56 protein-coding genes (1 of these 56 running past the window's edge) are annotated in these 57,671 nt (G+C 45.1%); 29 read left to right on the forward strand and 27 right to left on the reverse strand.

Features of this window, described 5'->3' with window-relative positions:
• On the reverse strand, positions 1–183 hold a 183-nt coding region (locus tag BM099_RS16465), incomplete at its 3' end, for a c-type cytochrome (protein WP_143083794.1).
• 384 nt (positions 184–567) lie between these two features.
• Here BM099_RS16465 and BM099_RS16470 point away from each other — a divergent pair.
• Entirely contained in the window at positions 568–1,047 is a 480-nt protein-coding gene (locus BM099_RS16470; RefSeq protein ID WP_143083795.1) for a phasin family protein, read from the forward strand.
• 343 nt (positions 1,048–1,390) lie between these two features.
• Positions 1,391–1,807: an Hsp20/alpha crystallin family protein gene (locus tag BM099_RS16475; protein ID WP_090729520.1), complete on the forward strand. Its 417-nt coding sequence runs from the start codon at positions 1,391–1,393 to the stop codon at positions 1,805–1,807.
• Between the two features lie 650 nt (positions 1,808–2,457).
• Here the strand turns inward: BM099_RS16475 and BM099_RS16480 are convergent.
• From BM099_RS16480 to BM099_RS16495, 3 genes are all read right to left on the reverse strand, one after another.
• Positions 2,458–2,943, reverse strand: coding sequence for a hypothetical protein (locus BM099_RS16480; protein WP_090729522.1), 486 nt, complete (start codon positions 2,941–2,943; stop codon positions 2,458–2,460).
• A gap of 50 nt (positions 2,944–2,993) precedes the next feature.
• Entirely contained in the window at positions 2,994–4,712 is a 1,719-nt protein-coding gene (locus BM099_RS16485) for a C1 family peptidase (RefSeq protein WP_090729524.1), read from the reverse strand.
• 207 nt (positions 4,713–4,919) lie between these two features.
• Positions 4,920–5,387 (reverse strand): hypothetical protein, encoded by a 468-nt coding sequence (locus tag BM099_RS16495; RefSeq protein ID WP_090729528.1) that lies wholly within the window; start codon positions 5,385–5,387, stop codon positions 4,920–4,922.
• 901 nt (positions 5,388–6,288) lie between these two features.
• Between BM099_RS16495 and BM099_RS16500 the strand changes: the two genes are divergently transcribed.
• From BM099_RS16500 to BM099_RS16520, 5 genes are all read left to right on the forward strand, one after another.
• Entirely contained in the window at positions 6,289–8,319 is a 2,031-nt protein-coding gene (locus BM099_RS16500; RefSeq protein ID WP_090729530.1) for an NHL repeat-containing protein, read from the forward strand.
• Between the two features lie 488 nt (positions 8,320–8,807).
• Positions 8,808–10,220: a hypothetical protein gene (locus BM099_RS16505; protein ID WP_090729532.1), complete on the forward strand. Its 1,413-nt coding sequence runs from the start codon at positions 8,808–8,810 to the stop codon at positions 10,218–10,220.
• A 448-nt stretch (positions 10,221–10,668) separates the two neighbouring features.
• Positions 10,669–12,399 carry a right-handed parallel beta-helix repeat-containing protein gene (locus tag BM099_RS16510; RefSeq protein ID WP_090729534.1) on the forward strand — a complete coding sequence of 577 codons (1,731 nt, stop codon included), beginning with the start codon at positions 10,669–10,671 and terminating at the stop codon, positions 12,397–12,399.
• A gap of 523 nt (positions 12,400–12,922) precedes the next feature.
• Positions 12,923–13,477, forward strand: a complete 555-nt coding sequence (locus BM099_RS16515; RefSeq protein WP_090729535.1) for a hypothetical protein — start codon at positions 12,923–12,925, stop codon at positions 13,475–13,477.
• Between the two features lie 381 nt (positions 13,478–13,858).
• Positions 13,859–14,473 carry a tyrosine-type recombinase/integrase gene (locus BM099_RS16520; protein ID WP_090729537.1) on the forward strand — a complete coding sequence of 205 codons (615 nt, stop codon included), beginning with the start codon at positions 13,859–13,861 and terminating at the stop codon, positions 14,471–14,473.
• A 96-nt stretch (positions 14,474–14,569) separates the two neighbouring features.
• Here the strand turns inward: BM099_RS16520 and BM099_RS16525 are convergent, their stop codons facing one another.
• Both BM099_RS16525 and BM099_RS16530 read right to left on the reverse strand, forming a co-directional pair.
• Complete coding sequence (locus BM099_RS16525) at positions 14,570–14,914, reverse strand: hypothetical protein (RefSeq protein ID WP_090729539.1); 345 nt, start codon at positions 14,912–14,914, stop codon at positions 14,570–14,572.
• Between the two features lie 217 nt (positions 14,915–15,131).
• Positions 15,132–15,551: a hypothetical protein gene (locus BM099_RS16530; protein WP_177201212.1), complete on the reverse strand. Its 420-nt coding sequence runs from the start codon at positions 15,549–15,551 to the stop codon at positions 15,132–15,134.
• Positions 15,552–15,933: 382 nt separating this feature from the next.
• On the opposite strand from BM099_RS16530, the gene BM099_RS16535 reads away from it, so the two are divergent.
• A complete protein-coding gene (locus BM099_RS16535; RefSeq protein WP_090729542.1) occupies positions 15,934–16,386 on the forward strand; it encodes a phasin family protein in 453 nt (150 codons plus the stop codon).
• A gap of 341 nt (positions 16,387–16,727) precedes the next feature.
• A complete protein-coding gene (locus BM099_RS16540; protein ID WP_090729544.1) occupies positions 16,728–17,144 on the forward strand; it encodes an Hsp20/alpha crystallin family protein in 417 nt (138 codons plus the stop codon).
• Positions 17,145–17,837: 693 nt separating this feature from the next.
• Here the strand turns inward: BM099_RS16540 and BM099_RS16545 are convergent.
• A complete protein-coding gene (locus tag BM099_RS16545; protein ID WP_090729546.1) occupies positions 17,838–18,767 on the reverse strand; it encodes a 5'-nucleotidase in 930 nt (309 codons plus the stop codon).
• Between the two features lie 153 nt (positions 18,768–18,920).
• Here BM099_RS16545 and BM099_RS16550 point away from each other — a divergent pair, with 153 nt between their 5' ends.
• Together BM099_RS16550 and BM099_RS16555 are read left to right on the forward strand one after the other, a co-directional pair.
• The gene (locus BM099_RS16550; protein WP_090729548.1) at positions 18,921–20,684 is read left to right on the forward strand and encodes a SulP family inorganic anion transporter; all 1,764 of its coding nucleotides are present in this window, start codon (positions 18,921–18,923) and stop codon (positions 20,682–20,684) included.
• Positions 20,685–20,704: 20 nt separating this feature from the next.
• Complete coding sequence (locus BM099_RS16555) at positions 20,705–21,451, forward strand: sulfite exporter TauE/SafE family protein (RefSeq protein ID WP_090729551.1); 747 nt, start codon at positions 20,705–20,707, stop codon at positions 21,449–21,451.
• Positions 21,452–21,482: 31 nt separating this feature from the next.
• On the opposite strand, the gene BM099_RS16560 is transcribed toward BM099_RS16555, so the two are convergent.
• From BM099_RS16560 to BM099_RS20495, 3 genes are all read right to left on the reverse strand, one after another.
• Positions 21,483–21,902, reverse strand: a complete 420-nt coding sequence (locus BM099_RS16560) for a GFA family protein (protein ID WP_090729553.1) — start codon at positions 21,900–21,902, stop codon at positions 21,483–21,485.
• Between the two features lie 135 nt (positions 21,903–22,037).
• The gene (locus tag BM099_RS16565) at positions 22,038–22,520 is read right to left on the reverse strand and encodes a GNAT family N-acetyltransferase (protein ID WP_090729555.1); all 483 of its coding nucleotides are present in this window, start codon (positions 22,518–22,520) and stop codon (positions 22,038–22,040) included.
• 8 nt (positions 22,521–22,528) lie between these two features.
• Entirely contained in the window at positions 22,529–22,699 is a 171-nt protein-coding gene (locus BM099_RS20495; protein WP_177201213.1) for a hypothetical protein, read from the reverse strand.
• Positions 22,700–22,882: 183 nt separating this feature from the next.
• On the opposite strand from BM099_RS20495, the gene BM099_RS16570 reads away from it, so the two are divergent.
• On the forward strand, positions 22,883–23,251 hold the full coding sequence (locus BM099_RS16570) for a DUF2956 domain-containing protein (protein WP_090729556.1): 369 nt from the start codon (positions 22,883–22,885) through the stop codon (positions 23,249–23,251).
• Between the two features lie 64 nt (positions 23,252–23,315).
• Here BM099_RS16570 and BM099_RS16575 read toward each other — a convergent pair whose 3' ends face one another.
• Entirely contained in the window at positions 23,316–23,561 is a 246-nt protein-coding gene (locus BM099_RS16575) for a hypothetical protein (protein ID WP_090729558.1), read from the reverse strand.
• 139 nt (positions 23,562–23,700) lie between these two features.
• Here BM099_RS16575 and BM099_RS16580 point away from each other — a divergent pair, with 139 nt between their 5' ends.
• From BM099_RS16580 to BM099_RS16590, 3 genes are read left to right on the forward strand one after another with little or no spacing between them, the layout of a single operon-like run.
• The gene (locus tag BM099_RS16580) at positions 23,701–24,783 is read left to right on the forward strand and encodes a site-2 protease family protein (RefSeq protein WP_090729560.1); all 1,083 of its coding nucleotides are present in this window, start codon (positions 23,701–23,703) and stop codon (positions 24,781–24,783) included.
• Positions 24,783–25,529, forward strand: a complete 747-nt coding sequence (locus BM099_RS16585) for a pseudouridine synthase (RefSeq protein ID WP_090729562.1) — start codon at positions 24,783–24,785, stop codon at positions 25,527–25,529. Before BM099_RS16580 ends, BM099_RS16585 begins: the two co-directional genes overlap by 1 nt.
• A gap of 54 nt (positions 25,530–25,583) precedes the next feature.
• Positions 25,584–25,835, forward strand: a complete 252-nt coding sequence (locus tag BM099_RS16590; protein ID WP_090729563.1) for an RNA recognition motif domain-containing protein — start codon at positions 25,584–25,586, stop codon at positions 25,833–25,835.
• Between the two features lie 104 nt (positions 25,836–25,939).
• On the opposite strand, the gene BM099_RS16595 is transcribed toward BM099_RS16590, so the two are convergent.
• Entirely contained in the window at positions 25,940–26,419 is a 480-nt protein-coding gene (locus tag BM099_RS16595; RefSeq protein WP_090729565.1) for a YehS family protein, read from the reverse strand.
• A 382-nt stretch (positions 26,420–26,801) separates the two neighbouring features.
• Between BM099_RS16595 and BM099_RS16600 the strand changes: the two genes are divergently transcribed.
• Positions 26,802–27,287, forward strand: coding sequence for a Crp/Fnr family transcriptional regulator (locus tag BM099_RS16600; RefSeq protein WP_090729567.1), 486 nt, complete (start codon positions 26,802–26,804; stop codon positions 27,285–27,287).
• 1 nt (position 27,288) lies between these two features.
• On the opposite strand, the gene BM099_RS16605 is transcribed toward BM099_RS16600, so the two are convergent.
• Positions 27,289–28,707 carry a pyridoxal phosphate-dependent decarboxylase family protein gene (locus BM099_RS16605; RefSeq protein ID WP_090729569.1) on the reverse strand — a complete coding sequence of 473 codons (1,419 nt, stop codon included), beginning with the start codon at positions 28,705–28,707 and terminating at the stop codon, positions 27,289–27,291.
• Between the two features lie 213 nt (positions 28,708–28,920).
• On the opposite strand from BM099_RS16605, the gene BM099_RS16610 reads away from it, so the two are divergent.
• Both BM099_RS16610 and BM099_RS16615 read left to right on the forward strand, forming a co-directional pair.
• A complete protein-coding gene (locus BM099_RS16610) occupies positions 28,921–29,400 on the forward strand; it encodes a phosphate-starvation-inducible PsiE family protein (RefSeq protein ID WP_090729703.1) in 480 nt (159 codons plus the stop codon).
• 59 nt (positions 29,401–29,459) lie between these two features.
• Complete coding sequence (locus tag BM099_RS16615; protein ID WP_090729571.1) at positions 29,460–30,422, forward strand: calcium/sodium antiporter; 963 nt, start codon at positions 29,460–29,462, stop codon at positions 30,420–30,422.
• A gap of 91 nt (positions 30,423–30,513) precedes the next feature.
• On the opposite strand, the gene BM099_RS16620 is transcribed toward BM099_RS16615, so the two are convergent.
• The gene (locus BM099_RS16620) at positions 30,514–30,702 is read right to left on the reverse strand and encodes a hypothetical protein (protein ID WP_090729573.1); all 189 of its coding nucleotides are present in this window, start codon (positions 30,700–30,702) and stop codon (positions 30,514–30,516) included.
• Positions 30,703–30,936: 234 nt separating this feature from the next.
• On the opposite strand from BM099_RS16620, the gene BM099_RS16625 reads away from it, so the two are divergent.
• The 3 genes from BM099_RS16625 (at position 30,937) to BM099_RS16635 (ending at position 33,583) form a co-directional block, all read left to right on the forward strand.
• Positions 30,937–32,484: an SLC13 family permease gene (locus BM099_RS16625; RefSeq protein ID WP_090729575.1), complete on the forward strand. Its 1,548-nt coding sequence runs from the start codon at positions 30,937–30,939 to the stop codon at positions 32,482–32,484.
• A gap of 116 nt (positions 32,485–32,600) precedes the next feature.
• Positions 32,601–32,927: a hypothetical protein gene (locus tag BM099_RS16630; RefSeq protein ID WP_090729578.1), complete on the forward strand. Its 327-nt coding sequence runs from the start codon at positions 32,601–32,603 to the stop codon at positions 32,925–32,927.
• Positions 32,928–32,932: 5 nt separating this feature from the next.
• Positions 32,933–33,583 (forward strand): GDSL-type esterase/lipase family protein, encoded by a 651-nt coding sequence (locus BM099_RS16635; protein ID WP_090729580.1) that lies wholly within the window; start codon positions 32,933–32,935, stop codon positions 33,581–33,583.
• Between the two features lie 37 nt (positions 33,584–33,620).
• On the opposite strand, the gene BM099_RS20585 is transcribed toward BM099_RS16635, so the two are convergent.
• Complete coding sequence (locus tag BM099_RS20585; protein WP_198064220.1) at positions 33,621–34,103, reverse strand: RsmD family RNA methyltransferase; 483 nt, start codon at positions 34,101–34,103, stop codon at positions 33,621–33,623.
• A gap of 493 nt (positions 34,104–34,596) precedes the next feature.
• On the opposite strand from BM099_RS20585, the gene BM099_RS16645 reads away from it, so the two are divergent.
• The 3 genes from BM099_RS16645 (at position 34,597) to BM099_RS16655 (ending at position 39,895) form a co-directional block, all read left to right on the forward strand.
• A complete protein-coding gene (locus tag BM099_RS16645; protein WP_090729582.1) occupies positions 34,597–36,144 on the forward strand; it encodes an SLC13 family permease in 1,548 nt (515 codons plus the stop codon).
• A gap of 419 nt (positions 36,145–36,563) precedes the next feature.
• Positions 36,564–37,850, forward strand: a complete 1,287-nt coding sequence (locus BM099_RS16650; protein WP_090729584.1) for an ATP-grasp domain-containing protein — start codon at positions 36,564–36,566, stop codon at positions 37,848–37,850.
• Positions 37,851–37,882: 32 nt separating this feature from the next.
• Positions 37,883–39,895 (forward strand): CocE/NonD family hydrolase, encoded by a 2,013-nt coding sequence (locus BM099_RS16655; RefSeq protein WP_090729586.1) that lies wholly within the window; start codon positions 37,883–37,885, stop codon positions 39,893–39,895.
• A 73-nt stretch (positions 39,896–39,968) separates the two neighbouring features.
• Here the strand turns inward: BM099_RS16655 and BM099_RS16660 are convergent, their stop codons facing one another.
• A complete protein-coding gene (locus BM099_RS16660) occupies positions 39,969–40,673 on the reverse strand; it encodes a winged helix-turn-helix transcriptional regulator (RefSeq protein ID WP_090729588.1) in 705 nt (234 codons plus the stop codon).
• A gap of 149 nt (positions 40,674–40,822) precedes the next feature.
• Here BM099_RS16660 and BM099_RS16665 point away from each other — a divergent pair, with 149 nt between their 5' ends.
• A complete protein-coding gene (locus tag BM099_RS16665; protein ID WP_090729589.1) occupies positions 40,823–41,257 on the forward strand; it encodes a GFA family protein in 435 nt (144 codons plus the stop codon).
• A gap of 24 nt (positions 41,258–41,281) precedes the next feature.
• Positions 41,282–42,217 carry a carbon-nitrogen hydrolase family protein gene (locus BM099_RS16670; RefSeq protein WP_090729591.1) on the forward strand — a complete coding sequence of 312 codons (936 nt, stop codon included), beginning with the start codon at positions 41,282–41,284 and terminating at the stop codon, positions 42,215–42,217.
• A gap of 61 nt (positions 42,218–42,278) precedes the next feature.
• Here the strand turns inward: BM099_RS16670 and BM099_RS16675 are convergent, their stop codons facing one another.
• From BM099_RS16675 to BM099_RS16685, 3 genes are all read right to left on the reverse strand, one after another.
• On the reverse strand, positions 42,279–43,142 hold the full coding sequence (locus BM099_RS16675; RefSeq protein WP_090729593.1) for a hypothetical protein: 864 nt from the start codon (positions 43,140–43,142) through the stop codon (positions 42,279–42,281).
• Positions 43,143–43,227: 85 nt separating this feature from the next.
• Complete coding sequence (locus BM099_RS16680) at positions 43,228–44,271, reverse strand: PEP-CTERM sorting domain-containing protein (protein ID WP_090729594.1); 1,044 nt, start codon at positions 44,269–44,271, stop codon at positions 43,228–43,230.
• Positions 44,272–44,506: 235 nt separating this feature from the next.
• The gene (locus tag BM099_RS16685; protein ID WP_177201214.1) at positions 44,507–45,214 is read right to left on the reverse strand and encodes a tRNA1(Val) (adenine(37)-N6)-methyltransferase; all 708 of its coding nucleotides are present in this window, start codon (positions 45,212–45,214) and stop codon (positions 44,507–44,509) included.
• 733 nt (positions 45,215–45,947) lie between these two features.
• Between BM099_RS16685 and BM099_RS16690 the strand changes: the two genes are divergently transcribed.
• Positions 45,948–46,958 carry a sterol desaturase family protein gene (locus BM099_RS16690; RefSeq protein WP_177201215.1) on the forward strand — a complete coding sequence of 337 codons (1,011 nt, stop codon included), beginning with the start codon at positions 45,948–45,950 and terminating at the stop codon, positions 46,956–46,958.
• Positions 46,959–47,131: 173 nt separating this feature from the next.
• On the opposite strand, the gene BM099_RS16695 is transcribed toward BM099_RS16690, so the two are convergent.
• From BM099_RS16695 to BM099_RS20730, 3 genes are all read right to left on the reverse strand, one after another.
• On the reverse strand, positions 47,132–49,069 hold the full coding sequence (locus tag BM099_RS16695) for a putative bifunctional diguanylate cyclase/phosphodiesterase (RefSeq protein WP_198064221.1): 1,938 nt from the start codon (positions 49,067–49,069) through the stop codon (positions 47,132–47,134).
• A 338-nt stretch (positions 49,070–49,407) separates the two neighbouring features.
• Positions 49,408–49,893: a YbfB/YjiJ family MFS transporter gene (locus BM099_RS20725; protein ID WP_415860149.1), complete on the reverse strand. Its 486-nt coding sequence runs from the start codon at positions 49,891–49,893 to the stop codon at positions 49,408–49,410.
• Positions 49,814–50,392 (reverse strand): MFS transporter, encoded by a 579-nt coding sequence (locus BM099_RS20730; protein ID WP_232349121.1) that lies wholly within the window; start codon positions 50,390–50,392, stop codon positions 49,814–49,816. The genes BM099_RS20725 and BM099_RS20730 overlap by 80 nt, the downstream gene beginning before the upstream one ends.
• 326 nt (positions 50,393–50,718) lie before the next feature.
• Here BM099_RS20730 and BM099_RS16705 point away from each other — a divergent pair, with 326 nt between their 5' ends.
• On the forward strand, positions 50,719–52,623 hold the full coding sequence (locus BM099_RS16705; protein ID WP_090729599.1) for a PhoX family protein: 1,905 nt from the start codon (positions 50,719–50,721) through the stop codon (positions 52,621–52,623).
• Between the two features lie 107 nt (positions 52,624–52,730).
• On the opposite strand, the gene BM099_RS16710 is transcribed toward BM099_RS16705, so the two are convergent.
• The 3 genes from BM099_RS16710 to BM099_RS16720 are packed head-to-tail and all read right to left on the reverse strand — an operon-like array spanning position 52,731 to position 55,416.
• Positions 52,731–53,342: a 3'-5' exonuclease gene (locus BM099_RS16710; RefSeq protein ID WP_090729707.1), complete on the reverse strand. Its 612-nt coding sequence runs from the start codon at positions 53,340–53,342 to the stop codon at positions 52,731–52,733.
• Positions 53,343–53,362: 20 nt separating this feature from the next.
• A complete protein-coding gene (locus BM099_RS16715; protein WP_090729601.1) occupies positions 53,363–54,142 on the reverse strand; it encodes a hypothetical protein in 780 nt (259 codons plus the stop codon).
• Positions 54,142–55,416 (reverse strand): extracellular catalytic domain type 2 short-chain-length polyhydroxyalkanoate depolymerase, encoded by a 1,275-nt coding sequence (locus BM099_RS16720; protein WP_177201216.1) that lies wholly within the window; start codon positions 55,414–55,416, stop codon positions 54,142–54,144. Before BM099_RS16720 ends, BM099_RS16715 begins: the two co-directional genes overlap by 1 nt.
• Positions 55,417–56,513: 1,097 nt before the next feature.
• Between BM099_RS16720 and BM099_RS16725 the strand changes: the two genes are divergently transcribed.
• Positions 56,514–56,699, forward strand: coding sequence for a hypothetical protein (locus tag BM099_RS16725; RefSeq protein ID WP_090729602.1), 186 nt, complete (start codon positions 56,514–56,516; stop codon positions 56,697–56,699).
• 148 nt (positions 56,700–56,847) lie between these two features.
• Here BM099_RS16725 and BM099_RS16730 read toward each other — a convergent pair whose 3' ends face one another.
• Positions 56,848–57,582, reverse strand: a complete 735-nt coding sequence (locus tag BM099_RS16730) for an ABC transporter permease (RefSeq protein WP_090729603.1) — start codon at positions 57,580–57,582, stop codon at positions 56,848–56,850.
• 25 nt (positions 57,583–57,607) lie between these two features.
• Positions 57,608–57,671 carry the 3' end of a flavodoxin family protein gene (locus BM099_RS16735; protein WP_090729605.1) on the reverse strand. It continues 533 nt past the right edge of the window, so 64 of the gene's 597 nt are visible here — the last part of the coding sequence; its start codon lies off the right edge, out of view; it ends in the stop codon at positions 57,608–57,610.

Below are 57,671 nucleotides of genomic sequence, written 5' to 3' on the forward strand. Positions count from 1 at the left end.
TTGAGCTATAGGCCCGTCTCCTTTACCACTAATACCATGACAGGAAGAACAAGAAGCAAGAAACTCATCTGCACCTATCATATGATTTTCTGCATAAGCGTTATTCATAGAAAGTGACACGGCTAAAATCAGCAACGTACTGCATTTTTTAGTCATTCTGCTCAATGGAATTGTGTCAAACATGAAGTTCTCCTGAATGCTGTATAACGGTAACCTTATTAATATGTAATTCGCTCATGATTTCCTAGTCTTTTTGAATGTTAACGTTCTATATTTGCACATTTAATACCTTAAAATATAATACATCCACCTCCACTAATACTTAATATCATTAACAATATGTAATCAATTTAATTGAGTTTTTTTAAGTTTTTAAGAAACGACTATAAAAAACTGAACATAAAAATCATCAAATTCATATACTTTTTAAAACAACGCCCTATTACTTAATTGAATGAATCCCATCACTTATATTTTTCGATATGTCCCATCTCAAATTCAATTTAGGTCTACTCAATTACATTGAAATAACGTGTGTAAGGCGAATAATTGATCTGATACGCCCGTTTGAAAAAACTAACCGAGGACAAAGAAATGCCCCAAGATACAATGAAAAATCTTAAAGAAACCTTGGTGCCTGTAACTATGATTACTGACATCAATAAATCAGCTGCGGAAAAGTTAATCGCTCTTCAGACTGAATATATGACTGACCTGTTCAACATTGGACTGGCGCAGATGCAAGCACTGAGCAGCGTGCGAGAGCCGAAAGACGTGTTTGAGCTACAGATTAAATTTTTCAAGAAGTTTGACGAAAAATTGGCGAGTATTACTGAAAAGGAAGTCACCGTACTGACAGAAACTAAAGAACAATTAATGAACATCATAGAAAAAAATATTTCTGGTATGTCTGATATGTATGGGATGGCTGATGCCGGCAAACTCATGCAGTATGCCCAAGAGAAAATTGAAGAGACAATTAACATCTCTGCGCATAAACAAAACGGCGGCTCGAACAAAACCGCTAACACTCGCAAAAGCGCTTGATTAATACAAGTGCCCGGTTAGGAAAGTGATGAAGATTTATCTTCATCACTTACGCTAAGGGCAGTAACTCATCACCATTCACTTCTGTTGATTGAAGCCCTTGAGGTTAAACAGCCGAAAAAGCTAAAAACGCATTTTATAATAACTAATGTAATAATATCTTGACCATCCGTAGCATGTGAGATTAGTTAATAAGCATCTCAATTTTAACTGAAAAAATTAAAATAAAACTCAAATTTTTCGAACGTATATCTGAGGTTCTTCAAAAGGAATAATCTATAAATATGCTTCATAAAACTTAGAGTATTTAAATTCAGCGTAAACAATAAGGGAGTAAAGGGTTATGGGTAATCTGACTCGTTTTAATAGATTATTTGATGATTCATTTTTGAATGATTTTTTTATGCCGACAGAAAGGCGAATGGTTAACTGGTTTCCTGCTATTGATGTACACGAAACAGATAGTAAGTATTTAGTGAATGTAGATCTTCCCGGTATCAAAAAAGAGGATATTCATGTATCGCTGGAAAACGGCATCCTCACCGTGAAAGGCGAAACTAACACCGAAGAAAAAGAGGAGAAGGACGGAAAGCTTATTCGTCAAGAAAGGCATACAGGGAGCTATATGCGACAGTTCACTGTTGGGGCAGATGTAAGCCCTGATGCGATTGATGCCAAGTTCGAAAATGGAGTATTGTCGCTGGAACTTAATAAAGTTGAGACAAGTGAGCCCAAGAAACTCGAAATAAAAGTGAGCTGACGTTACAAATTAAGGGACTGTCGACAAACAGTCCTTTTCACTTATCTATATTGGAAACCAAATGCCGGTATACTGCAATTCCTTGCAGTTTTTCTTATACATAAAAACCCTGTATCGGAAGGTTCAGGTATTCATAGTCTACTACTTGCTATTCTCTCGCGACTTTTACTGCCAGCATGTACGAAGTGTTTCCAGGATCTTTATCGCGATTAGCTGATACTTCTGACCGCTTTGGCACTGAGGGTTAGTAGTTGTACTGCTATATTAGCAATTTCTAAAATTCCGCTTTTTGGCACCCACCTGCCCAATCGCTTGACCTGCCTCGACTAAGCCCTTTAAGTCGCAAAGCGACCCAGTCCGTGTGAAAAATCAAAAAAACCAGGTTGGGGTAAAATTATTAGCCACAAACAGCATAAACTTCGATGGATTTCCATTAATAAATCCCACCAAAGACGATATTCAAGCATGAAATCTGCCTTCAAATACCACTATCAAAATCGGAGAATAGTTTACACACGGTCTGGACCCGAAGAAGACATTAACGTTGCAAATCAGCGGCGGCGCTTTTTGCCGTCCGTTGGATTTGCCTGATTAGGTGCAAATGTCATACACTCAGTTCAGCATGGTCAGAATACAGGTCACAATTGGCATTAGCCGTTGGCCTTAGCTCTCTCCACATCAATCTGAGCTTGAGCTTGCTTCTCTTGTGCCCTTTCCGCAGTATGCTCTCCGAACCAAAACCCTATAATTGAACCATATATACCCAAAAATACCGGCAACATTTCCTTGAGATGGGCAACTACTTTCGCTGGATCATCGAACCAGATCGGGGCGAAAAGCCAAATAAAGAGAAAAATAACAAAAAAGAGAGTAAGAAATATTGTGACAAGCGGCCGTACTAGAGCACGCCAAATTGGAATAGATGTCTTTTCAGAATCCATGCGCGTCGATCGTATATTTTGTGCTAATTCGTTTATCTTCCCACTAACGTCCGGATCCTTCAATATCAATTCCTCTAAAGCATCCTCGACAGATAAGGCAGTAGATTCATCTAGTTTTTGATCATCCTTTAATTTGTGTATAAGCAGTCTCGCAAGCGGTATCAACTTATCGGTAGAGTACTCGTCGTCTTTCATTTGACATCCTCCATTCGTTATATTCATCTAACGTCGCAAATCACCGACTATTATCCCTTGAAGGCGACGGCACCAAAACGTTTCCCATTCCAAAATGTATAGCCACTGGCAAGATCGGCGCTCCATGTGTGAAAATGAAGAATAAAAGGCTGATTGTTTTCGTCGGAGAAGCTGATGTTGAAACGTAGGATGTGGGTATGCTGAGCGTCCAGGAATCCTAATACTACCTTTGGCGTACCGTTGGCAGGTTGGTACTCGCCTTGAACCAACCATCCGACAAAGGGAATTGGCATAACCTGTGAGATTAAAAGTGTCCCTCTCCATCCATCGTGATTCATTGACCACGTTCCCTTCCACTTTGTGGGCTGAAAGTCTTTTCCGTAAGAACTTTGAAATTCATCGCGGCGCATATAAGCCCCAAACGGGATATTGTGCCACACAGTATCACCAGCAGCGTGTTGGATATCCCAGCTGTATACGTCCATCGTGAACGGCTGGCCGGTTTGACTTGTAGGATCAGAGTCTTCCCCTTCGGTAAAGGAGAAGTGGACTCCCCGCCCATCATGAACATAGCGCCCATTTATCGCCTTGAGTGATCCGTCGGAGCTTCGATAGTGGCCCAGCCTTGTGATATCGTTGTTTTCGTTCGTAAAGCGTCGAATTATGAGTTCACCCTTCCATCCGTCATGGTTCATCTGCCATTGTCCTATTGCTCGCGCTTTTGTAGTAGGCCTCTCAGGATCAGTTACTTCGGTAACGATTGAACCACCACTGAAGCAATTCTGGGCGAACTCGTAAGAAACACGAATTAAGCCGGCTTCACCCCAAGAGTTTTTTACATAAAACGCTTGCTCGTCACGATCGAAGCCCACAACCAAGAAAACGTGAGATCCTCCTCCCGAGTTTGGATCGTACTCTCTGATCCCTGTAGCCGGATCCGTTTTCCATTTAAGATTAGCGTCGACAATCACCTCATATCCCCACGCTAGAAGCCACTCTAAGGTGGAAGTATTCCGAATGGTACTGGGATCGAAGAGTACATAAGACTTTGCCCCATATCGAGCTTGTTGCCTAGCCTCATCCGAGATGTAAAGAGGGGAATACTCAAATGCGTCGACCTCGTCTTGCGTGACCATATTCTGAGCGGGGTCACTTTTCCATACGAGCTGTCCCGCAGCCGGAATCTGATCACGGATACCTTGCATACCGTTTCGATTTTTATAAAGACAGTGCTGCTCCAAAGGAATAGCAAAGTTCACAGCGGCTCGAATGCCTTGTGAGTTGCCACCGCCCCAATAAGAGGACTGGTTCTCATATTTGTAGACTTTTGGAAATGACAATCCTGTTGATTTATAGCAATGCCAAAAGAACTGCTCGGACAGGTTAAGATTGAGCCCATATTCACGCATATATCGGGCTTCTATTGCGGCAACCATCGCGAATGCCGAACAAGTGTTCCGATCTCCCTGATTGCGGATATCGGTCTGAAACTCATCCCATACGACGCGGGTTGGAAGTTGAAAAAACAGGAATGCGGCCCGTTTTTCGCTTTGCAAAGCAGAAGCAGTCTTAAGCTCCCTCCTACTGCGAGGTAACTCGACGTCGAAGTAAGGTCGGTTTTCTTCCACGAATTCTCGAATACTCTGAACATGCTCTTTTCCGAAATCATCAACAAAAGAATAGGAAAGTTTATCTATCAATTGAATACGATCTTTTCCCGGAATTGGTTCAAGGCGGGACATAGGGAGATTAACGCGGTCAATTCTCATGGTATTCTCCTTTTGTGCTAACGTCGGCAAGGAGAGTCTTGCCGTAGTGGATATTGCTTTTGTGCTATTCAAAGCACAAAACAAGTACCGCGAAAGGCAAGTCCCTCTCGATTGCCATTGTCAGGCATTCTTCTTCAAACTTTTTCATTTATCCGTATTTACACAACTCTTTTTGATTGGCTTACTTTATTGCTAATTAAAAGTTCTTCAATGCATCACACGCATAAACATCCCCGAATTAATACTGGTACCAGGGATGGCTACTCCAAAATTACCTGGCCATATAGATACATTCGGAAATACGAGTTTGCTGTTGCACTCAACCTGAACTTCATAGAAGAATCCTTCCGAGTACTCGTTTGCGTTATGAGTACACTTTCCAGGATCAACAGTCACCACGAGGGGCCCTGGCGCTACTGGTGTCTTTACCGATCCTACAGGGCATTTAAATACAGTAACGCGAGCCTTCTGTTGAGTGTTGCTGTTATTAAGTAGACCCCAGTCTAGTGATCCAGAATTTTGCGGTAGAAGAAAAGGCCCACTTGTATATCTATATTTATAAGCGGCAATGGGCCACTTCTCTATAAGTGAGTTTTTTGGAATCACCTTTGCGCTAGATAACTCTGTCATCCCTTTCTCTATTTTAATCTTTTTGTTATGTTTTTGAGTTCCCATATTAATTCCTCCTTCTCCGATACATAGTAATTCTCCTTGCGTACATGATTCAGTTGATGTCAGAAATCATATATACAAGCTGCGGCGTTTCTTGGATATCTTGGCGTATTTCTTTCGCCTCAGTTAGTAATATTCAAACAGGTGTATTAAATAAACTACTCGCATTGCAGCCGTTATTTCAACGTAATTGAGGGGGCCTTAATTAAATTTAAGATAGGAAAGGCAGAGCGTCTTAGAGTAATCGGTTGCTTGCAATCGAGGCTTAAAAATTTAACAAATGTCCGTTTTTGGCACTTAGATGCTATTTCAGAAAGGGGCGAGTATACCATTTGTTTTGACCCTTGCTAGACCTGTGTACAAGTCCCTACTTCAAGTAGAGACATCAAATATCACGGGGCTTACAGATGGCCTAGTACCACTTCTTTGCACTTTCTTTAGCTGGTTCCCCAGTGTTCATTCTGTACTGATATAGGCGAAAATTTTTCAATTAGTAGACAAAAAATCGACATCAATTCTATCTCAAATTTAATTCTGAGCTACTCAATTACGTTGATTTATAGGCTGAAATGCAAATATGTTATTAATACGGTCGTTTAAAAATAACTAACTAGGGATAAAAAATCTAACAAGATATAGTGAAAGATATCCAAGTAATACTGATGCCTATATCTATGATTTTTTACATCAACAAATTAACCGCTGAAAAGCTAATCAGTACTTTAGGCTGAATATATAACTGACCTGTCCAATACTTGACTGGCTCAGATGAGAGCACTCATAGATATACCAAAAACCTAAAGAAGCGTTCGAACTGTAGATCAGGCACTTCAAAGAGTTAGACGCAAAAAGGCGTTAATTTTGCCTAAAATCCCACATTAACTTCAGGGTATAGAGGTCCGTCATGAAATCACTTCACTTTACCTTGGTTTGGACACCAGCTTGTGCAGGGCTGTCTTTGCTTACACCCGATCACCTCAGAAAATACCTCACTGTTTTACTGGTGGCAGTAATATTAATTTATAGTGCAATCGCCAAAGCCGCTTTATATGGCATTGTTTCAGAAGGAACAGACGTGGGTCAGCTAGTTACTATTGATCCAGCCACAGGCAACACAGCACTGGTTGGTGATACAGGGCTTACTCAGCCCTTTGGTTTGGCCTACAACCCCTCCACTGGATTGTTATATACCATCAACAATATCGTAGTTGGAATGGATCAGGTTTACTCCATTGATACTGAAACTGGTGCAGCCATGGCCCTAAGTTCACCAGCCCTTGTCAGCGACCCTCTTGCCTTAGCATACAGCGCTCGCGATGATTACTTTTATACCTCGGAACCTGAATTTGACAGCGGTAGTAAAATCGTTCGACTTGATTCACTTACCGGAACCAGAGTTGGTCTAGTCGTTGGCTTTGTTAGCAGGCCAAATTTGCAGGCCCTGGCGGTAAGGGATTCTGATTATGCGCTGTTTGGTGCCGGAGGTTCAGCGCCGGGAGAGTCAATTTTCAGAATACCGATTCTGGGTGGCGCTCCAGGCCGGGATATTGAGACCGATATTCACCCCACGGGGCGCGTCATTAATGCCCTTAGCTTCTCAGCAGATGATACCCTGTATGCAAGTGATGGCGATAATCTGGTAACCATTGACCCAGCAGATGGCAGTGTCACTACAATTGGTCCCTTCTTAGGCGCAGATGGTACTGTGGGTGGTCTAGCATTTGTTCCTGACAGTGACGGGGCCGCTGATGTATGGATCAAGGATTGTCGTGATGATATGGGCAATCCGATTTCACATCCTGCACCCTGTGCCGAATACTGGACCAGTACCGATATCTGGATTGACAATGATGATAACTGGGAGATTGATGCTCCATTGGTAGGCGTAGACAATCATGTGAAAGCCTTTGTTCGTAACCGGGGAGGAAGTATTGCCAGGGATGTAGAGGTTGCTTTTTATTACCGTGATAATGCTACCGGGCTGATTTTTCCAGATGGCGCCAATCTGATAGGAATGGACACCGTGACGGTGTCACCAGATACTACCGCTGTTGCCTCCGTTATCTGGGAAGACTTGCCGCCGCCGCCCGATACTGGTGGTCACTGGTGTATAGGTGTGGTACTTAATCATCCTGAAGACTCCGTCTCTTCTCCCACTGTTCAGCCTTGGGAAGACAACAATATCGGTATAGCCAATCTCTGGTTCATCGCCGCCCGTGCAGGGCACTCAATGCCTCTGCCTTTTTATGCAGGGTCTGGTGGGCAACCGGGTTTTGGTCTGACTCCCTGGCCACGTGAGTTTAGATTGGACGTTATTGATCGCTTGCCGGAGGGGTGGGCATGGGGAATGGAAGGCATCAATGCAGGTGAGAACTTCACGCTTAAACTCGGTGAGCAACGCAAAACTGTGCTGACGGTAATTCCCAGCGATGTTGCAGTAGCGCACTCTGGTGGTTATGTTGAAGTACAACAGGTTGATTTAGATACTGGCAGAATCGTGGGTGGTGTTCGTTATGATTTGTATGAAGATCACCGGCCACCGGCTAGGGTCGAAAAGGTTACCGGTATACTGAGTAATGGTAAAGCCTTGCTTAGCTGGCAACCTGTTATTAGCGAAGCTGAAACCGGATTGAGAGAACGCGTGGCATATTATCAGGTATTTCGCGATGGCAAAGCCCTGACAAAAGTAGTGCGCGATACAGATCCTCACCAGCCTGGTATCCAGTGGGCGGACTCTGAAACTCCTGAGCAAACTGCTGTATATACTATCCAGGCGGTTGATGAAGGTGGTAATGCAGCCGCTCTGTCTGATGAGATTATCGTGGTTGTACCAGAGCAACGGGGCCTCTTCAACTGGTTGACCCTGATATTATTGATCTTGCTGGGAGTAGTGATATATTTTCTGGTTAAGCAGTATGATAAAAACAGAGCCTGATTCTCAGGTCTGATGCCAGCATGTGCTGGCATCGCGGGCTCTTAAGAAATTTGATTTGCAAATTAATGAAAAAAGTCTGGGGCATTAGTCACAGAAAATCATCTGCCAGTGCCGCGATAGTCCCCGTAAGCAAGTTTTTTCTAGTATGTTTAAAGAGAGTTAGTAAATGGTGTTCAAGGAATAGGCGGAAAGCCCTTTGAGCGGTGCAGCGCCCCAAGCAAGAGACATCGGATTAACGAGTGATTTATAACCAATACGTAAGTGTTTAACGTATTTATAATAATTCCCGGCTCTGGGAGTAATTACAAAAGGCACTTTGCTTATTGTAGGTTTTTCATAAAAGGGCGTTTATTTTACTTGTACTCATCTGGCTGCATAAACAGTAATTATTATTGCTTGTTTATTCATGCAAAGTGAAAGGTGTTTGGGGAAAAGAGCAGCTTATATACATCCTTAACCGTTAGTGAAAAACTAAAGGAGCATTAACTATGAAGACTCAAACTGGTGCACTTTATCGATCTTGTGGCCTATTTTTGCTCATCAGTTTGCCGATACTTATGCTGGTCCAGGGGTGTACGACCTCCGGACACTTCCAGGTTTCGGGCACCACGCCAAGTGCTTTCCGGCCATCTACAGCTTACAACACCAAAGCCAAAGAGTTCATAGTTGCCTACCTGCGTGAGATCCCAGGCAAAGGAGCAGAGGTGCGAGTGAAAACCTTTGACATCAATGGCAAGGGGCTGGGGATGGAACTCGAGCCCTTCGGGACCAGTAATCATAATGCCCTTGGCAGGCCTGCACTGGCCTACAGCCCTAAAAGCGATCTTTTTATTCTGGCAGTGCCAGCCGTCACAACAAGCGGCACAGGCCACGAGGTTCTGATTCGTTTCTTAGATTCCAAGGGTGCAGCGGTGGGAAAACAGCTCTCTCTATTCAGCGATCAGGCATGGACTTATTACGACGGAGATGGAGTGGGATCTCTGCATGTGACCTACAACTCACTGATAAATGAGTTTTTGGTTACGGTCCAGCGTACAGTACAAGGAGTCTACCAAAAGGAAAATGGCATATGGGCGCAACGGATTTCTAAGGCTATCGGCGAGAGCGGCAAGCCGATCCAACTGCTGAATACGACCACACATGGGATTGACAGCCATACAGTTGCCTATGCTCCCGTTGCCCCCAACACCGGCGGGCGCTATTTATTTGCGTACAGCGGATTCGCGGGGGTAGCCGAAATTCTCGATAAGAACGCGAAATCTATCGCAGGGGTAACCTTGAACTTAGGAGTACCCGCAGGTGGCAATACACATCCCGATGCTGCCTTCGGCAAGATTGATGGCAAGGAACGATTTTTGCTCGTTTATTCTGACAAGGACAATTGCAAACCAGGTCTGAAATCATGCAAAGCACTCAAGGATCAATGGGCCGGTGTTTGGGGTGCTTACATTGATCCAATAAACCCGTCTACTTCGAACACACCATTTCCTATCTCTAAGATCTGGGATCATGAGGCCCTCCGGAAAACTTACAAGCCACGGGTTGACTATCACCCTGCCACTAAAAGCTTTTTCGTTACGTGGCGTGAGCTTCCCACCTTGGACAAACAGAACGAAGAGTCACGGAGTCACATTCGGGGTAACTGGATCAGCTACTTAGTTAAGGATGGCCTTGCGAACACGACGCAAGTGCCTACTCCGCCGGATAATATTGTCGTTTCTACGGCCACGGGAAGTTGCCAGGCAACAGGAGTAAGGTGTGTTAGCAAAGAGGATCCGGATTTTCCAGACACAGTAGCGACAGCGACCGGTGCAGCTGTAGTATGGCACCAGAAATCGCCACCGAACGTAAAGATTCTTAGCGTCGTAGGTCGGGTTATAGGAACACCAAAAAAACCATAACAACCAAGGATACAGCAATATCTCTTGAGCTAAGTATCATTACTCTGCTCAATTGCAGATATCCGCAATCCGGTCATGCAATATCGTTTAAGGCAGATTGGAGGCAAAGGGCGTTTATTTTTCCTGTACCCGGAAAAATTGCAGTATGTAGTCGAGATTACCGTAATCACTCCCCACAGAATAAAGCTCAGGAAACTCGGGCGATTCAATCTGTGCCTGATTGACCTAATGCTACATCCGACTTGATACCGGATCAGCGAGTTGAAAGGAGCAGATTTTTGTTAATGTTGTGATGAATTAAAAAGTCCAGTTTTACTGGAGGTGTTGTTATAAGATATTGAAAATAAAAGACTTAAATTTTTCAGTTGTGATCGTATATCAAATAATAATTATGTAGTAGCGTCCGTCCAGAAACTTCAGGTGGACGCGATCACTGAGGACCGAAATAATGGCAAATCATTTTTCTATCCAGCTTAAAAAGTGTTTACACTTGATCTTTATATTTTTCTTACTCAGCATATTTGTTGTTGATCAGGCGTATGCGACGACGCGCAAAGTTCCGATAGATCATGCAACGATCCAGGCTGCCATCAATGCGTCAAGCGCTGGCGATATGGTTTGGGTGGCACAAGGGACATATACGGAAAATATTACGGTAAAACCAGGCATTAAACTCGAAGGCGGTTATAAATCAGACTATAGCGCCCGCAACTGGAACAGTTGGCCGTCTATTATTGATGGGAATCAAGCCGGCTCTGTTGTCATAGGTGCACAAGGAGCAACCTTGGATGGCTTTACGCTACGCAACGGTAAAGCCAATTTCGGTGCCGGGATTTTTCTTGAGCATGCTTCAATGACGATCAAGAACAACACCATTGAAAACAATACGGCTGACAACGGCGGTGGTGGTATTTACATTTCCAAACACCCCAAAGCGCCACCCTACACGGACATTGAAAACAACACCATCAGGAAGAATAAAGTCACTTCCGACCAAGGGGGAACCGGCGGCGGGATACTCCTTTATCTCAGCAATACCGGCATACGAATTACTAATAACACGATCGGCGGGGCGATGGGTGATGGAAATACTGCGCGCTGGGGCGGCGCTGGCATTGCAACGGATCAAACGCCGATATTCACAATCGAACGCAACATCATCAGTCATAACGTTCTGGAAAAGGGGCATGGTGGTGGCCTGATGATAGTTAATGGCACGCCAAATGCTACGGTGAGCCAAAACAAGATTCACTACAATTCAGTTACAGGCGGCAACCTCGGTGGTGGCATATTTCTTCTCGGCGGGACCTATATTGCGAGAAACGAGATAAAAGGAAATTCAATTTTCGGATCTCCGGCATCAGGAGGAGGGATTTTTATTGATTCAGCAGCCGGAACGACCCCACCACGGATCGAGAATAATTTTATCCTGGCGAATATTGCTGAAAAAGGCGGCGGTATCTTTATTCGTACCGGCACTAATATTATTGTCATGAATAACAGCCTCACCAGCAATCTACCGGACACGCATCAATCCGGAGGTGGTATTTATATTCAAACAAATGCGAGCTGCATACTGCAAAACAATATCTTGTGGGGCAACGGAGATGACTTCCACGAGGAAACTTCCGGCGCATGCACATTGGATCATAACGATATCGAAGATGGCGATTCAGTCGGGCAAAATGGCAACATCTCCGCGGATCCACTATTTGTGAACTACGATGACTTGCATATCTCCAAAAGTTCACCGGTGGTGAATGCGGGCAGAGATGCCGCGGCACCGAGTATTGACTACGATGGCGATGCGCGATCCGGTAGCGTCGATATTGGTGCGGACGAAATAATCAGCGAAGCTACACCTTGCCCGTTTGTAAAAGCAGCGCACGCGTCTTATTTAGATCCACATATTGGTGATGTGCGCCAGTTTCGTGATAAACATTTACTGACAAACGGTCTTGGGCGACAGACGGTACGTATTTATTACGAGCATTCAGGTTCGCTGTCTAACTTTATGGATACACATGAATGGGCAAGAATTGCCTTGCGCGTTGCGGTAACACCTGTGGTATTTGCGATTGTGTATCCTAGCTTGAGCGCTATCTTTTTTATCTTGCTGATAGGGATGGGTATCGTGCTGTGGAAACGTAGAAAAGTTTTATCCAGAAAGGCCTATTAGGTGGCGACGCTCCCTTTTTCGTGATTATAAAAAAAGGGAACATTTGCCAATGGTTTGTGTATAGCCATCTCAAGCTTTTTTGCCTGCTCCTTCAGCCGCTACCTCACGACGTAAATGATAGCGCCGTTTGCTACGTTTTGCGGATCCTGCTAAACGTAAAATCGCCCGACCTCGGGAATGACGGTCGTCGGCTAATGTATCTTGTCGATAAGCTCCTCAACTTTAGCCGCCGGCTCTGGTGGTGATTGCAAAAGGCACTTTTTTTTGTAGTAGATTGGATGCAAAAGGGCGTTTATTCTGCTGATACTCTGAAATACTGCCAGGATTGGACATGAAAGCTGGTTCCCATTGATAATCAAATTGTTTAGACGCTATGAGTCTATCATGGCTCCAGCTTTCTTTATTTTAATTCAATGCCTTACGCTTAACTAAGTGTCATTGGGGACAGCCCCGTTCAAAGCATTGGGTGGGAAAAAATGTACTGTCTTCCTTTTGTGCAGGGTAAATAAGGGAGGAAGAAAATTTGTTAGACGCAATGATTATTGCCATCGTTACTGCTGTAGTTGGACCGGTAATAACGATCCTTTTGACCCATTATTTACAAAAGAGGAAAAAAAATGGAGAGCACTCAGATCGAGTAGTATTAGAGATTCAGCATTCAGGAGTATCCTCCCCTTCTTCTGAAACATTAAAGACTGAAGATCGAACGTATTACGATCAACGTGTAAATGTCATAATGAATGTGGCGGCAAAACGGTCGGCGGCGTTATGGAAAGGAGGCCTGATTCTATTCTTACTTCCCATTGCCTTTGGGGTTATTTCGGGAATCGCCACGGGAGATAGTTTGTATGGCGTTGCGGTATGGTTTTTTGGCGCTCTTCTTGCGGCTCTAGCGCAAACCGTTGAGTTGTACCAATCAAAAAAGAGTATAACCAATGAAATAACTTTGTCGAAGTTCGATAGGATTGCCTTATTTGAGGTAAAGACACGCGTAGAAAACGCCAAAAAAAAATGTATGTATGATGAGTTGTGGAACCATATGTTGCAGACCATTGACCAAGAGTTAAAAAACCTGTGACGCTCATTCGAGGATGTAAATTATTATATCTAACTGTCAGGTTTAAATAAAATGTAGTAATTCAGAACCGATCTGTCATTTACCGGAAATTCCGGGGACAGTTTACTTAATTCAACCATCGAGTAAGGCATAAAGCCCCAGATATTTTAAACAAGTATTGGATAATGACGGATTAATCCCAAGAGTATTACAGTATCTATTTATGTCTTCTCCTGGCACCAGACTGCCCAAACGCTTGACCTAATTCGACTCCGTGGAGGTTAGTTGTCAAACCAATACGACCAGACTTTTTGTTGTCCTCATCCCCTTTTGGGTGGTAAGCGACTATCTCACTCAGCGGTTATAAACTGTTAGTCTCCAATCCATGAATGGAGATTTGTCATGACATTCCTCAATAAAAACCCACCTTGGAACAAGGGCAAGTTGGTTGGCCAAAAGAAACCTCTCAAGCTGAAAGAGATTTGGGCGATCCGCATAAGATTACAAATCGCTAACAACTGTAGGGAACTAGCTCTTTTCAATCTAGCAATCGATAGTAAACTCAGGGCCTGTGATTTAGTGAATTTGCGTGTTAGAGATGTTGCGCACGGACCTGAAATTCAGTCTCGCACAATAATACTCCAGCAAAAGACGCAAACACCTGTTCGATTTGAATTGATGGCGCCAACAAGAGAGGCCATCTCAAAATGGATAAGCTTATCTGGCAGTCAGGCCAATGATTTTCTTTTTCCAAATCGAAGCAACAGTTCTCGCCATATCAGCACTCGGCAATATGCCCGTATCGTTAAACGCTGGGTCATAAGTATCGGTCTTGATGCCTCTGCCTACGCGACTCATTCCATGAGACGAACGAAACCTGCTCTGATATATGCAAGGACTAAAAACTTGCGTGCTGTGCAGCTTCTGCTGGGTCATACCAAGCTAGAAAGTACTGTACGGTATTTAGGAATAGATGTAGATGATGCCCTGGAAATGTCGGAAGAAACTGAGGTATAAGGATCGTATTCAAGCGACAAGGATGGTCGCTCATCGACCCTTTATAGGGCCTCGCAGGATCAATGTGTGGTGTAAAAAGACCTACATTCAATGCTCTTAAGTTGGTTCTGGCATACATGCTTTTCGTTTCTTTTTAACCGTTATTCTGGGTGTATTGTTTTTCAGGGGTGCTATTTTTGATGTGACTTTTTGACGTGTTTTTGTGCCAGACATATGTAGTTTTTTGTGTTCTGTAAGTGATATCTGATTACTGTCGTCATGCGTTTTTGAGCGGAGAATTGTCATAGCTTCTCTGATCAATTTTGCCTGCTCTATTGCACTCACCCCCTCAGACTTTTCAATCAGGATTGAGGAGGGTTCATTGAACGGACCCTCTTCTACGATAACCGTAAAGCCGGATTCATGGATTACATAATTCGATTCTTTTTTCCATTCCAACATAAAAAACCTCAATCGTTAGCGGCATACATTTAATGCCGTTACACTTTGTGTTACTCCATGCGGGTAAGCATCTGGTAGTCACAAAGACTATTCATTGATCGGAATAGGTTTTATAAACTACTAAATTCGCCATGCCCTTGTGATAACTCATCACAATACCCTCTGTTTATAATTTGCTTATAAAATTTGAGTGGCTAAGTTATCCAAACCTACTTTTTTAAGCCCCTTCACTGTATTGATTTAACTCTTTATTATGTGATGGGTGTATGTGTTCTTTATGGTTTTGTACACTAACGACTGATATTTTCTTATCCTCAGTCAACCGATACGATACCGAGATTAGAGGAGCTTTAGTCATATTTCTGTCTAAAAGGTCTATTAGTTTATTTTTGTAATACTTCAAAAGACGTATTTCTTGCCCCGTTATTTCAGACAGTTCATTGCTAACGCCTTCAAAATATTTAAGCTGATTCTCCATAGGGCTGTTACTGCTCTCTATCTGACTGAGCGCTCGACACCTTAACATGACATTGTTGAGCTGTTTAAGCATATACTCTGATTGAATAGTGAACAGATCTTTTGTTGTAGATTCGCTAAATGCAGTAAACATAGGTACATATTTTTTAATTAATTGCACCTTGTGCATCATCTGATTGCACATTTCATCGCTCTCCAAAAACAGATTTATACCACGCAATATTTAATAATACTCACAATGTTGTAATCAATTAAAATGAGCTTTCCTTAAATTTTTTTAAGAAAGGAACAATTTAAAAAATATAAATTTTATTTATATAAAAAAGATATAAACATATAGGAAAAAACATAAAATTTAAGTACCTGTTTTTGAAGAAATTCAAACCTCATCACTCCCCTTTATGAATCCCATCACTTATATTTTTCGTTATTTCCCATCTCAAATTTAATTTGGGCCCGCTCAATTAGATTGAAATAACGGGTGTAAGGCGAATAATTGATCTGATACGCCCGTTTGAAAACACTTAACCGAGGACAAAGAAATGCCCCAAGATACAATGAAAGATCTTAAAGAAACCTTGGTGCCTGTAACTATGATTACTGACATCAATAAATCAGCTGCGGAAAAGTTAATCGCTCTTCAGACTGAATATATGACTGACCTGTTCAACATTGGACTGGCGCAGATGCAAGCACTGAGCAGCGTGCGAGAGCCGAAAGACGTGTTTGAGCTACAGATTAAATTTTTCAAGAAGTTTGACGAAAAATTGGCGAGTATTACTGAAAAGGAAGTCACCGTACTGACAGAAACTAAAGAACAATTAATGAACATCATAGAAAAAAATATTTCTGGTATGTCTGATATGTATGGGATGGCTGATGCCGGCAAACTCATGCAGTATGCCCAGGAGAAAATTGAAGAGACAATTAACATCTCTGCGCATAAACAAAACGGCGGCTCGAACAAAACCGCTAGCACTCGCAAAAGCGCTTGATTGATACAAGTGCCTGGTTAGGAAAGTGATGAAGATTTTTCTTCATCACTTACACTAAGGGCAGTAACTCATCACCATTCACTTCTGTTGATCAAAGCCCTTGAGGGTAAACAGCCGAAAAGCTAAAACGCATTCTATAATAACCAATTTAATAATATCTTTACCATCCGTAGCGTGTGATATTGGTTAATAAGCATCTCAATTTTTACTGAAAAAATTAAAATAAAACTCAAATTTACCGGAAGCATATCTGAGGTTCTTCAAAAAGAATAATCTATCAATATGCTTCATCGAACTGAGAGCATTTAAATTCATCGTAAACAATAAAGGAGTATAGGGTTATGGGTAATCTGACTCGTTTTAATCGATTATTTGACGATTCATTTTTGAATGATTTTTTTATGCCGACAGAAAGACGAATGGGTAACTGGTTTCCTGCTATTGATGTACACGAAACAGATAGTAAGTATTTAGTGAATGTAGATCTTCCCGGTATCAAAAAAGAGGATATTCATGTATCGCTGGAAAACGGCATCCTCACCGTGAAAGGCGAAACTAACACAGAAGAAAAAGAGGAGAAGGACGGAAAGCTTATTCGTCAAGAAAGGCATACAGGGAGCTATATGCGACAGTTCACTGTTGGGGCAGATGTAAGCCCTGATGCGATTGATGCCAAGTTCGAAAATGGAGTATTGTCTCTGGAGCTTAAGAAAGTTGAGACAAGTGAGCCTAAGAAACTCGAAATAAAAGTGAGCTGACGTTTCAAATTAAATTAAGGGACTGTCGACAAACAGTCCTTTTCTCTTATCTATACTGGAAACCGGCTGCCGGTATACTGCAATTCCCTGCGGTTTCTCTCATACATAATAATCAGGTATCGGAAGGTACAGGCATTCAGATAATCCCCCCGAAAATTAATAGTTAAAAAAGGGGGGATTACCTTCATAGTCTACTACTTGCTATTCTCTCGTGACTTTTACTGCCAGCATGTACGATGTGTTTCTAGGATCTTTATCGCGATTAGCCGATGCCTATGCCGCTTTGGCACTGAGGGTTAGTAGTTGCGCCACTATATTAGAAATCTCTAAAGTTCTGCTTTTGGCACTTAGGAGTCTATTGCGTTGTAAACAAATCATCGGAGCTAGGTGGAAAGCCTGTCGTCGTCGTGAACCACCGACATCAATATGAGTGATATGATGATTACGTTAATAAAAGTGACGGGCAGGAAGTTGGCTTCAGCTTGATTTATGCTTATCTCTCCTGAACATCAGATCTAGTTTGAACTTATACAAATGAACTGCAATTAAAAGACGGCTGACAAGCGTCTCAAGAACAAATGGCGATTCAGACACTAATTGTAGTGCGCTGGATATTTTAGTTTCCAACTTTAATTGTCAGTTTCCAACTACAATGTCACGGTTTCCAACTTCAATAGTCGTTATCAGCTTTTCTCACTTGAGCGTATTCGCTACCCCAAAAGGAATATGCACCATAGGAATATCCCCTGCGCCGGACTCAAGATGAGAGCGCTGATCATCGAAAAACATGTGTGGCTTGAGCCGCGACAAGATTCGCTCTTTTGCCATACCACCCAGAAAAAACGTTTCGTTGGCACTGACTCCCCAGGATTCCAGTGTCGTAATCACCCGCTCATGCGATGGGGCGTTACGCGCCGTCACAATCGCGGTTCGCAGCACGCGTTTATAGTCCCTGTTTTTCTCTACTTCTTCATCTTCAAGTTTCTGTAAAAATGACAGCTTTTTAAATAAGTCAGCCAAAGGCCCTGGTTTATGAGGGATATGGGAGTTATCCACTTCATGCTTTTGAAAAATAGGAAGGTCGCCCTTTTTAAAAACAGCTTCAGATTCATCATCCGCAATCACACCATCAAAATCGAACGCAATTCTCAGCTCTTCACTACCCTCATCATTCACGGATTCTCCCGGTAACACCACACCGGCTGGAAAGCCCGCATCGATAGCATTTTGCACATCTTTTTCATTGGCAGAGAGAAACAGCGACGCATTAAATGCCGGCACATACTCAAAGGGAGACTTCCCTTCCACAAAGGCGGCACGTGTAATATTTAACCCATATGCCTGGATAGACCTGAAAACACGCTTACCGGTGGCCGCAGAGTTTCGCGACAACAAAACAACTTCGACCGGCTCCTGCTGCGCAAACCGATTATTAATATTTAAGAATCGCTTGATAAAAGGGAATGCAACGCCTTTACCCAATACCTTCTCAAGGTTGTCTTGCTGGAACTGTTTGTATGCCTTTGGCCCTTGCTCGACAAAGATCGAGTTGGATTCAGAGAGATCAAATAAAGCGCTGGATGATACAGCGATGACCAATTTTTTTTCGATGGGGTATGACATGAAAATCCCTGTAACGACATAACGGGAGATCATAGTAATATTATTGCAGTGAAAGATGAAATCTCTGCAGGCTATATGCACTTTCACTAAGAACATAGTGATTGATATGCCATAATAAAAAATTAAGACAAATCAATCACTAGAGTCAGTCTTATGCAGAACCAACCAAACAAGCCGCCATTTAACTGGGTTCGCTTGTTTCCCTTTCTGGTATGGTCTCGCCTTATCACGAGGGACAAAGCGCGTGATGATCTTTTTGCGGGTATCACCAACGCTGTCATCGTACTGCCCCAAGGGGTGGCCTACGCACTGATTGCCGGCATGCCGCCTGAATACGGTTTATACGCGGCGATTATCCCTGCCATTATTGCTGCTCTGTTTGGCTCCTCATGGCATCTTATTTCTGGTCCAACAGCCGCATTATCGATTGTTGTATTTACCACAGTTAGCCCACTGGCGACTCCCGGTTCACCGGAATTTATTAATTTAGTTCTAGCGCTCACCCTCATGGCGGGGTTATTTCAGTTATTGTTAGCCTTTTTCCGTTTCGGAACCCTGGTTAATTTTGTATCGCACTCTGTGGTAGTTGGCTTCACAACCGGAGCGGCTATCGTTATTGCCTCCAGCCAGGTTAAAAACATTTTAGGTATTTCGATAGAGAGTAGTGGCTCTTTCCTCTCGACATGGTCTGGCGTATTTTCAGCCGTACACAGCACCAATTTTTATGCACTTTCTGTCGCCGCTGTCACCGTTGTTACCTGCCTGATTTTTAAACGTCTGTTACCACGCTGGCCTAACATGCTTCTGGCTATGATCATCAGCAGCGTGTATGTATGGTGGTTAGGAGCTGACGAACACAACATTACGCTCGTTGGCGCGATCCCCGGCAGCTTGCCTCCCTTTATGCTTCCTAGTCTTAATTCCAGTGTGTTTTATGCCTTGGCGCCTGGAGCCATCGCTATCGGCTTATTAGGTTTAGTCGAAGCCGTCTCGATTGCTCGCTCTGTAGCCACACGCTCGCATCAATCTATAAACGGCAATCAGGAGTTTTATGGCCAGGCACTTTCAAACATTGTCGGCTCACTATTTTCTTCTTACGCGTCTTCTGGCTCGTTTACCCGCACGGGCGTTAACTTTAGCTCCGGTGCAAAAACCCCGCTAGCGGCTATTATCGCCGCTATATCACTGGCAGTTATCGTACTGTTGTTCTCTGAAATGACACGTTTCATCCCCATTCCCAGTATGGCGGGGTTACTGCTGATAGTGTCATATAACCTGATTGATTTTCATCACATCAAGCTTATCTTCCGCGCCGGTAAATCTGAGTTTGCAGTGCTGATAGTGACGTTTGTGGCCACTCTCGTTATGGCGCTTGAGTTTGCTATCTACTTAGGCGTTATCTTGTCACTGGTGTTTTATCTGAAGCGTACTTCTCAACCCAGTATTGTAGAAATACTGCCCGCCCCTAATTCCAGCAGACCGTTTTTCGGTATTGCATCAGTCACCCAGCCTCGTTGTCCGCAGCTGAAAATTATCCGTATTGAAGGCTCTTTATTCTTCGGTTCCGTTAACTATGTTAAGGACTACCTTGAAAGCATCATCGAACCCAATGTACTCATTATCGGTGACGGCATGAATCATATAGATATTGCCGGAGCCGAAATGCTAATGCAGGAAGCCAAGCGCCGCCAAAACATGGGAAAGGCGCTTTATCTGACCAATCTTAAAAAACAGGTCAATGAATATCTAAGGCGTGAAGAGTATTTTGAAAGCCTCGGAGAACAGGCATTTTTTCAGTCCAAAGGGGAAGCGATTAGAAAAATATATGACCAACTCGATCGCGACATCTGTGATCGTTGCAGCAGTCGTATATTCAAAGAATGCAACTCACCCACTGTAAACAAGCTGCCACATTAACAGAGTAACCATGACATCTTATGGGCCCAGAGACGCTAATACCTTTTATCGCCATCATTGCCTTTGCCACCTATGTGCAAACCGTAACAGGATTTGCTTTAGGTATGATTGTCATGGGAGCTGTCACTGCTTTTGAGCTGGCACCCATTGCATTCACCTCGGTAGTCATCAGTGCAGTGGTGCTGATCAATGGCGTTGTCGCCATTAAAGGCAGCTTTCATGAGCTCGATCTGAAGCGGGTCGCCATCACCTGTGTAGGGATATTTCCAGCGCTGCTAGCCGGCCTGATCTTACTGGAATACCTCAGTGATTCATTCAACAATATGCTGCAACTCCTTCTGGGTATTACTATTTTTACTGGCGGGTTATTGATTATGCTTCGCCCCGAGCCCCTAGAAAAGCCGTCACCCGATGCGGTATTTGTGGTCTCCGGTGTTGCCGCAGGTTTTTTAGCGGGTATGTTCAGTATGGCCGGCCCGCCGTTAGTTTATCTGTTTTACCGGCAACCCTTTGAACTCAAAACCATTCGCTTATGTCTGCTATGTATCTTTCTGATAAGCTCTGCTGGCCGAATTATCATGGTAGGATTCCAGGGCGGGCTAAGCGTCGATATGCTGACATTTTCGCTGATTTGCATCCCGATGGTGATGTTCTTTACCTGGATCGGAAAGCGCTATCCACCACCGCTGAGCACTACCAATATGCGTCGCTTTGCGTTTTTATTATTGATTCTGATTGGGCTCAGCTTAATGATTGGTGCTCTTTAGATAGCCCATTAGATAACCTCAAGAACCTAAGCTAAGCACCGTACATTGCAAATACTTCTGCTTCTGTCATATCGGCCGTTTTATTTGAAAAGCTATAGTAAGACGGCTTCTTATCAATAAAGATCTGATGATCAAATAGCAACTCATCAATATTCTCTAGCAATCCTACCGGCATGATATATTGATTATTCTCATTTAAGTGATAAAACAGATGAGTCCCACACTGTTTACAAAACCCTCGTTTGGCCCATTCAGAAGAAGCGAAAGTGGTAATATTCTCTTCTCCTGTAAATGTCACCTCAGTGCCGCAATCCACCGCCAGCAAGGGTCCTCCGCCCCACTTTCGGCACATCCCACAGTGACAGGCTCCCACCTTATTCGCGACTTTGGCTACCTGAACATGTACGCCCCCACATAAACAGCTACCCGTTACTCCATTAAATTCTGACATAGCAACCTCCTGGTTTTTTCAGGCTAATGAGGTGAGTCAAGGTTCGAGTCACCTTTTTAACTAGCTTTGTTTGACTAGCATTGTTTGACTAGCTTCGTTTGATTTATCTTTATCTCTTTCTTTTATGGCTTACTTTTATGAGTTCGCCAAATCCTGCAAGGCCTGGCCTGAGAGCCGATAGCCAACCCATTCATTTTGCGGTTTGGCACCTAATGACTGATAAAACTGAATCGCGGGTTCGTTCCAATCGAGCACGCTCCATTCAAACCTGCCACAATTTTTTTTGACCGCTATTTGTGCAAGATGTTTCAGTAAGGCCTTACCAGCACCGGTACCGCGAGCAGCAGGCGTTACGTATAGATCTTCTAAATACAAACCGTGCTTAGCCAACCACGTAGAGTAATTCAAAAAATAGACTGCCAGCCCTACAGGCTGACCATTGCTTTCGCAAATGACAGCTTTGGTTGCCGACTCTTCTGAAAAAATCGATTCTCTGATAGATGACTCTGTCGCCAATACTTCATGCTCTGCTTTTTCATAAGCAGCCAATTCCCTAACAAACTGAAGAATTACTCCAGCATCATCATCAGTGGCATTTCTGATCGCTAAAACTGGCATATCACTCTTTAATCCTTCTTTTCGATAGTGATCTCAAGAGATTTTGTATTCCCGGCAAACCATTTCTGCACATACAAAGATCCCATAATAGGTGCTTTTCCCTCTTCCGGAACTTCCTGATAACGCACGCTGTTTTTGGTTTCTTTTTCATACTCAAAAGTAACAACAACTTTAGACATAAATTTTCTCTGGAAAAATAGTAAAGTGAAAATATACGGAGAACAAAAGCGTGAAACAAGCGCTGTTTATGCAAGTGCTCTTTATCCAATCGCCGTTTATACTAGCGCCCTTTAAACAAGAGCTAGCACGCTTGCGAAAATACACAGATTATACTGAATGCATTCCACATCAAGGATATAAGAATGAGCCGGCAAGCCAAAAGCACAGTTTCAGATGAAACCAAAACAGAAGCGATGAATATCACCCGCGCTACTCAAAAGCCAGGCCAAACAAAAGAGCAGAGCAAACTGATCGCACAGGGGATTCAAAAAGGCATTGATCTGTACAAAAAACAGCAAAAAGCCAAAGCACGCGACCTGGACCGCCAGAAGAAAAAAATAAAACCGGTTAATGCACGTTCTACTGACAACACACGACCAGAGGAAAGCGGCTTAAAAGACGCACAGACAAGATCAGCAGCCAGCAAACCACGATCTCAACTAAAGATCCTAGTACCTTGGTTGCTGTTACTCGTTTCCTGGTTAATTTTTGCTGCTTATTTCTGGTATTAACCATATTGCATTAACTACATTAGTAAACCATCATTAAGTGCTCATCACTACAGCTCACCAATAACTAAACATCATGTATATACGGTGAGTTCTTTTTTACTTTTCCTAATGAGCGATACTCGATAATCAATTTAATAATATCATGATCACTGGCAACCGCTGACAAAGAGTCGTCCATTGAGCGGCGCTGTGGCAGCGAAAGATTAAATTTATCACGTAAAATTTCTACTACCTGTTCATCAGAATCAGGATCAAACTCTATTCCAGCAAAAATACAGATCCGCTGAAGGATAAACGCCTTGTTGGCCATAAGTGGTATTTCCAGTGTCTTTTAATATAGCGATGACTATATCAATTGCTTAGCAGAAGAATAAAAACCGAGTATCACTTGCCTGATTGATGGAATCAGCGATAATTTGCGCTTCTAATCATTTATATGGAACATCAGTTTGCAATTATTACGAATAGACTGCCTTGGGCGAGAGTTAAGACTCGAAGGCTCAATGGCTGGCTGGCAGGCTTTATACTGGGATAATCAACTGGTGTCGCAACATAATGCCAGCGCCGATCCTGCTTCGAACCCCGTTCATCTGTTCACTTTACAGGCAGACCAGACTGAAATTCAATGCAAACTGAGTGTCGATCTAACCTGGCAGCCTTTTTCATTACAGTATCAGCTACATATCAACGATGAAATAATAAGCCAAAGCACGCTAAATGAAAAAGACATTGAGCACCAGGAAGTCGTGCAGCGTCCTAAAACGCCGAATAAAATCAGCATCATTGGGCTCGGCTCACTGGCTCTCAAATTATTCAAAAGCGCAAAAGTTATAAAAGTGCTTTTTGCAGCGGGTAGTTTAGCAGCTTACACTTGGCTTTTTTCAATTCAATTCGCCATTGCGTTGATTCTTTGCCTGGTATTTCATGAATATGGGCACATCCGCGCCATGAAATATTTTGGCTTAAAAACCAAAGGGATTTACCTGATCCCCTTCGTTGGAGGCCTGGCACTATCCGATGACAAAATAAACACGCGTTGGCAAGATGTCTACATCTCGATTATGGGACCATTTTTTGGTTTCATTCTGTCTTGCGTATGCCTGCTGGTCTATTGGATTACCGATATCGAACTGTTCGCAGGGTTAGCGGTATTCAATGCTTTGCTCAACCTGTTTAACCTCCTGCCGGTACTCCCATTGGATGGCGGGCATATTTTAAAAAGTATCGCCTTTTCCATGAACTCTGTAGTGGGCTTGATTGCTTGTGTGCTGGCGGCTGTCGGTGGTATTTTTGCCAGCTATTATTTTGGTATGGCACTGTTAGGTTTTTTATTAGCCATTGGCAGTATAGAGATCTTGTTTGAGTGGAAGCGGCGTCACTTTAGTGAACTGTTACCACTGGATCGTTACGGTCAGCTTATTTCAGCCCTCTGGTATTTTACAACGCTCGGCGGCTTAAGCGCGATTATCTGGATTCTCGGCCAGGGTGAAAACCAGGCACTGGCCTTACCGCTTAAAATTCTGAGTAGCTAATGCGCCTGACACAGTTCTTAGTACACGCCGGCATCTGTTCACGGCGTGCGGCTATTAAAATGATCGCTGACGGCCTCGTTAGCATTAATGGCAACATTGCTGAGCATCCTGCAACAGTAGCCGGTGATGAAGCGATAATTGCTGACGGACGAAAAGCCATATTGCCCGACCAATGCTGCTATGTTATTTACAATAAACCCGTGGGGATCGACTGTAATTGTGTTGCTGACAATCCCCACAGTATTGTTAACCATGTAACGCGACCCACACGTTTATTCCCGGTTGGCCGGATTGATAAAGACTCCCACGGGTTAATGCTGCTCACCAACGACGGTATTTTATGTCAGCGCTTATTATCACCTGATTATTCACATCCTAAAACCTATCGGGTAAGCGTTGAGCCGCACTACCAACAACCCGATATTGGCGCTGACTTTCAACAAAGAATGAGCCAGGGAATCGAGCTGGATGGCGTTTTAACACGGCCTTGTCAACTTAAGCTACTGAGTAAAAACCGTTTCGAAATCACTTTGACACAAGGGCTGAACCGTCAAATCAGACGAATGGCACGTTCGCTGGGTTATAAAGTCATAGACCTGCAACGTATTCGTATTTTGAATTTAACGTTAACTAGCTTAGCGCTGAATCAAAGCCGTGAGCTAAGCAACACAGAGATCAGCGAACTTAAGGCGCATTTATCACATAGCCAGACTCACATGATTGGGCTCAGAGCCGATCTCTGCTAATATCACGATAATTATTTTTTCTCTTCATTCACCATTTAAGAACACGGCCACTTCATGAAAATATTGATCCGCAATCTTTCCCGCTCGACTACCGAAGCAGAACTTCTGGCAATGTTCGAGGCTCATGGCGCAGTCCAATCCTGCAATTTGGTGTTAGATCAGCACAATGGAAAATCCAAGGGCTTTGCTTTTGTCGAGATGCCCAAAATAGGTGATGCCAAGGCCGCCATAAAAACACTAAACGGCACAAAAGTTGGCGACAATATTATTCGTGTTAAAAAAGCTGAAGAAACAGGCGCGAAATAAGACACGGGGGCTAAGGCTCTGAGCATTCAGTCACAAGAGCCGATCAATCTCTGCATAGAAGATTGCTGGATGACGTCCAGCAATCGCTGAGGTGTAATCGCTGTTCAAACAGGTAACTTTTTCTGCTTATCACGATATTTATGCTGCACACCTGAGAGGAAATTACGTAATACCTGATCCTGGCAATCGCGATAATTCTGGTGATCCTGCTTACGAAAAAAAGCACTCAGCTCATGCTTGCTGATCTGGTTGTTAGCTTCTGACATCACATCAAGAATATCTTCAGCCGTCATGTTTAATGCGATTTTCAATTTCCTGAAAATAATATTATTGTTTAATACACGCTCAGGTTCAGGTGCCGCCCCCTCTTTTTTGCCACGCATGTCATTTATCAGACCATTCAGAAAAATAGCAAATTCGCGATCACTACAGCGCAGATATTCGGCGTCTTCTTCTTTTTTTAAACACCCCGAAATTTGTGCTCTTGTTACCTGATGGTCTGCAAGCCGAAAAATTTCAATCATTTTGGAATCATTAAAATCGAAGGTATAGCGAAGGCGACGTAAAATATCGTTATTAGTCACATGTATGCTCTTAGTCTAGTGGCAGCAAGATCACAACGACTCACTGATGGGATGCCCACTTTAACAGATTATTACTTCACTTTATTCTGTCATTTTCATCATTTCTATTCAGTAGTGCACCACGCACCAGATAAAAAGCACATGTAGAACCAAACCTCTTCTGGGTGAGCCGCGAGAAATGTTGTTGCTTGTCTAATTATCAAACCACGACACTAATTTTTCTCAAGGCATTCAGAGTGTGTACTGCGTGACTAATTAAACATCGGGACTCAGGCAGTGAACTTCTGAAAGAGAAGGGTAATTGCCCGGCCAAGCTTTATTGGCCTATAATTGCTGTAAGGTAGTAGATGTTCCGTTATTACGCGGGCGTGGGAAATATAAAATGCAAAATTTGACAGGCGCTGAATTAATAGAAAAATTTGGAATAGATTATTTCCACAACGCTTCGACGCTAGGCGCACTATCAAACAACGCTCTCACTTATCTGCTGGAAAATGGCATCATCTTCCAGCTGGATAAAGGGGATCAATTATTTGCATACGACTCACCCGGCGACAACTTCTTTGTTGTGCTAAAAGGCACCATCCAGTTCTACAAAGCCGGCAAACACCAATCCACGCATATCCGTAACTACCAATTTGGTCAGGAAATAGGATCGGTAGCAATGATAGGTCTGCATAATAGGGTCGGAGATGCCTTCGCCGGGGAAGACAGCATTGCACTTAAAATATCCTGCAGTCTGTTCCACTCTTTACACGAAACCTTCCCGACTGACTTCGGCATACTCCTGCTTAATCTCTCCAGAGAGATGGCCAGGCGGCTTAGAGAGTGTGACGACAAACTAGCCAATCACAATATCACCCACTAGATCAGCTGTTAAGTTGATCGGCGACCAGCTCTCTGCCAATTAACTCACACTGATCCAGCAACAAGGATATATGCTGACGCGTCACTTCACCATTCGCTAAGATTAAACGAATACCTGAACACCCTTTGTACTGCGCATAATCCACATACGGGCCACCGTTACGCATCATCGTCTTACAAATATCTATGTTCAGTTGACGAATAGCCTGCTCATCCGTCATATGCTCCGGGCGATAACGAAACAGCACATTAAGGTACACAGCAGGTGCTAACATTTCTAGCGAATCACTCTGCTCTATCATCTCTACACAATCCGTTTTGATGGATTGCAGATGATCAATCTTAGCGGCAAACCCTTGGTTACCTATCGCTTTCCAACTCAACCACACCTTTAAGGCATCAGCACGACGACCACATTGAATCGAGCGCTCGCCTAAGTTGTAGGCTGCATTTTCATCGGCATGAAACAGGTACTCCCCCCCTCCGCCAGAACAACAGGCGTTTAAAGCACCTGCATGTTTAACCAGGATAACCGCTGCCGTAATCGGCACGTTCATCAGCTTGTGCGCATCCCAGGTAAAAGAATCCGCCAGATGGCTATCGGCTAACAAGTGCCGATGCTGTTCTGAAAAGAGAATCGGCCCACCCCAGGCAGCATCGATATGTAGCCAGATATTGTGCGCACGGGCAATCTTGCTGCAAACCGCTACCGGATCATAAGCACCAGTGACTGTTGTCCCTGCCGTTAAGCCAATATAGAAAGGCAGATGACCCTGCTTAAGGCTTTTAGCAATCTCTTTTTGTAACGCGACAGCGCAGATCCTGCCCTCATTATCGCTGGCCACAGCAACCAGGTTATCTGTCCCGATTCCCAATACGTTAGCCGCTTTTTGCGCTGAGTAATGCGCCTGATCAGAAACATAAGCGACCAGTGTGCGCCCGCCGGCGCCCTTCGTTTTGTAATCCGGGCAGACATGGTGACGCGCCAGCATCATGCCGATCAGGTTCGCCTGACTACCACCCGCCACCATCACACCTTCGCCTTGATTCTCAGCATCATCAAAACCCACCAACTTATTCCATTGGCGAATCAGCTCCAGCTCCATCAAGGTCGCAACCGGCCCTACTTGATAGGTATGCATAGTGGCGTTGCTCAGGCTGGTAATCCAGTCGCCCAGCAACGCATGTTTGTTTTGGCCTGAGTAGAGCAACTTAAAAAAATCGACTTGCGATACATCGGGATTGTAATGCAGATACGCTTTTATCGCTTCTTCCAGAGCTTCCTGATCACAACCCTCTTCTCCTAACGAGATATCCAGAATTTTTTCCAACTCAGCAGCGGCAGGCGCCTGCGAGACAGGCCTGTTTTTCGGCATCCACTCGTGAATAGCGCGGGATAATAGTTCGAGGCTTTCTTTCATCTTTTACATCTCCAAGGGCTGAGATACCTGCGCCGAAGTGCTGAACTGCGCAAACAATGAGATTTGCGTCACTCTATTCTTAGCTACCATATAAACTGATCAGTGCCACATTCAAGTCCTTGCCATTCTCCAATAGTTCCCATCTAATGGAGAGCAAGATCACGATGGATGATGATCTTGCTACTGATTTTACATCATTTTCCTGGAGTATTTATGAAGCATGAAGAGATATCAGAGGATCATTCTGATCCTCTGATAAAAGCATTACACCGTGCCATTCGGGTTGGAATAAAATTACTGGCTGTTTTGATGGTATTTGTAATTTTTTGGAGTATTGCCGATGTTGTACTTGTTCTCTACAACAAGCTAGCCTCTCCACCCTTTTTTCTCCTTGATATCAACGACATACTTGAAACTTTCGCGGCTTTTTTGGTTGTACTGATAGGTATCGAAATCTTCATCAACATCCGGCTATATCTTGGCAGCAATACCTTTCCGGTAGAGTTAGTTATTGCAACAGCGCTGATGGCGATTGCCCGAAAGGTTATTGTATTAGACCTTAAACTGGTCACTTCAGAACAGATAGTAGGTCTTGGTTTTGTTACCCTTGCACTGGGTGTAGCTTACTGGCTGGTTAAACATATCAATAATCAAGTTAGCAATAATCAAAATCAAGACCATACTCTGGACTAAACCTGCCACATACTATCTGCAAGTAGCCAATAATTATTTATTCAGGGCTTTGTTAAACCATGTTAAATCTTCTTTATTTACTTCTCGGGATCGGGCTATTAACCGCTGGCGGTGAAGTATTGATTCGAGGGTCGTTGACTATCGCTAAGCGACTGGGGATTTCTCCTTTGCTATCAGGGTTGCTGATCGTTGGATTTGGTACATCAATGCCTGAACTTGTCGTTTCTGTTGATGCAGCTATCAACGGGCAGCCCGATATTGCTATCGGAAATGTTGTCGGTAGCAATATTGCCAATATTCTTTTGATTCTGGGTGTCTGTGCCTTGATTACTCCTTTGGCTGTTTCGCCTTTGTCGCTTCGCCGTGACGCTGTGGTGGTCATTGCTGCCAGCCTGCTATTTGTCTTGCTCGCTGCTGGACGCGCCCTATCCATAGTCGATGGGATAATCTTTATCGCTGCCCTTTTTAGCTATTTAATATGGGCTTATTGGACGGAAAAGGATAAATCCACACCTTCGGGTGCGGTACATGCGGCTGAAGCCACGGAAATAGAAAAGGTACCAGAATCTGCTTTATGGTCTGCTATTGCCGTTATTGGGGGGCTTGCTTTGCTGATTGCCGGGTCTCAGGTTTTACTCAAAGGCGCAGTGGGTATTGCAAATGGCTTAGGTGTTTCACAGGCTGTTATTGGGCTGACATTGGTAGCCGTCGGCACATCTCTTCCTGAACTAACGATCTCTGTCATCGCGGCTCTGCGGCGGCACGCTGACGTAGCCGTGGGGAATATCCTTGGAAGCAATATTTTTAACCTGTTAGGTATACTCGGCGTTTCTGCAATAATGCAGCCCATCTCTATTAAAGGCCGGGTGCTGGAGTTTGACCAATGGGTAATGCTTGGGGCAGCGTTCCTGATTTTCCTGTTCTTATTTACAGACCGCAGGCTAAGCCGAATAGAAGGCGGGGTGTTATTGCTGGGTTACTTTGCTTATCTCTTCATCAGTTTCTTTTTCATTGAGAGTTAATCGGAAATTACTCAATAGTCAGATGCTATGCCGTGCTTTCTTCTGATACTATCGGGCAACAGTACCGAGCAATATCACCGGGCAATTGTGATCAACGCGGCAACCACAAGATCATGATAATGCAGAACACAACCAAGGCTATAAAATAGCGTATAAACTTTTTTTGTGCTGCGATAATGTTCTGCTCTTTCTGCGCGACTGTTGGCGTTTTACAGTGCGGGCAATAACCCAACTCTTCTGAAAAGCTTCTGGCACAATGGCTACAGGCAATCTCACTCATGATGAATACTCGTTCACTCGATCAGTTGCTACCTTAACCCAATAAGACATAAAAAATAACAATGGCCTAATAGATTCAATTGGTAATTTATGCAGTAATTAATCAAAATAAAGAATATCTGGTATGTCATGTGACATGCTCTGATTTTCTAAGCCTGGTATCAATCAACAGAACAAGCAGATTTATTTTTCATTGCGCATGTCCATAAGCGGTTCTTTTAATAAGGTAGAAGCCATGAATAATGACAAAAAAGACCTCCACTCCCATGATGCGGATTTTCTCGAACCGGGCGACCGGCGTGATCCAGACTATAAGGATCGCCCTGAAACGACGCTTGCTCCCGTCCGTGGTTTACGCCTGATCGGCTTAATCGGTGGGCCAGTAGCGGCCATCATTATTCTGCTGCTGCCTGCACCTGAAGGCATGCCATTAGAGGCGTGGCGTTTGGTTGCCATGGCCGTATGGATGGTCGGATGGTGGCTGACCGAAGCAGTACCTATTCCGGCAACGGCCTTGCTGCCAATGATCCTGATGCCGCTATTAAGCATCGATAAGATAAAGCCTGTTGCCGCTAACTATGCTCATCCCTTGATTTACCTGTTCCTGGGTGGCTTTCTGTTGGCCGCGGCCATGCAACATGTGGGTTTACACCGACGTATCGCACTAAAGATCGTTAGCCGTATTGGCTCATCACCCTCCAGGATCATTCTCGGCTTTATGCTGGCGACCGCCTTTTTGTCGATGTGGATCTCTAACACCGCCACCACCATCATGATGTTTGCGGTTGGTTTATCGGTTATAGATTTTATTTCCAAACAAACAGAAGACAAAAAAGTAGTCCGCAATTTTGGTGTGGCGCTGATGCTTTCCATCGCCTATAGCGCTTCGATCGGTGGTGTGGGCACGCTCATCGGTACCCCCCCTAATGCCCTGCTGGCAAGTTTTCTACAAAGCACCTACAACATCGAAATTACTTTCTTTAACTGGATGCTGCTCGGCGTGCCGGTGGTCGTTATCATGTTGCCAGCCACTTGGCTGCTTTTGACGAAGCTGCTATTTCCCTCTCACCAAATCGCCATTGAAGATCCCGGTAGCGTTGTCGAGCGTGAGCTAAAATCACTGGGAATTATGTCAAGAGGCGAGAAGCTGGTCGGTATCGTTTTCCTCTGTGCTGCACTGGGGTGGATTTTCCGTGGTTTATTGGTCAAGTTAACCGGTTTACCGCTTAATGACACCATCATTGCGCTACTCGCCGCCATGGTGTTGTTTGCGGTACCGATTTCACGCGCAAGAGGAGAATTCGCACTCGACTGGGAAGCGGCACGCAACGTTCCCTGGGGCGTGTTATTGTTGTTTGGAGGCGGTTTAGCACTGGCCAGCGGCTTTAAATCCACAGGTTTGGCTGAATGGATCGGTAGCTCTGTTGCTGGTATCGATATCAGCACGGTCTTATTGGTGCTGTTAGTCATTGTAGTGATCGTCTATCTAACCGAAATCACTTCTAATACAGCGTCTACAGCCACCTTTTTGCCGATACTCGCCGCCGTTGCTGTCGGCTTCGGACTCGATCCGCGTATCCTTACGATACCGGTAGCGCTGGCCGCTTCAATGGCCTTTATGATGCCGGTTGCCACGCCACCTAATGCCATTGTTTTCTCCTACGAACAGATGGAGTTACGCGATATGGTACGTGCGGGTTTCCTGCTGAACATCTTGGCTATTATCGTATCCTTCGGCCTGTTTATGTTGCTCGGTGAGATCGTGTTCGGTCTGAAGTTCTAAGCCCACCTTCAAACCTGCCTATCCGGATATCGTTAGTAATAACGATATCCGGAATCTTGGACGGGTAGATATACCGATCCAGCCATTTCGAACACATTAAGCAGTCGCTGAAGTCAATGAAAAAGACCGATAAGAAAATTGAAAACGCGATCAGGATAGCGCTGACCGAAGTTTGTGACCTGGCCCTGGATGAAGTACCTGGTTTTAAATGGATCACCCACTTTGTAAATTACGATGCTTTTCCGGGTTCTCTTATCGTTGTTTGTGTCTTTGCTACAAAAAGTGATTTGGCCAGCGCCCTGAGTACACATCACGATGACTTTTTACGAACACTGATAACTAACAAACTCAGTGCGGCTAATATTCAATGTAAGGATAGCCAGCAGTATGTGCGTTTTGATTCTGAAGAAACCTGGGAAGTCCAAAGGTATCGTCTACACTGAATGGTATGATTAAATCAAACAAAGTTCTTCACATACCGTTTCTTCACATAAGGCTTCTTCAAGCTATCGCTGTTGCACTCATCACCCTGTTACTCAGTGGTTGCAGTGAGCCAAAGCTAGAGCCTATTAAATATGGCGGCACTATTCTGGCCTTTGGCGACAGCCTTACTTTTGGAGTAGGCACCGCCGAAACTCATAGCTACCCAGCCGTGCTTTCTGAGCTTAGCGGGTTAAATGTTATTAATGCCGGTATTTCTGGTGAGACCACAGAAAGCGGCTTAAAAAGACTACCGCTTGAGCTAGATCGCACGTCCCCCGATCTAATAATCCTTATCGAGGGTGGCAATGATATTTTGCAGAACAAAAGCGAGCTTTCCATCAAATCCAATCTCAGAAAGATGATCGAACTTGCACAAAGCAGAGATATACCGGTTGTACTTATCGGTGTACCGCAAAAGCGTTTATTCTCAGATTCGGCGCCGCTTTTCCAAGAGCTTGCTGAGGATTACCAATTAGTATTTGATGGAACCTTGATTGGTAGTTTACTACGCAGTCCGTCGTCAAAATCTGACCATGTACACTTCAATACTGAAGGCTACCGTAAAATGGCCGAGTCAATCTATAAGCTGCTGAGTGACAATGGTGCCCTGTTGTAAAAGCAATTAAAAATTCAAAGCCGCCAGCATTCCCTGACTACTTTTGTGCACTAACGCCCATGAGGTGGTCGACTTTCTCTACATTCTTGAAGCCAGCAGACTTGAGCCGGCGGATTACGCCATCGACAAAGCTGCTTCCCTTCCTTAATAAATGCGGATTTCCGGTGTAGTGAAACAGCCGCCCGTTACGGCGAAGTACTCGAAAAATCTGGCTGTAAAATTCCTCACTGTAAAGCTCCCCGGCAAGAGAAAAACGCGGTGGATCGTGAATAACCGAATCGAAGGAGCTTGCGGCCATTGTGACTATCAACTCATAGCTACTGCCCTGAAGCTGAGTAATCCCCTCCTGTCCTAAATCATTTGACCAGGGGTTCTGAGCGCGCAGCGACATTACCTGCGGGCTTAGTTCGATGCTGAGCACTTCCCTTGCGCCCAGACGATGAGCCGCGATGGCCGCGTAGCCCAATCCGCTGCAACAATCCAGCACCCGGTCCCCCTTGCGTACCGCCTGCTGTGCCATCTCGGAGGCGCTGACAAGGGGTCGGTACCTTTAGAAATGTGCATCTTGACGCCACTTATTTCAAGCAGTGGCGATCCTTCCGTAGGAACAAGTTTATAGTAGCCAGAACGACGCTCTTCCAGAGTATCCAGTTCCCCATCGTGACAGAGGAAGATCTTCTGTGTCTTCTTAGCAATAAATTTGAGTTCATCGACTGAGATCTGGTTGACTTCGTCGAGCTTCAGCCCCTGGTCATCAAGAGAGAAGTCCTGCTGCGAAAGATTCAGATCAGTGGAGAGACGAACGCAGGAAAGCCCCTTCGATAGCGCCTCTAGTGCCTGCTTGGCATTAGAGGCATGAAGATAGTAGTTGGGCATATGCTCACTTGCCTTATAAGATTTTGTGATATGCACTATACCCTGTTTATACTTCCTATATCCTAAATCCGGTGTAGATGACGGCAGCGTGGTGGACTTTTTCAAATCGATTGAACACCCAAAGAGGCTAAAGACCAATGAGGACAGACAAAAAAGACCACCACTCCGATAACAAGGATTTTCTAACTCCGGATGACCGGCGCGCCTCCGACGATAAAGATCGCAGCGTACCGACGGCTATTCCCGTCAGCGGTTTACGTCTGGCCGGCTTAATCGGTGGGCCAATCGCGGCCATCATTATTCTGCTGCTGCCTGCCCCTGCAGGTATGCCATTTGAAGCCTGGCGATTGGTCGCGATGGCTGTATGGATGGTCACGTGGTGGCTGACCGAAGCAGTACCTATTCCGGCAACGGCCCTGCTGCCCATTATCCTGATGCCGCTATTAAGCATCGATAAGATAAAGCCTGTTGCCGCTAACTATGCGGATCCCTTGATTTATCTTTTCCTGGGCGGTTTCCTGCTGGCTGCAGCCATGCAACATGTGGGCTTGCACCGCCGTATCGCACTTAAGATCGTCAGCCGGATTGGCTCTTCGCCCTCCAGAATCATTCTCGGCTTTATGCTGGCAACCGCCTTTTTGTCGATGTGGATCTCTAACACAGCCACTACTATCATGATGTTCGCCGTCGGTTTATCGGTGATTGATTTTATTTCCAAACAAACAGAAGACAAAAAGGCAGTTCGCAATTTTGGTGTCGCACTGATGCTATCCATCGCCTACAGCGCTTCGATCGGTGGCGTGGGCACACTTATCGGCACGCCCTCTAATGCCCTGTTGGCAAGCTTCCTGCAAAGCACCTATAACATTCAAATCACGTTCTTCAACTGGATGCTACTGGGTGTACCGGTGGTCGTACTGATGCTGCCAACCACCTGGTTGATTTTGACAAAGCTGCTATTTCCCTCTCACCAAATCGCCATTGAAGATCCCGGTAGCGTTGTTGACCGTGAGCTAACATCACTGGGAATTATGTCAAGAGGCGAGAAGCTGGTCGGTATCGTTTTCCTCTGTGCTGCACTGGGGTGGATTTTCCGCGGTGTTCTGGTCGATTTAACAGGGCTACCGCTTGATGACACTATGATTGCGATACTCGCCGCCATGGTGTTGTTTGCGGTACCGATTTCACGCACCAAAGGAGAGTTCGCACTCGACTGGGAAGCGGCACGTAATGTTCCCTGGGGTGTCCTATTGCTGTTCGGAGGTGGTTTAGCACTGGCCAGCGGTTTTAAATCTACTGGGTTGGCTGAATGGATTGGTAATTCGGTAGCTGGTGTCGATATCAGCACGGTTTTACTGGTCTTGTTAGTCACAGTAGTGATCGTCTACCTAACCGAAATCACTTCCAATACGGCATCTACGGCCACCTTTCTGCCGATACTCGCCGCCGTTGCTGTCGGCTTCGGACTCGATCCGCGTATCCTGACGATACCGGTAGCACTGGCAGCCTCAATGGCATTTATGATGCCTGTTGCGACGCCGCCTAACGCCATTGTTTTCTCCTACGAGCAGATGGAGTTACGCGATATGGTGCGTGCGGGCTTCCTGCTGAACATCCTGGCTATTATCGTATCTTTCGGCCTGTTCATGTTACTCGGTAACATCGTCTTCGGACTGGTGTTCTGATCTCTGCTTTTCAACTTAGCTTTTAACCAGCCTATCCGGATATCGTTAGTAATAACGATATCCGGAATCCTGGACGGCCAGATATCCCGGTCCGGCCATTTCGAACACATTAAGCAGTCGCTGAAGTAAATCAAAAAACTGATAAGGAAATTGAAACCGAAATCAGGATAGCGCTGACCGAAGTTTGTGACGTAGCCCTGGATGAAGTACCTGGTTTTAAATGGATCACCCACTTTGTAAATTACGATGATTTTTTACGAACACTGACAACTAACAAGCTCAGTAAGGCTAATGTTCAATGTAAGGCCGGCTTTGAATTATCCCTGATAAAACCCGACCTCAATTATCCTCATATATATCGTTAAGATCCGCTATTTATGGTAATGAAGGGATAGATATCAAGAATAGGGGGAGGTGCAGTGAAAAATATTTTTGTTTTTGGTGCTGATGAATTCAACCTTTCCCTGATACGTTCGCTTGAATCTGCTCAGGACTACTGCTTTCATGAGCTTTATCAATACCATGAGGTAAAAACAGGCAAGGAGTTCCCAGTCAGAACCTTGTATGAAGGTGCTGTTGCGCGACTGAGAAAGTATCCCGGCTCCGTAGATGCCATTGTCGGCTATTTGGACTTTCCGGTTAGCACCATGCTTCCTCTATTGTGCCACCCCTTTGGCCTGCCCTCTCCGAGCTTTGATGCGGTGCTTAAATGCGAGCATAAATATTGGAGCAGGTTGGAGCAGCGCCGAGTGATCCCGGAATATATCCCCGACTTTTGTGCTGTTAATCCATTTAAAGATGATTATCAGCAGCAGATCACCCTCGATTATCCTTTCTGGCTTAAGCCGGTGAAAGCGGTTTTATCACACCTTGGATTTATGGTGCGTAATGATAGTGAACTCGACATGGCGATTGCGGAGATCCGCAAAAAAATCTACTGCTTTGCCAAGCCGTTCAACTACTTGCTGCAATTTACCGATCTGCCTGATAATGTTGCCGCTATCGATGGTTATCACTGCATCGCCGAAGCGATCATCTCGCGTGGCCAGCAATGTACGCTTGAAGGCTATGTTTTTGATGGGAATCTTTGTGTCTACGGAGCCATTGACTCAATCCGCGAAGGCCAGCATGGTTCCAGCTTCTCCCGCTATCAGTATCCATCATCAATCCCGCAGCCTGTTCAAGACAAAATGGTCGCTGTCACCGAGCGCTTTCTTACCTCTATCGGCTTTGATAACGGCCCGTTCAATATTGAGTATTACTGGGAAAAGGAGAGTCACCATATCAGGTTGCTGGAGATCAATACCCGTATTTCCAAGTCGCATTCTCCATTATTCCGCAACGTCGATGGCATGCCCAATCATCTGGTAATGCTGGCTCTGGCCTTGGGAAAACAGCCTGTATTTCCCCACCGTCAAGGCCTGTACCGATATTCGGCCAAGTTCATGTGGCGGACGCATGCAGATGCAAAGGTTACCAGGGTGCCAACAGAACAAGAGGTGCAGGCCGTTACCCGGCGTATCGCTGGTACTGAGATCCAGCTGCATGTCCATGAAGGGATGCGTCTGTCTGAGCTTAATTATCAGGACAGTTACAGCTACGAAATCGCGACAGTGTTTATCGGCGGCGACAGCGAGCAGGAACTGTTGCACAAATATCAGGATGTGCAACAGGCGTTACCGCTGGAACTTGTGCCGCTGCCGTAAATGGCATGTGTGATATCGATGAAGGGGGAAATATGACGATTGCTGAACACTCCACATACAAAATCCGACATATCGAACATTGCTGGATCCCGATGACCGATGGCATTCGCCTTTCTGCCCGTATCTGGATGCCAGAAGACGCAGAAACTAACCCTGTACCGGCTATTTTTGAATATATTCCTTACCGTAAGCGTGACGGCGTAAGATTGCGCGACGAAACCATGCATCCGTATTTTGCCGGGCACGGCTATGCTTGTATCCGTGTGGATATACGAGGCAGCGGTGATTCGGAAGGTGTGCTAACAGACGAATACCTGCAACAGGAACTCGACGATGGTGTCACGGTTATTGAGTGGCTGGAAAAACAGCCGTGGTGCGACGGAAATATCGGCATGTATGGGATCTCCTGGGGGGGATTCAACGGCCTTCAGATTGCAGCAATGCAACCGCCACAGCTTAAGGCTATCGTCAGCGTTTGCTCTACCGATGACCGCTATGCCGATGATGTCCACTATATGGGAGGCTGCCTCCTCGGTGATAACCTGTCTTGGGCCTCGACAATGTTTGCCTACAACTCTCTTCCGCCGGATCCGCACATTGTCGGTGACAAGTGGCGCGACATGTGGTTTGAGCGCCTTAAAGGCAGTGGCTTGTGGCTTGATACCTGGCTAAATCATCAGCACCGTGACGAGTACTGGCAGCATGGCTCGATCTGCGAAGATTTTTCTAAAGTACAGACTCCGGTCATGGCGGTCAGCGGGTGGGCCGATGGCTACAGCAATGCGGTTTTTCGCCTCCTCGACAACTTGACCGGGCCGAGGCTCGGACTGATTGGCCCCTGGGGTCATAAGTACCCACATATTGGCGTGCCCGGCCCGGCGATCGGTTTTTTGCAGGAATGTCTGCGCTGGTGGGATAAATGGCTGAAGGGGATTGAGACCGGCATTATGGACGAGCCCATGCTGCGGGCATGGATGCTTAACAGTATGCCTCCATCGACGTTTTACCATCAGCGCTATGGTCGCTGGGTCAGTGAGCCGTCTTGGCCATCACCCAATATCGGGACGCTTGTCTTCAAGCTAGATAAATATCGTCTGAAGAACGAGGACACAGAGATTACGGAGGAGGAGTTGTGCTTGCAGTCACCCTTGAGCAACGGTATGTTTGCCGGCAAATGGTGTTCATATAGTACCACCCCGGATCTTCCCCATGATCAGCGGGAGGAAGAAGGAGGCGCGTTAGTTTTCACAAGCGAGCCTCTCGGCAGCCCACTTGAAATCATGGGGGCAGCCGTGATTGAGCTGGAATTATCGGCCAACAAACCCGTGGCGATGATCTCTGTGCGGCTATCGGATGTGCATCCTGACAACAAGAGCTCACGGGTAACTTATGGCCTGCTGAACCTGACCCATAGAGATAGCCATGCTAATCCGACCCCGCTGCAACCGGACAAGCGCTATCGGGTAAAAGTGCAGCTTAACGGTGTAGCGCAAACCTTTCCCAAAGGCCACCGGATCCGAATTGCCATTTCCTCCTCTTATTTCCCGCTGGCCTGGCCTTCAGGGGAGTCGGCCCGGATCAAGGTTTACACTGGTTGCAGCCGCTTAATACTGCCTAGCCGAACGCCACGTAAAGAGATGATTTCTTTCCCTGAACCAGAGGCTTCCGTCAGCGGTGCCAGGCAGCAACTTCATGAGGGACATCATGACTGGCGAGTGATCCGCGAGCTGGACAAGGATTTTTCTACTTTGGAGGTCATTAACGACAATGGTACTTACCGGCTGGAAGATATCGACCTGATTGTAAAACGCGAGGCGAATGAGTGGTACTCGTATCAATGTGATGACTTTGAGTCGGCCAAGGGTAAGACGCTCTGGCGCTGGGGATTCAGGCGAGGAGACTGGGCGGTAGAGACAGTCACCCGTACCTTACTGCACTGCGATAAGCTTTATTTTTATCTGGATGCAGAGCTTGATGCTTATGAAGGAGACAAGCGCGTTTATTCACAAAACTGGAACCTTCGCATTAAGCGTAATCTGGTTTGAAGCTGGCGCCTGCTGAGCCTTCACCGCCTCTACCAAAATAACCTTTATGCGAGCGTTTTTTAGCATGCATAATTCAATCGATGGTGTCGCCCTTACTAAGTCCGCTCTTAATATTTGCAAAGCCGCTAAATACAAACCAATCTGGAATATGATGGGTTAGGCTTATAGCGCCTCTGACATCCAGTTTTCCCGCAGACTGTGCGTTGGACAGCGTCGTGTCGCCAAGCCATAGTTGCGTCATTGTTTTCAGGTCACTGATAAATATCACGTCTGCATCAAAACCCGGATCGTCAATGCACAGATCGATATCGTTATTTTCTGCCAGCATCCACCAATTTTTGTATTTTTCATCCAGGTCTTTAAATTCAAAGTGCAGTACCGTGCGTCCGTCAGGTAAAGCTTCGCTGTTAATCGTGCGGCGCATGTCCCACATTAACAATTCAACACTCAGATCATCTTGCGACATCTGACTGCGAACCCAGCGTGCGCCCCACTCCCCTAGCCCCATCACTATGGGCTCAAGCTCATGTCCTGCCTGCGTGAGGTGATACTCCCAGTTACGTTGATCATTGGATCGCTTACGCTCGATTAAGCCACGTTCCAATAAAGTATGCAGGCGTTGCGAGAGCATCGTGGGGGAGATTAAGGGCAGGCCACGTTTAAAATCATTATAACGACGGCTACCACACAGTAGTTCACGAATAAGAAGTATGGTCCAACGCTCTCCCAATGCTTCGCACGCTTTGGCGATGGGGCAAAACTGGCCATAGCTTTTCATAGTTACCTCCTTTCCAGGCAATGAAAGCCGACTGCTTAAAAGGCGCACTACAGTTTTCGTAGCTTAAACAACACTTTCCGTACTTAACAGATTCACACTTTATTTGTTTTACTGATACTACACATTACACCAACCAAGGAGAATTCAACATGAGTACTTCAACAGTATATAAAGGCAGCTGTTTTTGTGGTGCGGTTCAATTCACTGTAACCGGTAAGCCAGCCTTACAAGGCTATTGTCATTGTAAGTCATGCAAAACATGGGCTGCGGCCCCTGCCAACGCCTTCACATTGTGGGATCCCAAAAGCGTTAACGTGGCGCAAGGCTCAGATAATATAGCGAGCTTTAATAAAACAGCCAACAGCGAACGCTGCTGGTGCAAAGTCTGCGGAGGCCACCTTTTTTCTAAGCATCCAAGCATGGAATTAACCGATGTGTATGCCGCCGTAATCCCGGATTTCCCTTTCGAACCAGACATACATGTGCACTACCAAGAAGCGACGCTGCATATTTATGATGGCTTACCCAAAATGAAGGACCTACCTGAAGAAGCTGGAGGCTCTGGTGAGTTAATAGCCGAGTAAAAACCTTACAAAAGGAGTTTTATCATGACTACCTTAGCGATTATTCAAAAAGCACCGGTATTTCTTAATAAAGAAAAAACCATAGCAAGCGCGGCAAGCTTTGTTAAAGAAGCCGCTGCGGCGGGTGCTCAACTTGTTATCTTTACCGAAGCCTTTATTCCCGGCTACCCTGCCTGGATCTGGCGCTTAAGGCCAGGAGGTGACTTTGGCTTATCTGCAGAGATACACTCGCGTCTGTTACACAATGCAGTCAACCTTGAAAGCGATGATTTAAATCCACTCTATGAGGCCGCCGCACAATGTAAAGTCACGGTCGTCTGTGGCATGGATGAACGGGAAAGCCAACTCAGCCGGGCGACGCTTTACAATACCGTTATTATTATCGGACCTGACGGCAAACTATTAAACCGACATCGAAAGCTAATGCCAACCAACCCCGAACGCATGGTTTGGGGGTTTGGAGACGCCACGGGCCTGAAAGTAATTAATGCACCCTGTGGCCGTATCGGCACACTCCTATGCTGGGAAAACTTTATGCCTTTGGCCAGGTATGCGCTGTACTCACAAGGTGTTGAAATCTATATTGCGCCAACCTATGACAGTGGTGACGGCTGGATAGGCAGCTTGCAGCATATTGCGCGCGAGGGATGCTGCTGGGTCGTCGGTAGCGGCAATATTTTAAAGGCCAGCGATATCCCAGACGATTTCCCAGAGAAGGCAACACTCTATCCGGATAACGATGAGTGGGTTAACCCGGGTGATTCTGTTGTGATTGCGCCCGGTGGAGAAATTGTTGCCGGGCCAATGCGAAAAGAGGAAGGCATTTTATATTGCGATATTGATTGCGAACGGGTTGCCACCTCCAAACGAGCATTTGATGTGGCCGGTCATTATTCACGACCTGACATTTTCACTTTGCACGTCAATACTAAAAAACAAACACCGATCCATTTTGATTAAGCAAAGGAACTCAGAAAAAAAGAGTTAGTTTAAAAAAAGTGTAGCATATGGGAGCCCTTATTCAGGGCTTGACCATCACGCCTCTGATAAAGCATTGCCAGCCGTTATCAGGAGTGCGTTGTCGACCCGAAATCACAAACATGGTTGGTTGCATAACCTTTGGTAAATCAAGCTCCAACCGAGTTTGATGAACAGCAGGCTCTGCAGCTAACGCCCCTTTTTTGATAGTGAATTGATTATCGATACGGTTGATCGCCAGGGTGTCTGACGACATAGATTTTATCTGCAAATGGGGTAGATCTAAGCGCGTCTCTATCGGCATCTCGATTAAGGTATCAACGTCAATGCCAGCGCTTAAAAGCGTTACGTAAGCTGGCTCACCCGCTTTAAACCAAAGATTTGACTGCTCAATCCAGGTATTGGATGTTGAGCAGGTTCCATTAGGGCCTTTGAAGCTAGAAAAAACCGACGATTGTTCTGCTTGCGGTATTTCTCCTTTCAGCGTGCCTATCTGGGGCACATCTCCTTCAGGCTGTTTTTCTTCTATTAGCCCTGGCCTTTGAATTTTGAATAATCCCAGCCGAAGACCACTGGCGAGTGTAAACTCAAGTAATTGCGGCCCCTCCAAACCACTGACACTATGGCATTGCGCCGAACCTGCTTGCAACGGCCACCGCATCAAAAGGTCTGCCGGCAGCTGTCTCGCGGGCCATCGGGATACCCGCACGGTTTTATTTTTTTCAGATCGATTGGTTAAACAGAGAGTCGGGCTATTACCCTGCCAAAACTCTTGCACAAAGATGCCGTGTTTACTGTTAAGGCCGATTGGGATTTTACTAGCGAGCACTTGAGGAGAAGTAGCAAAAATCAGAGTGGATAACATAGGAAAGATAATAGATGGATGCAATCCAGAAGAGTGTCGCATGTGGTGTCTCCAGAAGATGGGCTCGTCCTGATGGCCGAGCCCAAGATATGCTCAGACTGTATCTTAAGCTATCAAAAAGAGATAATTAAGCAACTTTACTATTCTGACGCTTTAAACCAAACAATCCCAACAAAGCACCGAGCATCAGGTAGATTGTTCCTGGCTCTGGAACCGTATTATTAGCCTGAACGCCAAAATTGGTATAGCCAATATCGCGCATAATACCTACTTCCAATGCACTGATCGTACGCACACCCAGACCATCAATAGTTTGAGCTTCCATCATATAAGTACTGACATTACCCGGGTTTGTATAACAATTATCATCCAGATGAGAACCTGAACTGCCACCTTCCCATGTTGTTGGGGAGTAAATTTCAACGGTATTACCACCGTTGGCTGCAACAGCATTCGCACCCGTGAACTGAAGACCAGCACCACAACCTGACTGCTGACTTCCATCGCCAGATAGTCTCGCTAAATCCCAAGTACTTTGTAGAAGCGAATTATCGGCAGGATTGATAATCGATGTACCATCGAAGCTGGTTAAAAACTCATCAAACGGCGCCCATGCACCAGCATCACCGGGGTTTGTGCCATATCCGTCGCTACCCGTTTCGGTGATCTCAGAAGCAAAGCCTATTGCATGCAATAACTCATGAACAGCCGTTGAAAAGAAATCGAACTCACCTAGTTGAAAATCGTTATCCAGCTCCCAGACAAAGTCGATGAAGTTCCATGTCACTTCACCATCAGCGCTATCAGGACCAGAACTAGGTGTAGGATCTGCTCCACCCAATATTTTGGTCATCACATCGCCCTGTTGAGTAAAGCCAGGGGCAAAGGATGCGCCGTTAAACTTAGAGCCTGCTGCTGCTAACGTGCTTGAACCACCACCGCCGATGGACCCATCCACATCCATTTCAATGGTGGCGTCATAGCTGGTCAAAAAACTACTGACATAATTGGCTGCGGTCTCTAACGCACCCTGACGAGCAGTACCCAGTGCCGCATCATTGAAACCTACACCAGCTGCATCATTGTAATTAAAGTCCCACATAACGGCCGCTTGCGCAGGTGCTGCAGCAATCACTGAACCTATGACTGCGGCGAGAGCTAATTTTTTCATATCCAGATCCTTTAAATATTCATTATTTGTGTAGACCGAAAGCGCAGCGCAGGCTTCCCAATAAAGTTACTAGCCCCCCTACACTCGCAACATCAACCTTTTGGCATACAGTTTTCACAGTAAGCAAAACTTGCGCCAACAATAAATAGTATATTAAAATCATATATATAGAACAATATTAGCATTCGATAATGAATAAATGTGTAAATAAAACGGACGTTTGTTTTAATTAATTTTACGTTTCTACCTGCATCCGCGTGTAATAAGGCTCGAACAGCGCGGCAGCAGCTTTGGTATGGAAGGGATGTTCTTTATAAAGTGTAAATAAACTCTGTTCGACTTCGAGTTCGGCTTGATGACGGCTCAAGCGCATAATTTCACGATGCGCTGAGTGCTGGCTGCTGTTACGCACCAGCATTCGCTGTTGAGGGTAAAGAGAAAGCGATTCAGCCAGCTGGATAATCGCTTCTGATTCTGCCAAAGGCAACAGTATCCAGACCACCCCATCGGCGCTTAATAGCTGATCAATTGCGCTCATCAGATCCGCTAAGGGCAAATGCGTGTTGTGCCGCGCCAAGGCGCTCCGATCACAAGGGTTCTGAGTTGACCCCGTAAAAAAGGGCGGATTGGTAATGATGCAGTCATATTGTTGCCTATTTTGGTCGCTGTGTTGTTGAAGGTGCTGCTGACGACCCAACTTCGCATAGTCGCGAATATCCATCTCTATCAGATTCAGGCGATCTGACCAGGGACTGTTTGCGAAATTTTTTCGCGCTTGCACGGCGGCTTGAGAGTCAAGCTCTACTGCATCGATTTGAGCCGTTGATCGCTGTGCAACAAACAAGCTGAGTAACCCTGTGCCTGCGCCAATATCAAGTATGCGCTGCACTTGCTGCACATCGGCATAAGCACCCAATAACGAGGCATCAGTTGTGACTTTCATGGCACAGTCACCTTGTTCAATGGTGAACTGCTTGCATTGGAAATAACTGTTACGTTTACGCCGGGTCATAAAAACTCTATATCTGGATGGTTGCCGTCTTAAGCTCAATCAGCTCATCTGAATAAGCCATTCATCATATAAGCTGAGGAAGTGATTAAAACGCTAATTATCACAGCGCGGCTTTACTGATGACCAGATCTGATTCAGTTTTATTTTGAATCAGCAACTTACAACTCTGCCTACACTTGTAAAAAACAGCCCTCCACTACAAAGACGCTGCGGAGCCGAGGTTTACGCTTGGCCGCAATAGATAAGCGGCTCCAGGCGATAACAAAACTAATTAGTTCATTTTCCCGCCATGGAAACAGCTAAACCAATGCTCGCAAAGTACAAACAAAATTTACAGGAGTGCACAATCGGTTGAAAAATATATCTGGCAGAATAAGCAAAGTGTGGTCTTAAATTTCTGCTATTGTTCGGGATTTGAATTTGTTACGTTAGAATAATAACGCAAGTTTTTTAAAATTAAATCATTACCCATAAGCCCTTTATAACTAATTCTTGGTACAGTATTTTTACCGAAAATGCGAATCTACTTGTTGCATAACGTCATCTACATGCCGTAATGTCAGAGGCATACTGATGATATATCATTATTACCAACTTAATGAGAAGAGTCACTTTCATTCTCATCTTAAATTTAAACAGTTGTAATATATTAAGGATTATTAAGTTGAATCTACAAAAATCAGTTGAAATACAAACGGATATGACTCTAACTGGTTGGCGTTATATATGGCCCCTGTTATTAATAATGGTTTTATTAGGCTTTTGCCTGTTTAAAGCCATGTGGCCTTTTTTTGTTGCCGACAATCCTTGGCAAGACATACTGTATTCTCTAAAGCGTGTTTACTGGTCGTTCTGGCAATCTGCGCTTTTTTCACCCTGGTTCTATATCGGAGTGCCCCTTCTTCTGATTATGCAAGTGTTGTGGCCTGTTCAACGTAATGTAAAAAACTTGGGTTCTTCCCTACGAATGGATTTTTTATATTTACTTATAATGATCCCTTTCTACGCAATAACTGTTCCGTTATTTTTTAGTTTTTTAGGCGAGGTATATGAGCAGTATTTCTCAATAATAAACTTATCGGCATTGGTTCATCATATTCCATTATTAGAGATAATTTTAGGCATATTGGTTATCGACTTTCTAGGATGGATGCACCACTTGGTTCGGCATAAAGTTCCGGTTTTTTGGGACTTCCATGCAATCCACCATTCACAAACGAAAATGAACCCCTTCACCAATGAGAGAGTGCATCCTCTGGATGTTTTAATTGCCCGAATTATTAAATACATACCGGCACTTTTCTTTGAAGATGCAATTAGCGTGGGATTTTCTTATTTGGTTTTACACGCATTTCTTGATCGTTTGAATCACTCCAATATTCGTACTAACTTAGGAGTGTTTAGGTATCTTCTTGTTACTCCTCAGTCTCACCGAGTACATCACTCTAAACAAAAAGAACATTATGATAAAAATTTTGGTGTAACATTAAGTATCTGGGACTATTGTTTTGGTACGCAGGTTCGTGACTATTCCGTTTATCCTAAAACAGGGGTTCCCGATCAGAATTTTCCCCTAGAACAGCCCTCAGATCTTTCTATTGCTAATTGTATTCATGTTTGGATTAAACAATTCATCTACCCATTTAGGGTCGCGTGCCATAAAGCCTTCTATTAACATATTGTCAATATACACGATCAATGGTGAACTGCTTGCATTGGAAATAACTGTTACGTTTACGCCGGGTCATAAAAACTCTATATCTGGATGGTTGCCGTCTTAAGCTCAATAAGCTCATCTGAATAAGCCATTCATCATATAAGCTGAGGAAGTAATTAAAACGCTAATTATCACAGCGCGGCTTTACTGATGACCAGATCTGATTCAGTTTTATTTTTTTCAGCTTTGTGTTTTATTATAAAGTCTACCAAGTCGGCATGTTTAAGAGGACAAGAGAGGAAGTAACCCTGCACCCAATCGCAGCCGATATCCTGCAGATACTCTAATTGTCTTTTAGTTTTCACACCCTCAGCTACCACTCTAAGGTCATATAGATTACCAAGATTATTGATGATCTTAACCATTTTCTTTCGGCCGGCATGCTCTGAAAAAAGATCATCCACAAATGAAGCATCGATTTTAAGACAATCAACCGGGTAGTTATTCAGTTGCGCAAAAGCCGTATGCCCTGTTCCAAAGTCATCCAGCGCCAGTGTTATACCTAACGCTTTTAACTGATCAAGCCTGGCAACACTCTGAGCATCCCCCTGAACAAAAGCCGCCTCGGTAATTTCCAACTCTACAGAAGAAGGTGATACCTGATACTTTTCTAACAGCGCTCCGACCATCCCGGGAAACGCCTCATTGTGTAATTCCACTCCGGAAATATTGATACAAAGCCTGCCATCAAAGCCTTGTATTAACTGCAGATCAGAAAAACAGCTTAAGCTATTTTCAATGACCCAAAGGTCGATCTCTTTTATCACACCCATCTTTTCAGCCACAGGGATAAACTGATCCGGGCCAATAGCATCGACCGCCAAATTAGGACAGCGCAACAGAACCTCAATACCGACAATTTCCAGTGTGCTGCACTTAAACAAAGGCATATATAACAACGAGAACAGGTTTAACTCTAACGCTACTTTTAAACCTTCTTCAATCCGGCGCCGCTCACGCAGTGCCTGAGTAATACTTTTCGTGTAGAAATCATAGCGATTTCGGCCATTTTGCTTGGCTTCATACATTGCCAAGTCAGCATGGTGAAGCAGCTCATCCGGTGTTTCAGCATCCTCAGGAAACACCGCTATACCAATACTGGCAAAGACGGAATGGGTACTTTCTATCGTTTCAAAACCATTCTTAAATATGCCAAGCACCCGTTCTGCAACACTGGCCGCACATTCAGGGGTATTGATATCATTTAAGATGACGACAAATTCATCCCCGCCCAATCGCGCTAATTCATCAAATTTATCGTTAAGTACTATATCTGTCGGCCGCACCGCCTCTTTAAGCCGTTCGCTAAAGCGGCACAGTAAATCGTCGCCTACCTCATGACCGTAGTTATCATTAACCTGTTTAAAATTATCAAGATCGATATAAAGTAAGCCGACGCGCTTTTGCTCTTTATCTGCACGTTTTAACAAACGAGTCAGATTATTCCTGAAGTTACGCCGATTTGGTAAACCGGTTAGCGCATCGTAATAGGCTAGCTTACGCAGATCTTCATCGTGTAACTGGATGATCATCTCATCCGCGCGGTCTTTTGAGTGTAAAACCGCTAAACAAATAATACATAACACAAAGAGTGTTACTTCAAAGCGCACTGATTCAATAAATGAGTAACTCACCATTAACAGGGCTGACAAGGGTGTAAATAGTAGCAAGCTGCTAATGATGATAAAGCAACCGTAAAGCGTCACCGCTGTTTTAAAGCGGTTAACAAACAGGTTCATCGCCAATAGTGGATAAATCCATAGCATCCCGGTATGTTCATGCCCGCCGGTTACTAAAAGCGCCAGCGGCAATACAAATAGATTAATATTTAACAGATGAACAGCGGATTCGATATGTGTCGTACGGTAGAGTAAGTAGATAATCACCGTACCACTCAGCGAGCAGGCAAAGAGTATGCTGGCCAGCAGATAAGATTGATTCGTGTAGCTTATCCCACTAAAAAGCAGTAAAAAAAAGAAACCCATCAATGCCTGAATTTTACACAGGCGTAAACGCGTTGCGCACTGCACTTCAAGCATTTCTTGGCGACTTTTATTGTGATGGTTCAACCGTACCTCCATTTGCGCAGCTTACAACACCCGATACTCCAGCAAATTGACTTTAGCTAATTTATAATAACTGAATATATAGTCTTGAATTTTAAGTAAATTTCCTGCCAACCATTCTTTCGTATTACATACTATGGCTATAAAGTAGTCAGGCATTTACTATTCGTCAAATTTGATTAAGGGACTATCATCCATCAGATAACCCTTATATTTATTGGGATATTTATTGGCAAATAGAAATACAAATCACATAAACGGGGAGAGAACTTTAAGCATTCTCATTATTGAGCGCTTCTCATAATCGTCAGATTCTTAATGCGGGATCTTTATTAAGGACTTCAACAAAGCGGATTACCCATATACTTTTCTACGTCCTGTTGTTCGGTCAGATAAATATACAAAGCAAGCACCACTAACAGCAGCGCATCGATTGCGATTACCCAATAGACTCTTTCCAGACTACCGCTGATATCCTGAATAAATCCTGCCATCAGATTACCCAGTGCGCCACCCAGCCCGAAAGTCACCATACCGATGCCGTTTATCTGCATCGTAGCGGTAGAAGAATAGTGCTGGTTAACCCAACCGGCAACGATCCCCCACATAGGAAAATACATCAGGCCATAACCGAAGCCGGCAAATACGGCAAAATAAGCCGGATCGTATACAAATGCAAAAAGCCCCGATGAAAAGCCACCAAATACGATCAACAGTGCTATCCCATGCCCTTTGCTATCGGCCAGTTTACCCGTCAAAAAACCAGCGATCATGCCGGTCACACCGGCTATCGTCCATGTATAGCCACCCAATGCGGGAGGTAACATTAATTCTGCCAGATAAGTGTTCAACCAGGTAGAGAACGGCATTGTGGCAAAGCCAACCATTCAAACCGTAACCCCAAGCAGTACCGCTGGAGGCACTGGACAGGCATGTTGAACAAAGTGACGGACGCGCATAACGGGTTATCAATTCGACTATTGCGCCCCAACTGATCGCGGCACAGGCTGCCATACACCTTAACACCAACAAAACCACCATTGGGTCATCCAGTGCTGCCATGACAAACAAGAGCACACTTGTTACAGAGCCGGTAATCAGCACCAGCCACTCTGAAGCAATTCGGTGCCCGACCAGCCCCAATAGCATCGTCCCGCCGAGATAAGACAACTGAGTCAGCGCACCAATCGTAGCCAGGTGCCAATGGCTGATGTCAATCGACTCCTTCATCAGGGGCACCAATGCCGCAAACAGAAATACACCAAAGCCGTGACTAATAATCTGGTTTACCCCGAAGTCATTCGCATCAAGCGCTCTCCATGACATTAGAATCATTGCTCAAGAGCTTATAAACATCGGCTTGGAACCCCATCATGCCTTAACTCGTAAACCGATCAATATTAGCTATCACTATTTAATTTCACTGAATTATGACAGGTGAAATATTTGCCAATTGCCCTGTTACGAACCTTTATGGTAGTTGTTGAAACACTTAATGTCACAGCAGAAAAAAACCTTCCTTTTGTGGCCACCTACGAGCCGATGTCATCTTTTGTTAACAAATCATGGTTAGCCTGTTGCTCATTCGCTTTCGCCGCCAGCGTTTTGGCTAAACTCTAATCTGACAAGTAAATGAAAACTGGATATCTGTAATGAACAAATCTGAACTTCAGCAAGACTCAGCTTACCGTGAAGATGACGACTCTGACTTTTCCACCCTGATTGAAAGCGGCTTAAGCCGTCGTCGCTTTATGCAAGGCGGCGCTGCAGCAATGGGGCTGTTTCTGGCTGCGAATCCGTTAGCACAAGCCATAGCCGCCGTATCTTCGCCGACCAGTAAACTACTGGGATTTACAGCTTTGCCTACCAGCACCTCAGATGACTTTATTGTTCCGCAAGGCTATATCGCGCAACCACTCATTTCCTGGGGGGATCCGATTCTCAAAAATGCGCCAGCATTTGATGAGTCGGGTACGCAAACAAGTGCTGCCCAGGCTGGCCAGTTTGGTGATAACACCGATGGTATGAGGTTTTTTCCACTCTCTGAAAACCGGGCTTTGCTAGCAGTCAATAATGAATACACTAACTATTTGCTGCTGTTCGCCCATCAGGGCAAACAACTGACAGCAGATGATGTAAAAAAAGCACAAGCGGCTCACGGTGTCTCTATCTTTGAAGTAGAACGTAAAAACGATGGTCACTGGCATTATCTGAAAGAATCCAGCTACAACCGTCGCATTACCGCGAATACCGAGATGGAACTCACGGGTGCGGCTGCCGGCCACCCACTGCTGAAAACGAATGCCGATCCATCAGGTAAAAAAGTACTGGGAACATTTAACAACTGTTCCAATGGCGAAACACCGTGGGGAACCTACCTGACCTGCGAAGAGAACTTTAACGGTTACTTTGCCGCCCCTGGCGCAGAAATGGATCAGCATCAGAAACGTTACGGCCTGAAAGCAGATAAAAACAAATATCAGTGGCATACATTTGACTCACGTTTTGATATGTCACAAGAGCCTAACGAACCACATCGCCACGGCTGGGTGGTTGAAATTGATCCTATGGATCCAACATCAACACCTAAAAAGCGCACGGCACTGGGGCGCTTCAAGCATGAGAATGCAGCGCTCACCCTAGCCGACAACGGACATCTGGTAGTCTATCTGGGTGATGATGAGCGCGGCGAACATCTGTATAAATTTGTTTCTAAAAACCGTTACAACCCAGACAATAAAGCGGCTAACCGCGACCTGCTAGAAGACGGCACACTGTTTGCTGCGCGGTTTAATGCAGATGAAGGTGAGTTAAAAGGCGCGGGTGAATGGCTTGAACTAACGCACGGTAAAAACGGCCTCACAGCAGAGAATGGCTTTGCTGATCAGGCCAGCGTACTCATCTATGCACGTGAAGCCGCGACAGTCGTTGGCGCTACCACAATGGATCGTCCTGAATGGGTAGCCGTGCACCCTGACAACAAAACCGTTTTCTGCACACTCACTAACAATAAAAACCGCGGCATCCAAGACAATCAACCAGTCACAGGGCCTAACCCACGCGCTGAAAACAAATATGGCCAGATCGTTCGCTGGGAACCAGACAGCGCTGACCATACCAGCCGTGCATTTACGTGGGATCTTTTCCTGGTTGCGGGTAACCCAAGCGTACATAAAGACTTCTATGCCGGTAGTGCCAACATAACCGACGAAAACATGTTTAACAGTCCTGATGGATTAGGGTTCGACAAGGCAGGTCGCTTATGGATTTTGACGGATGGAAAATATTCAAATGAAGGCGACTTTGCAGGCATGGGCAATAACCAGATGCTGTGTGCTGACCCCGTCTCAGGTGAAGTACGCCGTTTTGCGACTGGCCCTATCGCGTGTGAAATCACCGGTCTGACCTTCTCGCCAGATCAGCGCAGCATGTTTGTCGGCGTGCAACACCCAGGTGAAAAAAACGCTCCCTCACACTTCCCTGCTGGCGGCAACAGCAAACCTCGCTCAACCATTATGGTTATTCAACGTGAGGATGGCGGCATTATCGGCGCGTAAATACAGCTAAGAAGGTTCTAAAGCCCTTCATTAAGAGGGGCTTTTTTATGCTGGCATGGAATCTATCCATACCTGCTCTCATCATGGAGAATCCATGACATGGTAATTTAATAAAGCTTAAGCAGCTTGGCCACGGAGTGCTTCGGTGTTTTGGCTATTTTCTGCATCAGTTTGAAGGGGATTTCATTCAGGCCGTACTGTTTATTAATACTATCCAGCATACTGAGCCACAGCTTAGCGGCCATTTCTGAATCATAAAGCGCCCTATGAAATACCCCCTCACTGGGGATATTCGCATACCGCACCAGCGTGCCCAACTTATGATCGGGTGAATGCTGATAAATTCGACGAGCCACCAGCATTGAGCAGGCAAACTCACCTGAATAACGTCTGGATACCTGCCCTAGCTCCGCATCTAAAAAGCGTTTATCAAACGATGCATTATGAGCGACCAGATTATAGCCATGGATAAAATCAGCAAATTCATACATCACCTCGGCGCACGAAGGTGCACCCTTAAGCATTACATTACTGATACCGGTGTAATCTTCTATAAAACCACTGACGCGCCGGCCCGGATTCATCAACTGCTGAAAACGTCCGGTTATCTCCCCATTCTCAATACGTACCGCTCCGATTTCAATGGCGCGATCACCCATATCAGGAGAAAGGCCCGTGGTCTCAAAGTCCAATACAACGACGGAGCTGGCATTAAGCATATCAATAGCTTCCACGTAAACTAATCAAGCAGTATCGCAACAACACGGCCTAACTCACCATATTGTAAGGAGAATTCAACATTAGGCTGAACTTCCATTACCCCAGCATAAGAGCCTGTTATTACCACCTGCCCCGCTTTAACATCAATACCTCGTTGCCGGAGAAAATTGACTAGCCAGAACAACGGACGTTGTGGAAACTGGTGAGGATGCTTACCCGCCCTTTCTTCTGAGAAAGACTGCTGCAACGTAAAATTAATCTCGGACGCCACGAAGGCTTGCTCCAGACTAATCTCGGGACCTAAAAACACCCCTTGGTTAAACAGACCATCAGCCAGATGCTCTAGATAACTCACCTCATCCGGGGCAAGATAACGGCTTTGAATCAGCTCAAGAGCCAGATAAGCATTGCCCAGTGCCGCTACAATCTGCTGGTCACTATAGTGCTCAGCCCTGGCAGGCAGGTCCTGCTCAAACCTGAAGGCTATTTCCGGCTCTATTTTACAAACGCCGTTATCCAATTTAACCGGACACGGCGATTGATTAAAGACAGTGCTGGCGAAAATAGGTGAGGCGATAAGCTTATCGGCATCGGGCAACGCACACTTCCAGCCACCGACGCTGTCGATCTGTTTATCTGCCATCCTATCGACTACCGCTTGCTGTATCGCAAACGCATCCTGCAAGGTTTGCGGCCGCAACGCTGGCGCTAACCGTGCCGTTATTGTGTTGTTAATACGGCGTGTTAATAGCGCGTCGGCCGCCTGTGCTATCTGTACCGGCCCCTGTGAATATTGCATTACTGAGTGACTGCCGGAAGCTGCGCCGCTTCTGATGGGGAAAGCTCAGATGGCACTGATTCAGATGAAATAAGTCCAGATGTTGCCGGTGTAACAGCCGATTGAGCAGAAGAGGTAAGACGATCTATCATCTTTTTAATCGCTTTCATCTGTGGTGCATCTTTTTGCGCATAGGTAAACGGCGGCAAATTTGCGCTTGTATATCCCCAAAAATCCCAGCAACCGCGCGGATTAATAGGATTAATCGATGATTTTTTTACCTGTGGATAGAGAATGATCAGATTATTGTTATCTGCCACTTCGTTATAGCCGGTTTCTTCAATGTAAGTGGTTCCTATCACCGATATTCCCTGACGGCATCCATGCAGAGAGACGTGCACACGGCACTGCTCAGTTGTGCATGACTGCGGAATATAAACGTAAGCATCATCATCCATGCTGGTGTTATCCGTGTCTAAAAACTCTTTCTGGTTAAAACGCAACAACTCCCCGTGCAACATTTTTTCTGCTTCTGGCTCTACTGCATGTTCTGCTATTTTTTCTGGCATGGGAGACAAAACAGGCGCTTCATTTAACTCGCCATAAATATGAGCAAGCAGTTTTCTGGCCTGCGCTATATCACAGTTATTGATGTAAGGAGATTGAGTAACATCACAGGGCGCATCACTGGCATCATTAGTAATAAATGCGTGTCCCGCATCTATGCTTTTATTATAGAAAATATGTTCATCCGGCAAACCCAGGGCGCGATAAAATGCCTGCGTAGCATCAACAACACCGGTCACGACAGTATCATCATTACGTCCTGAAAAAATATACACCTTGTCATCCAGCAGATTGGACAAATCATCAATCTCCCCTGCTGTCAGGGCGTCTTTTGCCTGAGCCGCTAAATCACTCCCATTGGGAAAAAACCATGCCGGGCAGATAAACCAAGTGTATTTACAGGGATCCATACAACTGGTAAGCGCATTATTCAGCGGCGATAACCATGAAAAAGTAGAGGCACAATTCCACGGACCTCCCGCAATAATAGCGGCACCGACTAAATCTTTGGAATACGCCACATGAAATTGAGACGCCATAAATGCACCGGAAGACAAACCGGAAATCGAGGTTTGATCCGGGAGTGCATTCAGCCCGGGCAAACGAGGCTGTATGGCACTGGCCGTGTGCGCTGCCAGCATGATCAGTAATAGGGTCATGAGCCTGATCATCAATCTGCTCAGTGCCATACTATTAAACCCACCCACTAATAAAATATTTTTCAGCATCTTACTTCCCTATAATTATTTGAGCATTACGAGAGCACGAACTAACAGCAACTCGCTAGCGGCTACGTTGAACAAACTCCAAGTCTGGCCAATCAATGCAATAAGTCATGGGGTTACACCGCCAGGCACTGGCGTGAGCCTTGATGCACAAGAGTCTCCCCCCTGCCTCAACATCACCAATGCCTTCCTAGTGATAAGCGGCATCAATCACGACGGCAGCAACTTTAATCCACTCCGCTTTGATAAGCTCGGACGTCTACATCGACAAACCCTTTTGAGCAATTAAGATCCAGCATAGAGGCAGCCTGCGAGGCGGTACGATAACATAAGTCCAGCCGTTTTCACTCAACGCAGCCTATGTTAAGTATCTATAAGCACTCAGTCATACAGATAAAACCCTTCGGCAACATAAAAGAGTCGCCAGCCTTCACGCAAGAGCCATCAACACGACGAGTATAACTGCCCCGATCGACACTGATGAATGAGCCAGATCAAAGACTATTACCTTATTAATTGACGATTAAGTCATGGTCACATCGGCTGGACTTGAGTCGTACCACATAAAAAAAAACCCCAACATCTGAGTGCTGGGGCATTATCACATCAGGGGAACATCTGCGATAAATTCTGCTCACTTTCTGAACCGAAGAAGGTCAGTATAAACAGAACACACTGTACGTAAACGAACATTAAATTAACTCATTATTCCTTTTTGGTATAAATGTGACACCATCTCTACTTATAGCCAGAGATAATGCTAGTAACAGAGAGCTTGATAGCGCATGAGATTATGATCATTAATCAACAACTCACTCAGCATGCCTTAAATAATTTTCATTAAGACTCAGAGTAATTGCCTGCCGCCTAACAATTAACTAAAAATAAACTCAACCAGAGTTGTAACGAGAAAGCAAAGCCTGATGATTAAATCGGCTTTATGCGTGCTTGATGTTAACAAAACCAAAGTTGAATTGACTAATGCAAATGAAAAATATATCAGATAAGATGTTCAGACTAGGGTGGTAAATCCTATTTTGCTGTCCTTTATAAGAATAACAAATAAAAATCTTTTCGTTACATAAGATGAGGACGTAGCTATGATCAACAAAGAACATATGCAACAAGTAAGCATCGGAACGAGCATTATAGTCCCACTTGAACAGCTACTAAGCTGGCAAGACCCCCACTGCCCTGACAGCTTATTCATGCTAGAAGAGTTCAGTCACGTCAACAATGATGCTGAGTTTTTACTCGACTACGAAGAAGAATCAACCCACCACTAAGAAGAGACAACTGGGCTGCTAGTAGCGTCTCAACCACGCAAGCCCGGTTTAGTATATCCAATTAATCACCTCTGAGCGGCCACCTGTTCTTTGATGAAGGCCCCGTTACTGGAGGAGAATCATGTCATATTCAACACTATGCCAATGCTTACCGTACTTCCTTGGTATCTTGCGGTATAGCTACCCCGGTCTTACGATAACGCCGCCCCAGTAACCATAGCATCAGCGCTGCCCCCATGCCGCTCGATCCTAATATCATTGTCATAATCATGATCTGATAACGCACCGCAATTAAAGGTGAGACACCCGATAAAATTTGTCCTGTCATCATCCCCGGCAACGCGACCAAGCCCACTGCCAGCAACCCGTTGACCTGTGGAATCATAGCCGCATGGAAGGCACTTAAACGTGCTGACTGCTCATCCTTGTTCTGATGAAGCTCGGCATGATAACGCTCTGCCGCCAGGCTGATGGCGTTCATGGTGTTTGCAAAGTACATCCCTGCCAGCGGTATAATCACACGCGGCTCATACCAAACATCCACTGCCAACACCAACTGCAGAGTAATCAAAAGATGCAGAGCAACGGACACACCTAACGCAATGAAAGCGGGTTTCAAAAAACCTTTATGATGATTCACAGGGCGTATTGAAATCCAGGCAGCGGCACTAATCATGACCAACAATACCGCCAGTGTCAGCCAGATAGACGGATTACCAAATAAAGCAACAAGCACATAACCCACACCGATCAACTGCAGTGTCATCCGCGCACTGGCAAGCAATATTTCAGACGGCTTTCCCTGCCAGCTAAAATAAATCCCGCAGACAATCACAACGGGCAATGCGCACCATGCTAACGATAACCATGAGATTTCGGGCATAAATGTGAACTCCGTAGCTTTTCATTCAGAGTAGTTTCAATGCGAGTGCTTCTGCTTTTTTTTTGACCTGTGGTGATAACTGCGGCGTC

The organism is Neptunomonas qingdaonensis, assembly GCF_900113275.1.
GTDB classification, from domain to species: domain Bacteria; phylum Pseudomonadota; class Gammaproteobacteria; order Pseudomonadales; family Balneatricaceae; genus Neptunomonas; species Neptunomonas qingdaonensis.

Excerpts from the sequence above, each read along its gene's own strand:
- BM099_RS16605 (WP_090729569.1), bottom strand. The coding sequence starts at position 28,707 with ATGAAAGAAAGCCTCGAACTATTATCCCGCGCTATTCACGAGTGGATG.
- BM099_RS16670 (WP_090729591.1), top strand. The coding sequence starts at position 41,282 with ATGACTACCTTAGCGATTATTCAAAAAGCACCGGTATTTCTTAATAAA.
- BM099_RS16600 (WP_090729567.1), top strand. The coding sequence starts at position 26,802 with ATGCAAAATTTGACAGGCGCTGAATTAATAGAAAAATTTGGAATAGAT.
- BM099_RS16520 (WP_090729537.1), top strand. The coding sequence starts at position 13,859 with ATGACATTCCTCAATAAAAACCCACCTTGGAACAAGGGCAAGTTGGTT.
- BM099_RS16720 (WP_177201216.1), bottom strand. The coding sequence starts at position 55,416 with ATGCTGAAAAATATTTTATTAGTGGGTGGGTTTAATAGTATGGCACTG.
- BM099_RS16615 (WP_090729571.1), top strand. The coding sequence starts at position 29,460 with ATGTTAAATCTTCTTTATTTACTTCTCGGGATCGGGCTATTAACCGCT.
- BM099_RS16665 (WP_090729589.1), top strand. The coding sequence starts at position 40,823 with ATGAGTACTTCAACAGTATATAAAGGCAGCTGTTTTTGTGGTGCGGTT.
- BM099_RS16535 (WP_090729542.1), top strand. The coding sequence starts at position 15,934 with ATGCCCCAAGATACAATGAAAGATCTTAAAGAAACCTTGGTGCCTGTA.
- BM099_RS16635 (WP_090729580.1), top strand. The coding sequence starts at position 32,933 with ATGATTAAATCAAACAAAGTTCTTCACATACCGTTTCTTCACATAAGG.
- BM099_RS16560 (WP_090729553.1), bottom strand. The coding sequence starts at position 21,902 with ATGTCAGAATTTAATGGAGTAACGGGTAGCTGTTTATGTGGGGGCGTA.
- BM099_RS16685 (WP_177201214.1), bottom strand. The coding sequence starts at position 45,214 with ATGAAAGTCACAACTGATGCCTCGTTATTGGGTGCTTATGCCGATGTG.
- BM099_RS20730 (WP_232349121.1), bottom strand. The coding sequence starts at position 50,392 with ATGTCATGGAGAGCGCTTGATGCGAATGACTTCGGGGTAAACCAGATT.
- BM099_RS16725 (WP_090729602.1), top strand. The coding sequence starts at position 56,514 with ATGATCAACAAAGAACATATGCAACAAGTAAGCATCGGAACGAGCATT.
- BM099_RS16675 (WP_090729593.1), bottom strand. The coding sequence starts at position 43,142 with ATGCGACACTCTTCTGGATTGCATCCATCTATTATCTTTCCTATGTTA.
- BM099_RS16505 (WP_090729532.1), top strand. The coding sequence starts at position 8,808 with ATGAAGACTCAAACTGGTGCACTTTATCGATCTTGTGGCCTATTTTTG.
- BM099_RS20725 (WP_415860149.1), bottom strand. The coding sequence starts at position 49,893 with ATGTTACCTCCCGCATTGGGTGGCTATACATGGACGATAGCCGGTGTG.
- BM099_RS16565 (WP_090729555.1), bottom strand. The coding sequence starts at position 22,520 with ATGCCAGTTTTAGCGATCAGAAATGCCACTGATGATGATGCTGGAGTA.
- BM099_RS16475 (WP_090729520.1), top strand. The coding sequence starts at position 1,391 with ATGGGTAATCTGACTCGTTTTAATAGATTATTTGATGATTCATTTTTG.
- BM099_RS16730 (WP_090729603.1), bottom strand. The coding sequence starts at position 57,582 with ATGCCCGAAATCTCATGGTTATCGTTAGCATGGTGCGCATTGCCCGTT.
- BM099_RS16525 (WP_090729539.1), bottom strand. The coding sequence starts at position 14,914 with ATGTTGGAATGGAAAAAAGAATCGAATTATGTAATCCATGAATCCGGC.
- BM099_RS16500 (WP_090729530.1), top strand. The coding sequence starts at position 6,289 with ATGAAATCACTTCACTTTACCTTGGTTTGGACACCAGCTTGTGCAGGG.
- BM099_RS16510 (WP_090729534.1), top strand. The coding sequence starts at position 10,669 with ATGGCAAATCATTTTTCTATCCAGCTTAAAAAGTGTTTACACTTGATC.
- BM099_RS16610 (WP_090729703.1), top strand. The coding sequence starts at position 28,921 with ATGAAGCATGAAGAGATATCAGAGGATCATTCTGATCCTCTGATAAAA.
- BM099_RS16575 (WP_090729558.1), bottom strand. The coding sequence starts at position 23,561 with ATGGCCAACAAGGCGTTTATCCTTCAGCGGATCTGTATTTTTGCTGGA.
- BM099_RS16715 (WP_090729601.1), bottom strand. The coding sequence starts at position 54,142 with ATGCAATATTCACAGGGGCCGGTACAGATAGCACAGGCGGCCGACGCG.
- BM099_RS16625 (WP_090729575.1), top strand. The coding sequence starts at position 30,937 with ATGAATAATGACAAAAAAGACCTCCACTCCCATGATGCGGATTTTCTC.
- BM099_RS16540 (WP_090729544.1), top strand. The coding sequence starts at position 16,728 with ATGGGTAATCTGACTCGTTTTAATCGATTATTTGACGATTCATTTTTG.
- BM099_RS16680 (WP_090729594.1), bottom strand. The coding sequence starts at position 44,271 with ATGAAAAAATTAGCTCTCGCCGCAGTCATAGGTTCAGTGATTGCTGCA.
- BM099_RS16555 (WP_090729551.1), top strand. The coding sequence starts at position 20,705 with ATGGGCCCAGAGACGCTAATACCTTTTATCGCCATCATTGCCTTTGCC.
- BM099_RS16570 (WP_090729556.1), top strand. The coding sequence starts at position 22,883 with ATGAGCCGGCAAGCCAAAAGCACAGTTTCAGATGAAACCAAAACAGAA.
- BM099_RS20585 (WP_198064220.1), bottom strand. The coding sequence starts at position 34,103 with ATGGCACAGCAGGCGGTACGCAAGGGGGACCGGGTGCTGGATTGTTGC.
- BM099_RS16705 (WP_090729599.1), top strand. The coding sequence starts at position 50,719 with ATGAACAAATCTGAACTTCAGCAAGACTCAGCTTACCGTGAAGATGAC.
- BM099_RS16620 (WP_090729573.1), bottom strand. The coding sequence starts at position 30,702 with ATGAGTGAGATTGCCTGTAGCCATTGTGCCAGAAGCTTTTCAGAAGAG.
- BM099_RS16485 (WP_090729524.1), bottom strand. The coding sequence starts at position 4,712 with ATGAGAATTGACCGCGTTAATCTCCCTATGTCCCGCCTTGAACCAATT.
- BM099_RS16585 (WP_090729562.1), top strand. The coding sequence starts at position 24,783 with ATGCGCCTGACACAGTTCTTAGTACACGCCGGCATCTGTTCACGGCGT.
- BM099_RS16660 (WP_090729588.1), bottom strand. The coding sequence starts at position 40,673 with ATGAAAAGCTATGGCCAGTTTTGCCCCATCGCCAAAGCGTGCGAAGCA.
- BM099_RS16545 (WP_090729546.1), bottom strand. The coding sequence starts at position 18,767 with ATGTCATACCCCATCGAAAAAAAATTGGTCATCGCTGTATCATCCAGC.
- BM099_RS16550 (WP_090729548.1), top strand. The coding sequence starts at position 18,921 with ATGCAGAACCAACCAAACAAGCCGCCATTTAACTGGGTTCGCTTGTTT.
- BM099_RS16630 (WP_090729578.1), top strand. The coding sequence starts at position 32,601 with ATGAAAAAGACCGATAAGAAAATTGAAAACGCGATCAGGATAGCGCTG.
- BM099_RS20495 (WP_177201213.1), bottom strand. The coding sequence starts at position 22,699 with ATGTCTAAAGTTGTTGTTACTTTTGAGTATGAAAAAGAAACCAAAAAC.
- BM099_RS16480 (WP_090729522.1), bottom strand. The coding sequence starts at position 2,943 with ATGAAAGACGACGAGTACTCTACCGATAAGTTGATACCGCTTGCGAGA.
- BM099_RS16645 (WP_090729582.1), top strand. The coding sequence starts at position 34,597 with ATGAGGACAGACAAAAAAGACCACCACTCCGATAACAAGGATTTTCTA.
- BM099_RS16655 (WP_090729586.1), top strand. The coding sequence starts at position 37,883 with ATGACGATTGCTGAACACTCCACATACAAAATCCGACATATCGAACAT.
- BM099_RS16710 (WP_090729707.1), bottom strand. The coding sequence starts at position 53,342 with ATGCTTAATGCCAGCTCCGTCGTTGTATTGGACTTTGAGACCACGGGC.
- BM099_RS16590 (WP_090729563.1), top strand. The coding sequence starts at position 25,584 with ATGAAAATATTGATCCGCAATCTTTCCCGCTCGACTACCGAAGCAGAA.
- BM099_RS16495 (WP_090729528.1), bottom strand. The coding sequence starts at position 5,387 with ATGGGAACTCAAAAACATAACAAAAAGATTAAAATAGAGAAAGGGATG.